Genomic DNA, 57,671 nt, shown 5'->3' on the forward strand with positions numbered 1-57,671 from the left:
AGGCACTGAGGGCGGTTCGCGGGCACTTTTCGTGAGTCTCGTCGATGCCTTGACCGGGCCCTAACCGCTTCGTAAGGTTCATACACCGGATCGGCACACCGGTCACGGTCTCACCCGGCACCGACCGGGGCCCGCGATGCGAGGCAACCACGACTCGACTCATCGGCCAGGCAGCCCCGTCAGGTGTCTGTCGCACTGCCTGTCCGCGCTTCAGCACGGCTCCAGCCGCGCTTTACGCACCCGGCCCACACTTCGAACGAGAACCAAACAGATCAGGAGACGATTATGATCATCCACATCGAGCACTTCACGTCCGCACTACCGGACGAGCGCATCCAGGAGTTATACACCTCGCGGATGGCCAACTTGGAGGCAGTGCCCGGCCTGCTGCAGAAGCACTACCTGCGCTACGAGAACGGGCAGCACGGCGCGGTATACATCTGGGACTCGCCGGAGGCGTTGCAGGCGTTCCAGGACGGCGAGATGTTCCGCTCGATCGCCGACACCTATCAGGTGAGCGAGTGGACCAACGAGGTAGCCGATGTCGTACTGTCCCTGCGGGCGCCCGAGGCAGCGGCGGGAACCCTTCGATGATCCGGCCTTCGCGGTCTGCGCGGTCGTTCCATGACGGCACGCGGACAGCCGGTCCACGCGGCCTGAAGAAGGAGGAGGACGCATGAACCTCGATCTCGCTCGTCGCGCCATCGGCGGGGCCTTGGGCCACGCCGCCTCGCAGGGGTACAAGCCGCTGACCGTCGTCGTCCTCGATGCCGGCGGCCACGTCGTCGCCGCCGAACGTCAGGACGGCTCCTCGAACAAGCGCTTCGAGGTCGCCTACGGCAAGGCCTCCGGTGCGCTGGCCCTGGGCATGGGCTCACGGGCCCTGATGGCCCGCGCCGAGCAGCAACCCTACTTCATCGCTGCGGTGAGCCGATCGGTCGGAGCCTTGGTGCCGGTACCCGGCGGTGTCCTGGTCATGGACGACGAGGGAGCGCTGGTGGGCGCGGTGGGCATCTCCGGGGACACGTCCGACAACGATGAGTCGGCGGCCCTGGCCGGAATCACGAGCGCTGGACTGAGCGGTGACCCGGGATGATCGCCACGCAGCTGGGCCGGACCGACCCGGCGGGGCTGTCGTTCCGGACGCTGAGCAGATCCAAGCCATCTACAAGAAAATCTACGCTTAACTTCCTCCGAAAAGACCGGGCCAACGAACGGCTGTCCGCCGGCGTGAACCCGGCACGGCCCTCCTCACCTAGTGACTCTGAAAAGGATCCATCATGACCACCATCAAGCATTTCATCAACGGTGTTGAAACTGCCGGCGTCGGCGATCGCAGCCAGCCGGTCTACAACCCGGCCACCGGCGCCGTATCCGCAACGCTGCGGCTCGCCAACCGGGCCGATCTGGACGTCACTGTCGCCGCAGCGAAGGCCGCGGCGGAAAAGTGGGCAGACTTCTCCTTGGCCAAGCGCACCGCTGTCTTGTTCAAGTTCCGCGAACTTGTCGCCTCGCATGTTGAGGAACTCGCTGCCCTGATCACGGCAGAGCACGGTAAGGTCCTCTCCGATGCGAAGGGCGAGATCGGCCGCGGCCTGGAAGTGATCGAGTTCGCTTGCGGCATCCCCACCCTGCTCAAGGGCGACTACTCGGACCAGGTCTCCACCGGCATCGATGTTTTCTCCTTCCGCGAGCCCCTGGGCGTGGTCGCCGGGATCACCCCGTTCAACTTCCCGGTCATGGTGCCTTTGTGGATGGCCCCGACGGCGATTGCCACCGGAAACGCCTTCATCCTCAAGCCCTCCGAGCGTGACCCGTCCGCCTCGATGCTGCTGGCCAAGCTGTGGAAGCAGGCCGGCCTGCCCGACGGCGTGTTCCAGGTCCTGCACGGCGACAAGGAAACCGTCGACGGCCTGTTGACGCACCCGGACGTAGATGGCATCAGCTTCGTTGGTTCCACGCCTATCGCCCAGTACGTCCACGAAACCGCCACCAAGCACGGCAAGCGGGTCCAGGCCCTGGGCGGGGCGAAGAACCACGCGATCATCATGCCCGACGCGGACCTGGACAACGCCGCGGACCACCTGGCCGCTGCCGCGTTCGGTTCCGCCGGGGAACGCTGCATGGCCATCTCCGTGGCCGTCGCCGTCGGGGACGCAGCGGACCTGCTGGTCAAGAAAGTCGAAGAGCGTGCCCTGGCCGTCAAGGTCAGCAACGGCACGGAGCCCGACGCCGAAATGGGCCCGGTCATCACGCCCGTCTCCAAGGAGCGCATCGTCAGGATCGTCACCGAAGCCGAAACTGCGGGAGCGGCCATGGTAGTGGATGGCCGGGACCTGGTGGTACCCGGCCACGAAGAGGGCTTCTGGGTGGGCCCCACCGTCCTGGATCACGTCAAGACCGAAATGACCGCCTACACCGAGGAAATATTCGGGCCTGTCCTCGTCGTGGTCCGCGTCGAGGACCTGGATGCCGGCATCGAGCTCATCAATGCCAACCCCTACGGCAACGGCACCGCCATCTTTACCTCCTCCGGCTCGAACGCCCGGAAGTTCCAGCGCTCCGTTGACGTGGGCATGATCGGCATCAACGTGCCCCTGCCTGTCCCGGTGGCCTACCACTCCTTCGGCGGCTGGAAGGCCTCCCTCTTCGGCGACAAGCACATCTACGGACCCGAAGGCGTCTCCTTCTACACCCGCGGCAAGGTAGTCACCTCCCGCTGGCCCGAGCCCACCCACGCCTCCGGCGCCTCCTACAACTTCCCCTCCAACTAGTCCCGTCCGCCTGTCTGTGGTTCCCGCTTGCGGGAACCACAGACAGGCGGGCGGCCGACCAGATGCGTTTCGCAGAGAGTTTCTGAGGAGCAAGAACGGTGTTTCGCTATTATTCTTGTCTTATGTTGGCCACTGCTGTCGTCGGGGCCGTCCTGAGCATCATCGCGTCAGGGACACTCTTGCTTGCCCTCGGCCTGGTGATGCTCAGGATCAGCTCCGGGGGACTGTCGGCAATCTGGATGTCCCAGCACGAAAAACGCCTAACCCCCGAGAAGATCCGTCAGGGCCTGGCTGAGGTCCGCGAATGCAGAGCCTTCGCCCTGAGCCTGCCGCTGGATTATCCGGGCGGCACCGGACTCAACGCCAACCGTCTGCCTCCGGTGGTCCGGCCGAACCTGCGCCAGGGGCACGTGAACTTCAACTGCAGTCTGACAGCATTGAACGACGACGGCCACCGACGTCATGAATGATGACCTAGCCGTGCTGCACCTGCAGGGGGCCCTTCTCCGCGAGGCATATTGCCTTGTACGCGACGGTGTGGCCTCGGTTGATGACGCCGACCGGGTGGTCCGCGAAGGCCTTGGCCTGCGCTGGTCTTTCATGGGACCGTTTGAAACGGTGGATTTGAACACCCGGGGCGGCATCGAGTCCCAGGCTCAAAAAATGGGCCCGGCCTACGCCCGCATGGGCGCCCAACGCGGCCAGAACGATCCATGGACGCTCGAGCTCGTGCAGCGCGTTGCCGCCGAGCGCCGCTCCCTAATCCCGCTGGCAGACTGGGAAGCCCGTGTGGCCTGGCGTGATGAACAGCTTATCAATCTCATCCACTTCAAAGAGGAAGCTAACCCATGACCAACCTAAAGACCCGCCCTGTTCCGTCCGGGAAACAAGGGATAATGCAAAACATTGCGGGATTTTTCACCGAGCTGATGCGCAAGTACCTGCCGGATTCGTTCGTCATCGTAATCGGCCTGACCATCGTGACGTTAATTCTGGCCGTGACCGTCCAGCATCAGAACCCGATCGAGTCCATTTCCAACTGGGGACACGGTTTTTGGAGCCTTCTTGCCTTTACCACGCAGATGGCCGTCATCCTCGCCTGCGGCTATGTGCTGGCGAACGCTCCCGTAACGGACCGGCTGCTGGACAGGATCGTCAGCCACGTCTCGGCACCGCGCACCGCCGTCATCGTCGCCACCCTCGTCGGCGGCATCGGCTCATACCTGAACTGGGGCTTTGGCCTGGTGATCGGCGGCGTCATCGCCAAGAAACTGGCCATGGACGTGAAAGGTGTGCACTACCCACTGATCATCGCCTCCGCTTACAGCGGCTTCACGCTCTACGGTCTGGGCTTATCGGCGACGATTCCGCTGACCATCGCCACCCCCGGCCATGCGCTGCAGAAGAGCATGGACCTTATCAGCCTTGGCCAAACCATCTTCTCCCCACACATGCTCGTCACGGCCGCAGTCGTCCTCATCACCCTGCCACTGCTCAACGCCGCCCTGCACCCGAAGCCCGGCCAGCCGGTAAAGGAAATCAACCGGTCCCTCTTCAACTCGGACAAGTCCACCGTCCCCGTCAATGAAGACCTGGCCGAAAACACCGTCGCTTCACGGATCAATAGCAGCAGGGCGCTCAGCATGATCATCGGCGCCCTCGGTATCGCTTACGTAGTGATCTACATGGTCCAGGGCGGCGCCGTGGACCTTAACCTGATTAACTTCATCATCCTGTTCTTGGGCATCATCCTGCTGGGAACCCCGATCCTGTATGTCACGAAGCTCAACGAGGGTATCAAGGCCATCTCGGGAATCATCCTGCAGTTCCCCTTCTACGCCGGCATCATGGCGATCATGGGCGGTTCCGGTCTGGTGCTGACTATCTCCCAGTGGTTCGTGAACATTTCCACCGAGCAGACTCTGCCGTTCTGGGGTCTGGTCAGCTCCTTCGTCATCAACTTCTTCGCGCCGAGTGCGGGCGGCCACTGGGTTATCCAGGGACCGTTCATGATCGAAGCGGCCAACACCTTGGGCTCCTCGCTGGCGCAGACCTCGATGTCGGTGCAGCTGGGCAATGCCTGGAATGACCTGGTCCAGCCGTTCTGGATCATGCCTGCCCTTGCCCTGTCCAAGCTGAAACTCAAGGACATCATGGGCTACACCGTGATCATGATGGTCTGGGTTGGCCTGATCTACATCGTCTCCGTCCTCGCGTGGGGGTTCCTGGGCTGACGGCATACCTGATCGAAACCTTCGACAAACCCGGGGCGCTGCCGGGAATGGCGAAGGCGACCTTTCCGCGACCACCTACTCGATGAGCCCCGCCGCCTGGAGCCTGGTGCGGTACTTTGCCACAAGAGTGGGCTTGGAACCGGTGCGCCGGACAATGTCGGCCGCCGTTGAGGTACCCTCATCCACAGCCATGGCGTGAAGGAATTCCAGGTCCTTTTTCGAAGCCGTGGCGAGGGCCGCTTCGATCACCACGCGTTCGTTGCGTCGTATGGCTGCTGCCGCAGCTCGATCCACTGCAGGGGGAGCGGGAAACCGTCGATTTTTCCGCTTCCCCTCCACAGGAAGTAGCCGACGAGCTGGATCAGGAAGGGGTTGGCCGGCCGACATTGTCGTCGAAGCCACCCTCACCAGCCCTGTTGATGGGGAAGCGGCTGTATCGCACGCGAAGTGGGCCATCGAGTCCGGCAAGCACGTTGTGACCACCACCAAGGGTCCTGTGGCCTTGCACGGGCGGCACGCTGGGCCGGGTTGCCGGACTTGAAGATGCCCGAGCCGACGAACACGCCGTCAGCACCGAGCTGCATCATTCCTTGAGCAGTTCATACGGTGCCGGAAGTTCCTTGGCCGCAACATACACTTCGTCCTCGGGCAGTGCGGCAAGCTTGGCAGTCTCGGAACGGATCTGGCGATCTCGGGAGTGAGCGTATCGAAGTGGTCGTGCGTCTGGTTCACCCCTGGCGGCGAATAGCCTGCAGTTCAATCTCGACGCGTGCCCTGAGCGGGAGCCCGGCGACGGCGACCGTCGTGCGCGCGGGATACTGGCCGTCGAAGTACCTCGCGTACACGGCGTTCATCGGAGCGAAGTCGTCCATGTCGACGAGGAAGACATTGACTTTGAGTACATCGTGCCAGCTGCTGCCGGCCGCCTCGAGGACGAGACCGAGGTTGTCGAAGACGCGTGCGGTCTGCTCCTCGATGCCCCCGTTGACCAGCTGCCCTGTCTTCGGGTCGATGGGCGTCTGACCAGAGAGGAACAGCAGACCATTCGGGACACCGCACGCGTGGGAGTAGGGGCCTACGGGCGCCGGGGCGCGCTCGGCTATCACATATGTCGGTTCCATCGTTCAGGTCCTCTCCGTCGGGCGGTGCGCGCTGCCGGAGCGACCGGCCGGCGACCGGGTGCCAGGGCTGTCGGTTCGCCGATTTTCAGTCTACTGCCGCACTGATGCGGCGAGCTCTCACCCGGTCGGTACATGCTCGGGACTCCTTGCGTGAAGAGAAGAGTGTGACGTCAATTCAGCGCCTTTCGGCCAGGGCCCTGAAGCCGTCCCGAGCATCCTCGTCAGCCGCGGCTAGCGACACTGAGTGGTCACAGAGCGCCGTCATAAAGGTCTGGTTATGACTGTCCAGGGGATGCCGGGTGAGGCTGTGGGCGAGGTTAGGAGTTGGTGCCAGTTTCGATGATGGCGCCGTTGAAGGTGACCCGGTCCACGATCACGTGTTGGGATGCACACAGCGGCCGCGGTCATGGAGACCGGGTCTCAGTTCTGTGTTTGAGCGGGGTGGGCCTTCGATATTGAGCCTATTCGTTCTGCGGCGGGGCGAGGAACTTCATCAGTGTTTCCATAAGGTGGAGGGTCTTCCTGTCCGGATCGAGGAGGGACTGGATCCGAAGGCCGTCAATCATGGCCATGACCATGGTTACTTTGTCGTCTGCGCTGAGTTCCTCGCTGTCCTGAGTGGTGGCGAGCCGTGTGCTCGTGAAGTGGTCGCGCATCTTTTCCCGGCGCGAAATGAAAAAGTCGTGGGCTGGGTGGCTCGGATTTGTTGCCGCGATGGTAATGGCCAGCCAATTCCGCTGCTGATCCGGGTGCGCAAACTCGTCCCGCAGGACGCTGGCCAGTACCTGCTCCCTGGGCACCTTCGATTCGATGATGCGGCGGGCAAGTTCCGAGTCGTCGGCGTCGCGCTGCGCGAGGGCGGCCAGGAGAAGCTCATCCTTGGTGGCGAAATGGCGGAGCAACGCCGCGTGGGTTACGTTCGCCCGGGAAGCAATATCCCGGAGGGAAGCCCGCTCGTAACCATGCTCGGCGAAGCTTGCTGAAGCTGCCCTGACGATCTCCGCCCGGCGGGCGGGAGTTGATGCGTATGGGCCGCGTCGTCGTGGGCCAGCCTTTGTCTCGGTCTCTTGCTCGGCAGTCATGCTCACGTAAATCGACTCTTTTCTGCGGCTGGCTTTTTCTTCTTCTCGGGCTATTGCCAATTGTAACCACTCTGGCTACTATTTCTCGAAGAGTAACCACGCTGGTTACTATTTAGTTTGGCTTTCGACACAGCTGTCGTCCGGCGTCCGCGGTGCTGCGGGCGGGGAGCCACCCGATTAAGGAGTCATAGGTGACTACGAACGAACACGAGGCTTCGGTTCTGGTTGGCAGCATTGTCGCCGCCCAGCCGGTGCCCGGCAACCAAAGCCCCGGTGGCGCTTCCGACAGAGTTGAAAGCAGCGCCGACGAACCCCAGTCACCTGTGAGCAGGAGCTACATTTTTTGGCTGATGCTGGCCAGCTTCGGGGCATCGATCGCCATGATGGTGCCGCTCTCTTACGGCATCGCGGTGCGGATCAGCGAACTGGCCCCCGGCCACGAGGAGGTGCTTGGTTACATCACCGGTACGGCCCAGCTGATTTATCTTGTCATCAGCCCGATGGTGGGTATCTGGAGCGACCGCATGCGGTCCGGCTTTGGCCGCCGCACCCCGTTCATCTTCCTCGGCACGGGGATCGGGCTGGCAGGTCTGGTGGTGATGGGGCTGGCCCCCGATCTGCTGATCGTGGGCGCGGGCTGGGTCCTGGGCATGGCCGGCTGGTCGATTTCCGGCGCGGCAATCCAGAACCTGATGGCCGACAAGTTGCCGGACCAACAGCGCGGACGCGTTTCAGCACTGACATCCCTCATGACGCAGATCGCGCCCGTCCTGGGCATCGGGGTGGCCTATGCGGTCTCGTCAGACACGCTGCTGGTCTTCGTTGTTCCCGGCCTGATCGGCGCCGTGCTGCTGGCGCTGCTTCCAATCGTCAAGCCGGAAGGCAGCTCGAAGGACCTTGCCGTTGGCTCGCAGGTCACTGCAAAGTCGGTGATCGCCAGCTACGGCTTCAACGTGCGCAAGTACCCCGACTTCGCGTGGAACTGGCTGGGCCGGTTCGTGTTCTTCATCGGACTGTACTTCAACACCACGTTCGGCACGTTCTTCTACGCGCAGCGCCTTAGCCTCCCGGTGCGTGAAGTAGCCGGGGTCGTCGCCACCATCGGCATGCTGGGCGTGGTCGCGGCTGCAGCGGGCGCGCTGCTGGGCGGGTTCCTGTCGGACAAACTGCGGCGCCGGCGCCTGTTCGTGATGATCGCCGCACTGCTTTTTGTGGGCGGAGCGCTGGCAGAGGCAACCGCATGGTCCTTGCCCCAGCTGATCATCGGCGCCGTGCTCATGCAGACCGCCATCGCCGTCTTCGCAACAGTTGATCAGGCCATTATTTTCGCCATCCTGCCGAACCGCACCGAAACCGGGCGATACATGGCAGTGGTGGCCTTCGCGCAGAAGATCCCAAGCGCCGTAGCACCGCTTATCGCTTCGCTGGTCATCACGATCGGCGCCACCGGCGCCGAGAAGAACTACACGCTCCTGTACCTCACTGGCGCCGTGTTTGCCCTGCTGGGCGGCACGGTGATCGCACTCAAGGTCAAGTCAGTCCGCTAGCACCTGCCACATCAAGGAAGAAGGAACACCCATGGGCGGAACGCCCTACGATCTGGCCGTCGACAGCGGCGGAGACCAGTTCCCGGTCACGGGGCCTGCCCCCAGGCTCTCGTGGAAGATTTCAGCGAGTACCACCGCTTCCTATGAACTCGAAGCGACCATCGACGGGGTACTGCAGCCCGCCGCGACGACGGGTCAGCGCCTGTACGTACCTTGGCCGTGGCAGGCTCTGCGCAGCCGGCAGCGGGTCCAGTGGCGGGTCCGGGCCGCGGCCACCGGCGAGTGGTCCGCGTGGTCTGGTTTCGAAGCCGGACTGCTGGACGCGGACTGGACCGCCTCCTGGATTTCTCCGGTTGAGCCGGGAGACCCGGGCTATGGCCGCCGGCCCGCCTACCTCCTCACCACGCACTTCGACCTGCCGGACGGCGTGAAGTCAGCCCGGCTTTACGCCACCGCACTGGGCGTCTACACAGCGGCGCTCAATGGCGAACGGACGGGCACCGCCGAACTGTCCCCCGGGTCGACGTCGTACGACCGCACGCTCTACGCGCAGGCCTTCGACGTGACATCCTCACTGAGGCCGGGACGCAACCGGGTGGACATAGAACTGTCCGACGGATGGTACCGCGGCCAGGTGGGCGCCTTCCGGCTGCCGGCCGGCTGGGGCACGACGCTGGGAGCACGTGCAGAACTGCACATCGAACTCAGTGACGGAACCCGCCGGGCTATCCTCACGGACGGCAGCTGGACGAGCGCCCCGTCGACGACGACCCGTGCAGACCTGATGGACGGGCAAAGCGTTGACTTCGCGGCGCCTGCGGCCGCGCCGGCGAAAGCACTCGTGGACGTGGTGGAGACGCCGCCGGTCGACTGGTCGCCCGCTCCTCCGGTTCGCGTCATTGACTCCCGTCCGCCGGAAGACGTCCGTGAGGTCAGGCCGGGTGTATGGGTGGCCGATTTCGGCCAGAACGCGTCCGGGTGGATCCGGCTCGAGGACCTCGGAGCAGAGGGCACGCGCACGGTGATCGAGTATGGCGAACACCTCGGCCCGGACGGGGACCTCTCAACGTCCCACCTCGATTCGCATCGGCCGGGAGAGGCGGCAAGAATCTTCTCCCAGCGTGATGAAGTGACAGCAGGACCCGCCGGCGCAGTTTTCGAACCCCGCCACACGGTCCACGGCTTCCAGTACGCCCGCATCAGCCGTTTCGGCACCGGGCTGGACCCCTCGGCGCTGACCATGCAGGTGGTCCACACCGACCTTCGCCGTACTGGCGAATTCTCGTGCAGCGATGAGGGTCTCAACCGCCTGCACAGCGCGGGCGAATGGAGCTTCCTCGGGAACGCGGTGGACGTGCCCACCGACTGCCCCACCCGCGAACGGGTGGCCTGGACGGGCGACTACCAGGTGTTCATCTCCACCGCCACCAGACTGAGGGACGTGCTCGGCTTCAGCCGGAAATGGCTGAGGTCAGTGCGCGACGACCAGCTCGAGGACGGACGGATCGCCAACTTTTCCCCCGACGGCCGCCGCATCAAGAACAACCTCGATGACCAGTTCGCGATGATGACCGGATCCGCCGGGTGGGGGGACGCCATTGTCGCAGTTCCCTGGGCCCTTTACGAGGAGTACGGCGATGAGGCGGTTCTCGCCGAGAACTGGGACCCCATGGACCGATGGGTCAAGTGGGCCCTCGAAAAGGCACGCACCACCCGCCACCACGCCCGCGCCCAGCTCGCACCCGAGCCGGAAACGTTTGAGGAGTACCTCTGGGACGGCACCTTCCACTGGGGCGAATGGACCGAGCCGAAAAAGCGCGACGCCGACGGGAAGCTGATCGACCCGGTCCAGGACAATCCCATGGCCTGGTTCATGGAAAACAAAGGCGAAGTCGGAACGGCATACGTCTACCGGTCCGCGGCGACACTCTCCCGGGCAGCCCACGTTCTTGGACGCACGGAAGATGCAGCAAAGTATGCGGAAATCGCGGAGTCCGTCCGGCAGGCGTGGCGGGCCGCCTACCTTCGCTCGGATGGAACCACTGTCACGGACAGCCAGGCCAGCTACGTCCGGGCGCTCTCGTTCGGCCTCCTGTCGGAAGAAGCCCGTGAGCCTGCGGCAAAGCGGCTCGTCGAGCTGATCCGTGCCGCTGACACGCATGTGGGAACGGGTTTCCTGTCCACGGGGGATCTGCTTCCGGTTCTTGTTGACGCGGGCCGGGCGGATGTGGCTTACGAGTTGCTCCTGCAGCGCAGCGCGCCGTCGTGGCTGTACATGGTGGGCAAGGGCGCCACGACGATCTGGGAATCATGGGAGGGCATCGACGATGAGGGCAACGCCCACGAGTCGCTGAACCATTACAGCAAGGGAACAGTTCTCCGGTTCCTTCACGAACACACCCTGGGCCTGCGGCAGGATTCGGGGTCGGTGGCGTGGCGCTCGATTGTGATCGCTCCAAACCCCGGTCCCGGCATCACCTGGGCCCGCGGCACGCATGAAACACCGAACGGAACCATCAGGGTTCATTGGCAGCTCGACGGGGAAGAATTGCGCATCGATGCGGACATCCCGGGTGACACCGTCGCCCGTATCGTGTTCCCGGACGGGTCCGAATACACCGCCAGGCCGGGCAGGTACCGGGCTGCAAGACCCATTCCGTCCGCAAACACCACCCACCCAACGTACGCGGCTGCAACACGCTAAATACGTGCCGCGACGACCACTCACAATACAAAGGATGACATGACTACTTTCCCCGACGGCTTCCTATGGGGCGCCGCGACTGCCGGCCACCAGATTGAAGGCAGCAACGTTAACAGCGACTGGTGGGCACGCGAACTGACCATGCCCGGCATGGAGCTCTCAGGAGACGCCTGCGATAGCTACCACCGGTACCGGGAGGACATCGACCTCCTCGCTGACGCCGGCCTGACCTCCTACCGCTTCAGCCTCGAGTGGGCCCGGATCGAACCAGTCCCCGGGCACTTCTCCAAGGCAGAGCTCGCTCACTACCGCCGCATGATCGAGTACTGCTTCGAACGGAACGTGACGCCCGTCGTCACCCTGCAGCACTTCACAACCCCGCAGTGGTTCGCGAACGACGGCGGCTGGCTGGCTCCCGATGCGTCCGAGAAGTTCCAGCGCTATGTGAAGGCAACCACGGAGATCCTTGACGGCGTCGAATGGGTCGTCACAATGAACGAACCAAACATGCAGGCGGCCATCATGACGGCCATGCGCAGGATGCAGCAGACGCCGGGCGGTGAGTGGCAGAGCCCCACCGTAGAAGTGGAGGGGGAGAAGAAGCAGACGCACAGTGACTTCCTCACCTATGCGGATCCCGAGATTGGCCGTACATTCACGGCTATCCACCATGCGGCCCGTGGCATCGTTCGCGCTCACACGACAGCGAAAGTCGGATGGACCATTGCCGCGGGTGCGCTGACGGCAGTACCAGGGGGAGAGGAGAAGCTGCTTGAAATCCGGTACGGCAAGGAAGACGTTTACTGGGAGGGCAGCCGCGGCGATGACTTCGTCGGCGTGCAGGCCTACTCCAGCCAGGAAGTCGACGCTAACGGCCTCGTCCCGCACCCGGCACACCCCGACAACACGCTCGTCGGCACCGCATACCGCCCGGATGCTCTCGCAACGGCCGTCCGCCACGCATGGGACATCACAGGCGGCGTGCCCGTCCTCATCACGGAGAACGGCATCGCAACGGCCGACGACGGTCAGCGGATCCGCTACACAGCAGAGGCGCTGCAGGGCCTCCACGAGGCGATGGCCGAGGGCATTGACGTGCGCGGTTACCTCCACTGGTCGCTCCTGGACAACTTCGAGTGGGGACACTGGGAGCCGACGTTCGGTCTCATCGCGGTCGACAGGGAAACCTTCGTCCGTACCCCCAAGCCGAGCCTGGCATGGCTCGGCCGCGTCGCCCAGCACAACGGACTCGACGCCGAGGTGCTCTCATGACAAGCGCCTTCGCAGACGTATCCACCGTCCCTGTCACTGATCTTCTCTCCCTGGCTGGCAGGCGGGCAGTTGTTACCGGCGGCGCACAGGGGCTCGGCAAAGCCATTGCCGTCCGGCTCGCGGAAGCCGGCGCCGACGTCCTCATCGGCGACGTCAACGAGGACAGGGCACGAGCCGCCGCAGCCGAGATCGCGGAACGTTTCCCGGTGCGGGCCGCCGGCGTCGTCATGGACGTTACCGACTCCGGATCAGTCCGCTCCGCCGCGGCAGCTGCCGCCGAGGAGTTTGGCGGGATTGACATATGGGTGAACAACGCCGGAATTTTCCCGAGCGTCCCGGTCCTCGAAACGCCCGACAGCACCTGGGACCAGGTGTTCGCCGTGAATGCACGCGGCGTCTTCAACGGCTCCCGGGAAGCCGCACGGCACATGACCGGCGCCAACCGGGGCGGAATCATCATCAACATCGCCTCGACCGCAGGGTTCACAGGCACAGCACCCGGGCTGTCGGCCTACGTCGGCTCCAAACACGCCGTCCGCGGCATGACAAAGCAAATGGCGCTCGAGTTCGCTCCCCTCGGAATCCGCGTCCTCGGGGTAGCCCCCACCTTCGTGCCCACCGAGGGCAACATGGCGGCGGCGGCCGCGCAACCCCCAGCCGAATCGGGCAAGGCGATGGCCGTCATGACAAACAGCCTCATCGGCCGCATCGGAACCCCTGACGACATCGCTCGCGTCGTGCTGTTCTGCGCCAGCGATCTGTCCACCATCATGACCGGAAGCACCCTCCTCGCCGACGCTGGGCAAACCATTTGAGTCCATATACGTGCAGACAGGGCCAACCAAGCATCGCCAACTACGGGAGGGAGGTGCTCGTGTGCCTGGGCCAGACGACCGGCTACGCACAGTCAGGTACCGGGCAGGGTCCATCTACTTTCGGCAGTAGTTTTCCCTCCCGGCACATCGGGTGTCGAGCGCTCCCGGATTCGAAAGGATGGAGCAGTGACAGTTCCTTCGACCCCGGAACAAAATGATGCGGACCACCCATCGCCGCGAAGCATCAATGCCGGAAAATCCAACCCCACCATTTACGACATCGCCAGGGCAGCCGGCGTGAATCCTTCGACTGTGTCACGTGCGCTCAGCAATCCGGGCAGGGTCAGCGCCACGACGCGGAAGCTAGTCGAGGATGCAGCCAACCAACTGAACTACCACGTCAACTCGTTCGCCCGGGCGTTACACACGGGAAGTACGAATACCATCGGCCTGATCGTCGCGGACATTACCAACCCCACGTTCTTCGACGTCATTCGAGGGGCCGAAACCACCACCAGTGGACGTGACTACACTTTGGTCCTTGCGGATTCGTCCGAGTCCGCACTCACTGAGCTGACGGCAGCCCGACGGATGATGGCCACCGTGGATGGCCTGATTCTGGCAAGTCCCCGCATGGAGGATGAGGACATCAGGGCCATGGCCTCTGACAAGCCCGTGGTCGTCATCAACCGCGAGGTGTCGGGGGTGTCCTGTGTCATCCCCGACGCCAACAAGGGAATTAGTCAAGCGGTCCGAAGCCTGGCCGCCAACGGCCACAAAAAACTGGCCTTTGTTGCCGGCCCGCCGCAATCGTGGATGTCCGCCCGGCGATGGCACGGGGTGGAGGCTGCCTGCGAATGGTCCCGGCTCGAGGCGCTGCGGCTGGAATCCGCCAAGCCAACGGTCGACGGCGGCAGGCAGATGGCGCGGGCCGTTCTCGCCAGCGGTGCAACAGCAGTGTTGACGTATAACGATCTCCTGGCGATCGGACTCATGCAGGAACTCCAAGCCGCCGGAGTACCGGTGCCAGACCACCTCAGCATTGTGGGTTTTGATGACATCTTCGGCGCGGACTTCACCTCGCCGCCACTTACCACTGTTCGTTCACCTTTGCGGGAATGTGGCGCTTTAGCGGCTGAACGGATGCTCGACCGTCTGAACGGCATCCCAGAAGTCATCGGGACAATCCATGCCGAGACGGAACTGGTACTCCGTGGCTCCAGCGGACGGTTGCTCACGATATGAGTGCGCTCCGCTGTCCGTACACGACAACAAGCGAGTGAAAACAGAGCAGGTCCTAGTTATCGCCTGTCTTTTGTCATCTAAAGGAGCCGCCAGCCAACGATTCAGGCAAGTTCTATGGTGTACGACTCAGTTTGCAGATAGACTTTGCCTATGAAGCAAGCCCCGCCAGCTCGGCGGCGTTACGCCAAGACGACCGAGCGCCGCTCCGCGATAGCCAAAGCCGCACTCGAAATAGTCCTCGAAAAGGGGCACCGTGCGTTAACCACCGCGGAAGTGGCGCTAAGGGCCTCGATGAGTGAAACGGCCATGTTGTATCACTTTCCAACGCGCGATCACATTCTCGTGGCCGCTATGGAATTGGCCGATCAGGAAAGGCGCTCAGTGCTGACCGGCGAATTCACCGGGAGCGAAGCGAAAGGCAATGAATGGCCCCCGCCGGGAATTGCACGCATCACTCAGGAGCAAGAGGCAACCATTAGGTTATTCCTCGCGCTGGGCGCGGAGGCCGTGAATCCCGAACATCCGGCACACGCATATTTGAAGGATCACAATGAGCGTGCAGTGCAGGACTTTGCCACCGGCGTAAAGCGGCGACAGGCGGACGGAACTGCTATTCCAGGGCTCGATCCTTACGCTGTTGCACGCCAAATGCTGGCGGTATGGAGCGGTCTGCGTTCGCAATGGCTCATCAACCCGTCCTTCAGCCTCGATCTGGAAGTTGCCCAAGCGTTCCGGGCCCTGAACGGGCAACCTCTCATGGAGGCCAAGCGGCAAATTGATGAAGTTCTGTCACAAAACTGACCTTAATAACCAGCGCTAGCGCAACCCTTTCGACAATTACTGTGCTGCCTTTGATTAGACCGGCTGGATTGTTTGGCGTGCCCTTTAAAAGGGCCTCTAGGCTGGAAACAATCAGCCGAATAAAGTACCACAAATTTTTGGCAACCGGTTGTAATATCGTTTCAATAATGCTTTGCTTGTGATGTTGAACACCGAATTGATCGAAACGCTTCAGGCCCCTAACGCATACACCTGACTTTCGACACATCCCCCAAACCGACAAAGGAGTCACCCAACATGATTTCATCCTTTCCCCGAGCCAGATCGCTGACACGTGCCGCGTCCGCCTCCCTGGCTGTTGCCGCACTGCTGGCCACAGCGGCCTGCTCACCGCCGGCCGCAGACCCGGCTGCCGCGCAGACGGCCTCCCGCAATGAGGAGCTCAGCATCGCCGTGCAGGCCCAGCCGGCGTCCCTGGATCCGGCACAGCTTGCCGAGGGTCAGCAGTCCTACATTTGGGGATCGATCTTTGACACCCTCCTGATGCTCGATAAGAACGGGAAAATCCAGCCAAATGCGGCTGAAAGCTGGAAGTACTCAGAGGATATGCGTACGCTCACGCTGAAACTTCGCGACGGTCTGAAGTTCAGCTCAGGGCATCCTGTCACTTCGAAGGATGTGGTGGCGACGCTGGAGCGGACCCGTGCCACCCCGGGCCAGCAGCAGCCAAAACTGGCCAAGGTAAGCTCCGTTTCGGCGCCTGATGACTCGACTGTCGTCATACAGCTGTCCTCACCCGAGCCGTCGCTCTTGAACTATCTTGCGCAGGCAACAGGTGTTATCGGCGACGCTGACACGCTGGCGTCCGAGACGACGAAACTCCGCCCGACCGGATCAGGACCCTACGTTCTTTCGGACGCTACCGTGGACGGCACCGAGTACGTCATGGAGCGCCGGGATGATTACTGGAACGCCGCAGCTTTTCCGTTCAAAACGGTAAAGATCAAGGTCATCCAGGACAGGACCGCCCAGTACAACGCGCTTCAGGCTGGAGAAGTTAAAGCGGCCCTGATCCAGGCTCCTCAGCAAAAACAGGCTGAGGGCGCGGGCTTCACCGTGAAGGAAGTGGAGGCGACTGCCGCGCTTGTTCTCGTCCTGGCAGACCGACAGGGCGGACTTGTTCCGGCGCTTGCGGATCTGAAGGTTCGTCAGGCCATTAACATGGCATTCGACCGGGAGCAGATTGTGAAGGCCCTCCTCAACGGGGTCGGCAAGCCCACGGCCCAGGTGTTCGACCCAAGTGGTGCTGCATACGACCCTGCGCTTGAGGGCACATACCCCTTCGATCCGACGAAGGCACGCAAACTTTTGGCGGAGGCCGGTTATCCCGATGGCTTCTCGATGACGATGCCCAGCACGGTCATTTCGCAATCCTTCGAGCCGGTGATCACGCAGGCCCTCTCTGACATTGGAATCAAGGTGACCTGGGAGCCGGTGCCCCCGCAGAATACGGCGTCATCGATCGCGTCCAAGAAGTACCCGGCCGTGCTGTGGTTTTACGGGCTCAACAGTGCCGGCCGCCAGGTGGGCGACATGTACGTCCCTGAAGCATTCCTTAACCCTTTCAAGTGGCAGGACGCTGAATTCGACAAGTTGCTCCAGAACGTCGCCAACGAGCCGGACGATACAGTCCGCGACGGTCTCTACAAGAAGGTCAACGAATACACGGTGAAACATGCTTTGAACGCACCGATCGCGTATGTTGGCACGCTGTGGGCGACTGCGCCCGGCATCGACTTCCTTCCCACCACCGTCCTGTTGCCCACGGTCCGGGACTTCGGTGTAAGCGGCGGCTAAGCCCCCGGACAGCAAAAGGCGGAAGGCCCGGCCACTGTGTCGGGCCTTCCCGCCCCTTACCCCGCAAAACCGGTTCAGCTGCTTGCGGCTCATCCGGCTCCCGGCCCGCCCTGTATTCGTTGAAACCCTCTGCAGGGCACAACTTGAGCCACCCCATGAAATACGGTGCACCAACAACACAGGGCACCAACCGCCAGAAGGCGGCATCACACACGACAAAGGAGTTCGAAGATGCCAGAGGAAATGTCGCGAGGAAGCTCATGATCACCTACGCCCTGCGACGTCTTGGGGCGGGCATCGTGCTCGCCCTGCTCGTCACCATGATCACGTTCTTCCTCCTCAGCGGCTCCCTGGAATCCGTGGCCCGCGAACGCCTGGGCAGCGCAGCCACACCGGAGTCCATCAAGGGCCTCATGACCCAGCTCGGTTTTGACCGGCCGGCTATCGTCCAATACCTGGATTGGCTCGGGTCGGTCATTACCGGTGACTTCGGCACCTCCCTGTTCACCAGCCAGCCTGTCGCTCCCGCCGTTGCGTCCCGTTTGGGTGTCACGCTCTCCCTTGTCGTCACCGCGCTCATCATTACCGTGATCGTTAGCGTCGCGCTGGGCGTCTGGGCGGCCTCACGCGGCGGTGTGGCCGACAAAATTTCCCAAGGCCTGTCGCTGGTCGGTTACATCGTGCCCGGGCTGCTCATCGCGATTGTCCTCGTCGCGGTGCTGGCTGTGAACCTGAAGCTGCTGCCGGCGACCGGCTTCACCCCATTCGCCCAGAACCCCGCAAAATGGGCGGCATCCATCACTATTCCCGTGATCGTGCTGGTCATCGGGGGAGTAGCGAACATGGCCGCCCAGGTCCGCGGGTCCATGATCGATGAACTCCGCAAAGACTACGTCCGCACTTTACGGACCCGCGGCATCCCGACACGCTCCATCGTGCTCCGCCATGCCTTGCGGAACGCCGCCAGCCCTGCACTGACCGTGCTGTCCCTTGAATTCATCCAGATGCTGGGCGGAGCGCTCATCATCGAAAACGTGTTCGCGCTTCCTGGCTACGGCCAGTACGCATTCAACGCGTCCCTGCAGGGCGATATCCCCATCATCATGGGCATCACGTTGTTCAGCGTCATGCTCGTGGTCACGGTGAACCTCATCACGGACGTAGTCAACGGCTGGCTCAACCCGAAGGCGAGAATCAATTGAGCATTGAAGAACTCAGCATCGATCCAGGGCTGGCAGCCCCACCCCGGAAATCCCCGCTGCGCAGACTCCTTAAGGACCCACAGGCCCTCATCACCTCCGCCCTGCTGCTGGTCATCATCGTCCTTGGCCTCCTTACGCCCTGGATCGCCCCGCACGAACCCAACGAGGCCCAGCTCAATGCCATCAACGCCGTGCCAGGGACGCCCGGTTATCCACTGGGCGCAGACCAGAACGGGCGCGACATCGCTTCCCGGCTCCTCCATTCGATCAACACGAGCATCATTGCAGGCCTGATCGGCGCCAGTGTTGCCCTCATCATCGGGGTGACCTTCGGCCTCATCGGCGGCTACTTCGGAAGGCGGCTGCGCAGCGCAACCGAGTGGGTCTTCAGCCTCATCATGACCTTCCCCGGACTGCTGCTGCTCATCGTCCTCATGCCCGTCACCAAGGGCGACTACCGCGCCACCATGCTCATTTTCGGTGTACTGCTCTCACCCGGGATCTACCGCATCGTGCGGAACCTCGTGATCGGTGTAAAGAACGAGCTTTATGTGGACGCTGCACGGGTGTCCGGCCTGTCCAATCTCCGTATTCTGGGCCGCCACGTTCTCTTCGTTGTCCGTGGACCCATCATCATCGCCGCCGCGTTCCTGGCCGGATCAGCGATCAGCCTGCAGTCAGGCCTTGCCTTCCTGGGGGTCGGGTCGAACCTTGTTCCCAGCTTCGGCGCGATGATCGCCGACGGCTTCACCAACCTCTACGTCGACCCCACCCAGTTCATCTGGCCCAGCGTCCTGCTCGGCACGCTCACTGCGTCCCTGGTCCTGCTGGGCAATTCCCTCCGTGACGCGTTCGAGGGAGTGAAACTAAAGCCGTCCAAACTGGCGACCCCCCACGTCCAGGCCCAAGGGCGGGCTGCCGGTGATGAACTATCAGCTGACCTGTTGTCCGTGGAGGACCTGATCATCGCTTACCCGACCCCTTCCGGTCAGCTGAATGAAGTCGTCAAAGGTGTCACCCTCAGCCTTCGTGCAGGGGAGACTCTGGGCCTGGTGGGCGAGTCCGGATCCGGCAAGACCCAAACCGCTTTCTCCATCCTCGGCGTCCTCCCGTCGGAAGCTGTAATCGTGCGCGGCACCATCCAACTGGAGGGACGGAATCTGCTCTCCCTCAGAGAACGGGAATTACGCGAACTGCGAGGGCGGGAGATCGCCTATATTCCCCAGGAGCCCATGTCGAACCTGGACCCCTCCTACACCATCGGCGCCCAACTCGTGGAAGGCATTCGGGCCTCGGCACGGATGTCCGGCGCAGACGCCAAAGCCAGGGTGCTCGCACTCCTGGAGCGGGTGGGAATCCAGAACCCGCAACGGACCTTCGATTCCTACCCGCACCAGATCTCCGGCGGAATGGCCCAACGCGTCCTGATTGCCGGCGCAGTGGCGAGCCGCCCCAAACTGCTCATCGCCGATGAACCGACAACCGCCCTCGATGTAACCGTTCAGGCCGAAATCCTTGACCTGATCCGGGACCTGCAGACTGAACTGAACATGGCTGTCCTGCTCGTGACCCACAACTTCGGGGTAGTCGCCGACATCTGCGACCGGATCGCAGTGATGCAGAACGGCCAGGTTGTCGAGTCGGGCACGGCACTGGAGCTGTTCCGGGAACCCAAACACCCATACACGCAGATGCTCCTGGGGTCGATCCTCGACGAGCACACCGTCCGGACCGACCCGCCCGTGCCTGTCGCGGCGGCCGCTGGAGAGAGAAACTGATGACTACGCCACTTTTGGACGTGACCGACCTCCGCGTCGCCTTTGCAGGCCGAGGATTCCGTGCCAAGACAATTGAGGTCCTGCACGGTGTGTCCCTGAGCATTGGCGAGGGGGAGACCCTGGGCGTGGTGGGCGAATCCGGATCCGGAAAGACCACCATCGGCCGCGCTGTCCTGGGCCTGGTGAAGCCCAGCGGAGGAAGCATCCGCTTCCAGGGAGCGGACATCACCCACGCCAGCCCCAAGGACCGCCGCACCCTGTCCAAAGACATCCAGGTCGTCTTCCAGGACCCCTACACGTCGCTGAACCCGTCACTGACGATCGGGGACACACTGAGCGAGCCGCTCGTGGTGCAGGGCGCGACGGCCAGTGATGCACGAGCCCGCGTCCAGATGCTGCTGGACCAGGTCGGCCTCCCACGGGACGCTGCCGAGCGTTTGCCTCGGGAGTTCAGCGGCGGGCAGCGTCAACGCGTCGCCATCGCCCGCGCCCTCGCCCCCAAACCAAAACTCATCGTCTGCGACGAGCCGGTCTCGGCCCTGGACCTGTCCACACAGGCCCGGGTCATGGACCTTTTCATCGACATCCAGCTCAGCACGAGTGTTGCCTACCTGTTCGTCTCCCACGACCTGGCAGTCGTGCGGCACATCAGCCACCGCGTCAGCGTCGTCTACAAAGGGGACATCGTCGAAACCGGATCCGCGGACAAAGTGACGTCCACACCCGAGCACCCGTATACGCAGAAACTGTTGCTGGCGGCACCGATCGCGGACCCCGTGGAGCAGGAGAAGCGCCGGGCAGAACGTCACCGGATGGCCGAGATCCATCGCGAACAGAACGTCCAGGCGGGCGTCGCGTGATGGGGGCAGCGCCGATACTTTCCGGTTTCCATCCTGACCCGTCCATCTGCCGGGCTGGTGAGGACTACTACCTGATCAACTCAAGCTTCGAGTACTTCCCCGGTGTACCAATTTTCACCAGCCAGGACCTGCGAAGTTGGAAGCAAATCGGCAACGTGCTGGACCGCGAAAGCCAGCTCAACGTAAGCCCCGGCCTCTCCGGCGCGGGCAAAGGCATCTACGCCCCGACCATCCGTTTTCACAACGGACGATTTTGGATGACAACGACCAACATCACGGACGTGGTCAAGGGACACCTCATCGTTCACGCCGAGGACCCGGCAGGCCCTTGGAGTGACCCGGTCTACACCGGCGGCGCCATCGGATGGGATCCGGACCTGTCCTGGGACGAGGAAGGACACTGCCACCTCGCGTGGGCTGACCCAAGGGGCGGCATCGCGCACGCAACGGTTGACCCACTCACCGGCCAGCTGCTCTCCGAGACGGAGCTGATTTGGAGAGGGACTGGCCTGTCCTCCCCTGAGGGCCCCCACCTGTTCCGCAGGAATGGCTGGTGGTACCTCCTGGTGGCCGAGGGCGGAACCGGTCCGGGACATGCGGTCACCATTGGCCGCTCCCGGTCGGTCACGGGCCCCTACGAGGCTCACCCCGACGGCCCGATCCTCACCCACCGCAGCACCTCCCATCCAGTACAGAACACAGGCCACGCTGACCTGGTGGAACTCCAAGACGGCAGCTGGGCAATTGTCTACCTTGGCGTGCGCCCACGTGGAGAATTCCCCCGCTTTCACGTGAACGGACGGGAGACCTTTCTCGCCGGCGTGGACTGGACCGGCGACTGGCCGGTGGTCATTCCGGATCGCCACCAGGAGCCCCAGGCCACGACATCCTTTGTTGACGATTTCGCGGCGGTTGAACTGCACCCACGCTGGATCGCCCCCGGCGTCCCTCCCGCAACGTTCTGCCACCTCGACGGAACCGGCGGCGTCACACTGAACGCAGGCCGCAGGCCCCATGACCGGGAAGCCAAGCATCTGCTCGCGGTACGCGCACGGGACGCCGAATGGCAGGTGAACGTGGAAGCACCAGCCGGTGACCTGTCACTGGTCGTCCGAATAGATGATGCGCACTGGGCAGGGATCGAGCGCCGCGGCGACGTACTCACTGCCCGCGCCGTCATTGGACCGATGGACCAGACACTCGCTTCCAAGAACGGCATCCCCATGGGGGCACCGCTTGCGCTGCGGGCGGTGGGCCAGCCACAAAAGCACGGCATCCGGACGGGTCCGGACCGGGTCGAACTCGGCTACGTGCAGGGCGGCTTCAGAGTACTGGCAGCCATTGATGGCCGGTACCTCTCAACGGAAGTCGCAGGAGGGTTCACAGGCAGAGTCATCGGGGTAGAAGCGCTGGCCGGGCACGCGCGAGTGGACCGCTTTGAGTACTCTGCCGGTGCCACTGAACCTGCCGCCACCCCCGACTTTTGAGAGGTACAACCATGAACGAAACAACGGAACCTTCTGGCCCGTTGCGGTGGGCGATCGCCGGGGCCGGGACCATTTCCCGCAGCATCGTGCCCGACCTGCAGCTCATTCCCGGTAACCGGGTCGACGTTGTCTTCAGCAGGGACAAAACCAACGCGGCCCGCTTCGCCGAGGAGTTCGGGCTGGCCCGCTGGACCGACGACTTCGCGTCGCTGATCATGGATCCCGGTGTTGACGTGCTGTATCTGGCAACGCCCTTCGCCACACACGCTGCCTTGGCCCGTGAAGCGCTGCTCGCCGGCAAACATGTGGTCGTCGAAAAGCCCATGGCCCTGAATGCAGGCGAGGCCCAGGAGTTGTTCGCCCTGGCCCAACGCCTGGGCCTGTTCCTCATGGAGGCCATGTGGATGAAGTTCAACCCCGCCTTCCGGCACCTCTTCGACCTCCTGGATTCGGGGTTGATCGGGAAACCATCCAGCCTGCGGGCGGGTTTCGGTTTTCCACTGATTGCTGATGGCGGCAGCAGATGGGACATGGCACGCAGCGGAGGAACACTGCTGGACCAGGGGATCTACCCCGTCACGCTGGCTCACGCGATCTTCGGCGAGCCCACAGGCATTTACGCGGGCGGACGCCTTAGGGAAGACGGCCTCGACTTCGCCGAGCACTTCACGCTTGACTTCGAAGAGGGCCAGTTTGCCCACTGCGCGAGTTCAATGACTGAATTTGTCGACCCCTCGGCCTCAATCAGCGGCACCTTGGGATGGATCACCCTCCCGGGCATGTTTTGGACATCGACGACCCTTCTCGTCCACGCAGGCACCTGGGCCAAAATGTTTTCCCCCGAGCCGATGGAACACAAGCGTGAAGGCAACGGCTACGTTCCCATGCTCAGGGCTGCCGGGGAGGCCATCCGTTCAGGAGCAACCGAGCATCCGATACATCCCGCATCAGAAACGGTCGCCGTTTTCCGCACGCTGGATACCATCAGCCAGCACGTGAAGGACTCCGCTGCAGGGTTTCCGCTGGAAGGCTCCCACGGAGCCACACGAGCTGAAGTCAGCGATCATGCCTGACGCAGAAGAGACGCGGTTGACTGCTCCGGCCCCAGACGGCACAGCGCAGACGACGCACAGTATGGGCCCGGTCTTCGCGAAAACCGAGGCTGCCCGTTTGTCCGAGGCTGCAGGGCCAATGCCGGCTCCGTCAGGTGACCCGTTTGAGCCGGCCCGCCGACCTGTCTCAGGCGCGGGAACGGTCGGTCGGGGCACTGTTGCCCTTCTGGTCGTTGCGACATTCGGTGGGGCAATGGCGCTGATCGTCCCTATGGCATTTACGCTCGCGCTTCGACTCGATGCACTGGCCCCGGGGCGGCAGGAACTGCTCGGCTACACGATCGGCATCGGGGCCGTCTTTTCACTCCTTGCCTCACCCCTCACGGGAATCTTAAGTGACCGCACACGCAGCCGTTGGGGTCGACGTCGCCCGTTCACGGTCGGAGGGCTGATCCTGGGGCTCGCCGCGACCCCCGTCATGGCGTTCGCGCCCGATCCTTTCACCCTGACCGTGGGGTGGGTGCTGTGCACCGTCGGGTGGGGCACAGCATTGGGCTCCGTCGGCAATTACCAGGCGGACCGCCTCCCCCTCCACCAACGGGGAAAGATCTCCGCGCTCACTGTACTGACCATGCAGGTATCTCCGGTGGCAGGGATCCTCCTCATCGGACTCGTGAGCAAAGACGCCTTGTGGGTTTTTGCGATTCCTTCCCTGGTCGGAACCGTGTGCGTGGCCTCCTTCATCATCTTCGTGAAGGAGCCAGACACCCGGGGAGCGGTGTTCCCCGAGCCGCTATCGCTTCTGAGGTTGGTCAGGAGCTTCGGTTTCAACCCGCGGAAAGAGCGGGACTTTGCGTGGACCTGGCTGGGCAGATTCGTTTTCTTCTTCGGGCTGTCAATGACGACCAGCTTCAGCACGTTCTTCTATGCGCAGCGCCTTGGGATAGAAGTTTCCATGGTCGCCTCAGTGCTGGCAGTGATCTCGGCAGCCAGCGTCCTCAGTGCCACTGTGGGGTCCCTCGGGGCAGGCTGGTTGTCTGACCGTTGGGCCCGGCGCCGGCCGTTCATCATGGCCGCGACGGTCCTGTTCGCCCTGGGTGCATCGATCACCGCCTTCGCGAACGATCTGGCCACCCTTCTGGCGGGCACGCTGTTGTCATCGCTCGGGATCGCGGTCTTCAGCGCCGTGGGCCAGGCGCTGGTCCTGGACGTCCTGCCCCACCGGGAGACACAGGCCGGACGCTTTATGGCCATCACCAGCTTTTCGCAAAAGATACCTGGGGCACTGGCCCCGTTCGCCGCCACTCTGCTGCTGTCCGTTGCAACCGTCGGCGATGAGAAGAACTACACCCTGCTCTATCTCAGCTCCGGGGTATTGGCGCTGTCTGGAGGACTCATCACCTTGCTGGCGGTGCGGTCAGTCCGCTAAAAGCAGCCGCCACCGCCACGAACCCACTCTCAACGAATGACCGGCAGCTGTCCGTCACACCAACCACGTTCCAAACCATTTTCCAATGTTCCTCAGGAGGAAATTTCAGTGCTTAAGCCCCGCCCGACAACCACCCGTGAACTCGTCAACCTCGATGGGCTCTGGCGCTTCGCTCTCGAAGACGCCGATGTCCGCCAGCCCTGGTCAGGAACCCTGGAAACAAAGCTCGAGGCCCCTGTGCCGTCCAGCTACAACGACCTCTTCACTGATCCGACAATCCGTGACCACGTGGGATGGGTCTGGTATCAGCGGTCCGTGCGTGTTCCCCGCGGCTGGGCAGGGGAAAGAGTGCTTCTCCGCCTGGACGCGGCCACGCACGAGGGCAGGGTTTACGTCGACGACGTTCTCGTCGCCCAGCACCTGGGTGGCTACACCCCCTTCGAAGCCGACATCACCGAACACGTCTCGCCGGGTGGTGAATTCAGGCTCACGGTCGGCGTGAACAACGAGCTGACCAGCGCGACCATTCCCCCCGGCAGTATCACCGTGACCAAGGACGGGCGCCGCCAGCAGACATACCTGCATGACTTCTACAACTATGCGGGCCTGGCCCGCTCGGTATGGCTCTACAGCAAACCCGAGCGCCACATCGAGGACGTCACGATCATCACCGGCATCATAGGTCAAACGGGCGTCATCGACTATGCCGTGGCGGCGAGTCACGAAACGAGAGTCCGCGTCCGCGCACTGGACGCGACCGGACACGCAGTCGCGTCCGCGGAAGGAACCAACGGAACCCTCAGCATCGAGGCAGTCACTCTGTGGCAACCGGGCGCCGCATATCTTTACGACCTGGTGGTGGAGCTCCTCGACGGCGGTGAGGTGATCGACAGCTACACGCAGCCGTTCGGTGTGAGGACTGTTGAAGTGCGCGGAACGCAGTTCCTCATCAACGGGGCACCGTTCTACTTCACTGGGTTCGGCAAGCACGAGGACACCGCGGTCCGCGGCAAGGGACACGACAACGCCTACCTGGTGCACGACTTCCAGCTGCTGGACTGGGTCGGCGCGAACTCCTTCAGAACCTCGCACTACCCCTACGCCGAAGAAGTGCTGGAGTTCGCGGACCGAAACGGCATCGTCGTCGTCGACGAGACAGCCGCCGTCGGACTTAACCTTGGCGTCCAGGGAGGCCTCACCGGTATTGGGCCGAAGCCGACCTTCTCCCCGGAAACCTTCAACGACGAAACGCAGGCCGCCCACGCCCAGCACATCCGGGAGCTCATCGCCCGCGACAAGAACCACCCCAGTGTTGTCATGTGGAGCATCGCCAACGAACCGGCGTCCAACGAGGACGGGGCACGCGAATACTTCGAACCCCTCGTGCAGCTCGCGCGGGAACTGGACCCCACACGCCCCCTGACCTACGCGGTTGTCATGTTCGCCACCTTCCAGAACGATAAAATCGCCGACCTGTTCGACGTCATCAGCATCAACCGCTACTACGGCTGGTACGTCTTCACCGGAGACCTCGCGACCGCCGAGCACTATCTCGAAACCGACCTGCGCGGTTGGGTGGAGGCTTTCGGCAAACCCATCATGATGAGCGAATACGGGGCCGACACCATGCCCGGCCAGCACTCCGTCTGGGACATGCCCTGGAGCGAGGAATACCAGCAGAACTACCTGGCCATGAACCACCGCGTCTTTGACAGGATCGAGGCCTTCGTCGGGGAACATGTCTGGAACTTCGCGGACTTCCAGACCTCCAACGGCATTCACCGTGTGGACGGCAACCGAAAGGGCGTCTTCACCCGCGACCGTAAGCCCAAGGCCGCGGCACACGCATTGCGTTCCCGCTGGACGGGCCTCGGCGGGACCAAACCCACAGGGAATGAAGCAGCCATCGTCCTGAACGATCAAACGGCAATCTACCCCGTAACGGCCCTCGAGGGTGCGAAATGACCGACACCATCAAACCCCTGACCGGCTCGCGCTCCATCCGGGAATGGCTGGACCATTCAGCCGGAGGTCCGCTGCTGCGAGGAATGCTCACCGACGCCGGGCAGGACGAAGCAACCCTCAAACCCATCGAACACTTCGCGCTCCAACAGTTGGTCGAACTCGGCGGGGGCCAGTTCCCGCAATCCGTCCTTGATCAGCTGGTGCTGGAAGCCAACGGGGGAGTCGACCCCGACGATCATCTTCAGGGCGATTCTGCCGTCACTGACGGGGGACCCTGGGTGGAACGCATTTCAGCGGGACGGTTCACCGGCAAGACCGTGATTGTCACGGGCGCGGCGTCCGGCATTGGCCGGGCGACAGCATCCCGGATCGCACGGGAAGGGGGCAGAGTCATCGCTGTGGATATTGCCACTGACAAATTGAATGCACTGGTGTCGGCCCATCCGCAGGCTGAAATTATCGCTGTGCCGGCTGACATCACCAAGGACGGGGACGTCGCGCTGATTGTTGAAGCAGCCGGGGCCCGGATTGACGCTTTAGCAAACGTCGCCGGCATCATGGACGACATGACTCCGCTACACGAGGTCTCTGATGGCGTCTGGAGCCGGGTGTTTGCAGTAAACGTCGACGGAATGTTCCGCCTAACCCGCGCAGTCCTTCCCAGCATGATCAACGCAGGACGAGGCTCAGTCGTCAACGTCGCCTCTGAAGCAGCACTACGCGGCAACTCCGCTGGACTTGCCTACACGGCCTCCAAACACGCCGTCGTCGGCCTGACCCGCAGCACCGCGTTCATGTACGCGCCGCAGGGGATCCGCGTCAACGCGGTCGCCCCCGGTCCCGTCGCCACAGGCATTGAGGCCGACTTCAGTTCGCAGTTGGGCGCCCAGCGCCTTGCCCCGTTCATGCAGATGCTCCCGCCGGTGGCAGAGGCGTCCCAGCTGGCCGCGTCCATCACGTTCCTGCTCAGCGACGACGGAACGAACGTCTCGGGGGCCATCCTGCCCTCAGACGGCGCCTGGTCGGTTCAATGAGCACACAAGGGTAGGCGCGGGGGATGGGCCGGCATGCCGGGCGGCCCCTTCCCCGGAGCCGGACCATGGCTTTTCCGGCAATGACGGAAAAGGCGAGCGTGTTCGGTTGATTTCGCTTGCCGCGACAACGAGGAGTTCCTCATGAATCAAACCTCCTGCCCTCACTCGGTCACCATCAGAGTGACCCATCCTGGCGCGCCCGATGATCAGGTGCCGGGCAAACAGAAAGCACGGACTGTGAAGGTGACGGCTGCACCCGGTACGTGGCAGCCCGAAGATGACTGGACCCTGCTCGTTGGCCAGAAAATCGAGATTCACGAACAGGGAAAGATCCTCGATTGCGGCCGCGTGGAGGACGTGACAAGGGACGGGTACGTCCTCTGGCTGGAAATGGATGGACCGACGTGCCGGCGCATCATTGAGAAAAGTCCTGTACGTCTTGTGAAGGTCCTTTGTGAGGCTCCAGTGGACGATTTCTCGCGGGCTGACCGATCCATTTTGGGCGAAGGTGTCTGCCTCCCTGTACGTCCGACCGACCCATAAACCGACAGGAAACGAATAACCAATGACCGATACCTCCCGCATCGTCTGCAATCCGCTGGACCTTGCCTACCGATACCAGGACATCCGCTTCTCCGGCGTAGTGCGTGGTACGAGGTTAGGGGAACCGCGCCGGACGGTCCACCGTGAAGCCGCTGACCCCTCGATCGTCCTGTACCGCCAGCGCTACTACCTCTTCGCCTCAATGTCAGCCGGATTCTGGCATTCCACCGACCTCGTGAACTGGGAGTACCGCGCCACCACAAAGCTGCCCGCCCTCGATTACGCTCCAGACGTCAGGGAAGTCGACGGTGCCCTCTACATCAGCGCTTCCCGCAAAGAAGAGAACTGCCCCTTTTTCCGAAGCGTCGACCCACTGTCCGACGACTTCACAGAGGCGACGCCGGGAACATTTCAGTTCTGGGACCCCCACCTCTTCCAGGACACCGATTCCACCACATACCTCTACTGGGGTTGCGATAACAAGACGCCGCTCTACGGTGTCCAGGTAGACGACTCATTCAAGCAGGTCGGGGAGCCGCTCCCGCTGATCGCCTCCGACACGGACGCGCACGGTTGGGAGCAAATCGGCGAGGACTACGTCCAGAAAGTACCGGCCACGGAGCAGGAGAAGCTGGTCGCCCAATTTATGGGCACAACTCCCTACATCGAAGGCGCCTGGATGACACAGCGCGAAGGAACGTACTACCTGCAGTACGCAGCACCAGGCACCGAACTGAATACCTACGCCGACGGCTACTACATCGCCAACTCCCCGCTCGGCCCGTTCACCTACTCCGAAAACAGTCCATTCTCCTCCAAGCCCGGAGGATTCATCGCCGGCGCCGGTCACGGCAGCACCTTCCAGGACCGCCATGGAAACTGGTGGCATGCCTCGACCATGCGCATCTCCATCAACGACGTGTTTGAGCGGCGCATCGGCCTGTTCCCTGCCGGGTTCGATGAGGACGGGGTCCTGTTCTGCAACCAGAACTTCGCCGACTACCCCTTCATCGTGCCCGACGGCCCGTTCGAACCGTGGGCGCCGCCACCGTGGATGCTGTTGTCCTACAAGGCCAAAGCCACGGCGACATCCTCCAAGCCCGGACATGAACCATCCGAAGCAGCCGACGAGAACATCCGGACATGGTGGGCCGCTGACGGGCGCGCTCCGGGGGAGTCGCTGACCCTCGACCTGGGGGCATCCAAGACCATCCACGCCGTCCAAATCAACCTGGCCGACCACGAGCTCGGTTCCATCGCGCCGGAGGCACCCGAAGGAGCCGACCAAGGCCACTCCTGGCGGGGGATTATCCTTGAGCACCAGCCGGCAGAGCTCCTTATCGAGACATCGACCGACGGAAACACCTGGACTGCCCTGCATGACAGCCGAGGTGCTGATAGCGACCGGCCGCACGCGCTCATCGTCCTGGATGAAGCCCAAAGCGGGCGCTATGTGCGCGTCACCAGCGGCCGCCTCCCCTTCGACGGACCCTTTGCGGTCAGCGGCCTGCGAGTCTTCGGACTCGGTGCGGGGACAGCCCCCGCACCGGTTCTCGCTCGTGCGCAGCGTATTGACGAGCGCACGGCGAGGATCGACTGGGAGCCCTCCGAAGGAGCGACCGGGTACAACATCCGCTACGGCTCCCACCCGGACAAGCTGTACCACAGCTGGCAAGTCCACGACCGCACCCACCTGGACCTCCGGTCACTCAACGCAGGCATCAAGTACTGGGCGGCCGTTGACGCCTTCGGCGAAAACGGGATCACAACGGGCTGCGCGGTACCCGTCCAGCCATGACGACACCACGATGACAATTCCTCCAACCACAAGCACGTTCTACGAAAAGAGGCACATATGGTGCTATCAGCCCACGAGACCAAGCACGAGCCAAAGCCTTCGTTTACGGCAACCGGCAGCGGAAACATTCCCCGTGTAGTGCGGACCGGGCGCACCTCCCATCTCCTGGTCGACGGGAAACCGTATCTCTCCGTCGGCGGGGAACTCCACAACTCCAGCCCGTCCAGTCACGCGTACATGGCGCCCATCTGGGACCGGCTCGAACGCAACGGGGTTCCCTCGGTCATCGGGGCCGCCAGCTGGCAGCTCGTTGAACCGGAGGAGGGAAAGTTTGACTTCACTGCTGTCGACGACCAGATCGAGCAGGCACGGGCACGCGGGATGCGGCTGATCCTCATTTGGTTCGGCTCGTACAAGAACGCCGACTCCGCCTACGCACCGACCTGGGTGCGCCGGGACGAAAAGCGCTTCCCCCGCGCCGAGCGCGATCCCGAACGGCTGCTCAGCGGTCGCTTCAGTATCGATGGCCCTGTCCTCAGCGTGTTCGGCGAGGATCTGCTCAAGGCCGATGCCCGGGCATTCGCCGTTTTCATGCGCCATCTGCGCGAAGTTGACCCGCAGCACACCGTGATCGCGGTGCAGGTGCAGAACGAAGTGGGACTGCTCGGCGACAGCCGTGATCGCAGCCCCCTCGCCGAAACGGCGTGGGCGTCGCCCGTGCCTTCCGAGCTGCTGGCGTGCCTGGCCGAGCGCGCGGACGACCTTCATCCCTGGGTGGGGGAGCTGTGGGCCCGCCATGGGTCGCGAACAGCAGGCACATGGGCAGAAGTCTTCGGCGCGGGGAGCGATGCGGAGGAGCTGTTCATGAGCTGGGCATTCAGCCGCTTCGTAGGGCAAGTCGCCGATGCAGGGATCGCCGAATACCCGCTTCCGGTGTACACCAATGCCTGGCTGGGCCCCCAGCCTAACGCGGAGGAGCCGGGCCAGTACCCAACCGGCGGGCCGGTTGCACGAATGATTGATATCTGGCAGATCGGCGCCCCCTGCCTTGCCTTCCTCTCTCCTGATATCTACATAGAGGACTTCGCCGGCACCTTGAGTAGTTACTCGACCGCTGGCAACCCGATCTTCGTTCCCGAGGCGCGGCCCGACGCCGGACTCCTGTTCATCACCATCGGCCGCTTCGGAGGGATCGGTTTCCACCCATTCGGGATCGAAGATGTGCCCGACGGCCACGACCTTTTCGACGCTTACGCCGTGATCCGGGAGATGCAAGGAATCATCACGCGGGCTCAGGCTACCGGAGCCATTTATGGGTTCCGTGTCGAGACCGGTCAGGAGGAACGGGTTTCGCTTGGCGGCTACGAAATTTTGATCTCCGGACCCCTCGACACCCGAGGCATGTTCGGCGAGGGAACCGGGGCTGCTGCCGCATCTCTGATCGGCTACGGTCTTCTTATCCAGACCGCACCCGAGAGGTTCCTCGTCGTGGCCCGCGGCGCATCGATCAGGTTCTCTCGCCCTGATGCCATGGTGGAACTCGACACCCTAACTGAGGGCACGTACCGTGACGAGCAGTGGACGCCGGGACGAGTATTGAACGGCGACGAACGCTACTACATGTTCCCTAAAGACAAGCTCCGGACGGTCCAAATTGAACTACTTCGACGCCTTGGCTTTTGAGCATTTAACTGTGTCTCATCGAGAAGGTGGAAGGGACCAAAATCCCCAGCGGACGCTTGAAGTGAGCACCAACAATCGCTTTCTGCAGTACAGCGACGGCTCCCCGTTCTTCTACCTGGCAGACACGGCCTGGGAATTGCTTCACCGCTGCACGCTGGCCGAAGCCGAACTGTACCTGTGGGACCGCGCCGCAAAAGGCTTCACTGTCATCCAGACTGTCCTCCTAGCTGAACTGGACGGGCTTCGCGCCCCGGACGCCGGGGGTCGGCTTCCGCTTGTGGATGAAGACCCGGCGCGGCCCAACGTGGAATATTTCGCGCACGTCGATGCTGTCTTTGACATCGCACAATCGCTCGGTTTGTTCATCGGGCTACTCCCGACCTGGGGTGACAAGTGGAATCTTCGGTGGGGCACGGGCCCCGAGATGCTGACTTCCAAAGGGGCCAGATCATTTGGCGCCTACGTAGGACGACGTTACGCACAGCGTAACGTCGTCTGGATACTTGGCGGTGACCGCCCCGTGGAGTCGCCGCAGCACCTGGACATACTTCGCTGCATGGCTGAGGGGATACGCGAAGGAGACGGCGGGCGAAACCTCATAACGGCGCACGTGTGGGGCCAGCACTCCACCAGTGAGTATCTGCTCGGCGAACCCTGGCTGGACTTTCACACAATCCAGAGCGGTCACGGTCGCAACTTCGAGAACTGGAAATTGATTCACGACGATTACGCACGATTGCCAGCGATGCCGTGCATGGACATGGAACCGGCGTACGAAGAAAGCGCTGATTCGATTGGGAACATCGCCGGCGGATTCATCGATGACTACGACGTGCGCAAGAGCCTGTACTGGGCTCTCTTCGCCGGTGCTCATGGCCACACCTACGGCTGCTGGCCGGTGTGGCAGATGTGGGATATCGGCAGGGAGCCGAGGATGTGGGTCAAACGCACTTGGCGGGAAGCCCTGAAGGCACCCGGTGCCGGGCAGGTTCGGCACGCCAAAGACCTTCTATTGTCCAGGCCCTTCTTTGATCGGATACCCGACCAATCATTAATCCTCGGGGATGCGGGCGAGGCCGCCTCCCATAGGCGGGCCACTCGCGATCGCGCCGGCACGTATGCCTTAGTCTTCCTGCCTGTTGGCGCGTCAGTGGAGCTCGACCTCGCCGTGCTCAATGACGACCGCTTCGTTTCGTGGTGGTTTGCCCCGCACCGGCACCTCGCGACTCGACCGGAAAGGGGCCACCAGCGTGCCTCAGACGTTCGTCCCACCCAGTGTCGGTCCGGACTGGGTCTTGGTCATTGATGCCGCCAGCGCCGGGCACCCGCGACCGGGCACCACTTCGTCGTCGCTGGGATAGTGCAGACGCTGTCGGCACTATCCCTCCAGACAAATACGCCGGGCCATGCGGGGCGGGACCTGCCCAAGCCCGGCGCCCGGTTTGTCATGGCCGCCGAACGCTTGAAGGAAGACAACCCGCCCAGAACATGACAGGTTTTCGTGTTGTCGCAACGGGTTCGTTTTAAGCGTTACAGTTTTCCCCGGTCTTTCCTTGAATGGTCACTCTTCTGACAGCTGTCCTGTCGTTCGCGCTGGTTGCCGGGTTGCTGTCGCTGGTCCCCGGTTTGGGCACCGCTCTGGTCCTTCGGTCATCGATTTCGAAGTCACATAGCTTCGCCTTTGCCACTGCGCTTGGCATCAACACCGGTGCGTCGATCTGGGGTGGCGGCAGCCGTCGGCGTGTCGGCCCTCCTTGCGGCTTCCGAGTTCGCCTCCCGTCTGCTCACACTCGCCGGTGCGGCATACATGATCTGGCTGGGGGCATCCCTTCCGTTGACCTGCCTGCGAAGGGCGGAAGAGTCAGGTATCCAGGCAGGTGAAGCGCCTGCGCTCATTACAGGCAAAGACGATTTGTTCAGAGGTTGGCTTACCGGCACGGGCACCAACTTGCTCAACCCCAAGGTTGGCATCTTCTACATCGCCACCATTCCGCAGTTCATACCCTCAGACACCTCGCCCCTGCTGATGGGCATTCTTCTCGCAGGGGTCCACTGCCTGCTGGCCGTGGCATGGTTCACGCTGCTGATTATCGGCACAGAATATGCCGCCCGCTGGCTCAAGGTGCCAAGACCATCCGAATCATCGATGGCATCACGCCCGTGGGCCGCGCAGTTCACGGCTAATTGCCCGTAATCCGGTCTCAAGAGCCCGGAGTTCATCCACCGTGAGTCCGGAGAGGACGTCGCCGCCCAGTTCCGGGCGGGCAGCCATGAGTTCGCGAACAACGGAGCGCCCCAATTGCGTGGCATAGATGCGGCGGACCCGATGGTCGGTGGGGTCCAAGGAACGGGTGGCCAGGCCTGCCGCGACGAGGCGGTCGACGAGTTTCGACATTGAGGCCATGGACACGCTGAAGGTATCAACCAATCCACCGCTTGTTGCCCCGTCTTCCGCGGTGACAACTACGGACAGGACCTTGAGTTGCTGGATCGTGAGGTCCGTTGTGAGAAGCGGCTCGAGAATACGGGGAATGGAGCGGATAGTGATGGCGATAGCCAGCGAGTCGATACTCTTCTGTACCGTCTCGCGGTCCTCTCCAGTGTCAGGCATGAAACCCACGTTACATCCCAACGTGCACTCGCTTCGTGAAATTACTTAGTCTCAGGCTAAGCTTTGTTTCGTAATCGAACCGATGCCGCGATGCGCACAAGAGACTTAACGGATGGACCTGCCACGAAGTCGTGATGGCCCGCCGTTCCTTCTGGAGGCGATGCGGCGGGGCACACTAGCGAAGCGGGGATGACAAATGACAACCGGGCAGAATCACGTGATAACACGGGAAGCATCCGATATTGAGGCGCTGCGCGCGAAGTACCGTGCAGAGCGCGACCGCAGGATCCGCCCCGACGGCCTGGCCCAGTACCGGAGCGCCGCGGGACAGTTCGGCTACTACGCGAAGGATCCCTACACCGAACGGACGGAGCGCGAGCCGCTCACCGATCAGGTCGAGGTGCTGGTCATTGGGGCAGGTTTCGGCGGACTGCTCGCCGCGTCCCGGCTGCGGCAGGACGGCGTCGAGTCCGTTCGGCTCATGGATGAGGCAGGCGATGTCGGAGGAACGTGGTACTGGAACCGCTACCCGGGAATCCACTGCGACATCGAGTCTTATGTTTACATGCCGCTCCTGGAGGAAGTCGGGTACGTCCCGAAATGGAGGTATGCGCCCGGGGAGGAAATCCGACAGCATGCAACGGCGATCGCCAAACGGTTCGACCTGTACCGGGACGCACTATTCCACACCCGGGCCACGGAGCTGACCTGGGACGAGGGAGGGGAGGAATGGGTTGTCGGGACAGACCGGGGCGACCGGTTCCGGGCGCGCTTCGTCATAACCTCATCCGGAACGCTGACACAGCCAAAGCTCCCCGCAATCCCAGGCATCGAGACGTTCCGCGGGCACACTTTCCACACAAGCCGCTGGGATTACGGCTACACCGGGGGTACTGCCGACGGCAGATTGACCGGCCTGGCGGATAAGCGTGTTGCCGTCGTCGGCACCGGCGCCACGGGCATCCAAATCATCCCACACCTCGGACGGGACGCAGAGGAGCTGATTGTCTTCCAGCGCACGCCATCAACGATTGATGTACGGGACAACCGGCTGACCGATCCGGACTGGGCGGCTTCGCTGGAACCAGGTTGGCAACGGGAGCGGATGGAGAACTTCCTTGCAGTCCTCGCCGGGGAGCCGGTTGAGGAAAGCCTTGTGTCCGACGGCTGGACCGCGACAATACGGTTGCAGCGAAAGATGCTGACGGGAGCAGTAGACACCAGCCTGAGCCCGGAGGAACGAGAACTGCAGGACGAACTTGCCGACGTCGACACGATGAGCCGGATCCGTGCGCGCATAGATGACCTGGTGGAGGACGTGGGCACCGCGGGGCTGCTCAAGCCGTGGTACCGATACATGTGCAAGCGACCATGCTTCAGCGACTCGTACCTCCAGACCTTCAACCGGCGCAACGTGACCCTTGTGGATACCGCCGACTTCGGAGGCATCACGGCCATGACTGAGAACGCGGTCGTCGTGGGCGACACCGAATACGAAGTCGATTGCGTCATCTTCGCCACGGGATTCGACGTCGGTGTCTCCGGCGTCGTATCCGGCACGCTTCCTGTGGCCGGGCGCGGCGGACGATCGTTGTTCGAGGCATGGGCAGGGGGACCCCGCACCCTCCACGGGTTCTATACCCACGGGTTTCCGAACCTGTTCCACCTGGGCGCTCTCCAGAACGCGAACTCGGTGAACTTCGTACACATCCTCCAGGAGCAGGCCGAACACATCGCAGCCGTCATTTCCCGCGCACGCGACACGGGTGCCCGGGCCATCGAGCCAACTGAGGCTGCAGAGGAGGACTGGGTACGAACAGTTGTGGAATCGGCATCTGATACCACTGCGTTCCAAGCCGAATGCACGCCCGGTTATTACAACGGCGAAGGAACACGCGCGATCTCCGGTTCATCCTTCAGCCCGGGCCCGGTTGTCTTCCACCGCCTGCTGCGCGAGTGGCGTCAGGGCGACATGAGCGACGTGCTCGTAGCCACGCACGCGAGGGCTTCACGTTGAGAGCAGCACCGAAGAGGTCGGGCGGCCCGTTGGCTGGTGTTGCGTCGTCGCTTATGCTTGCCTTCGCGCTGGGGGGATGCACTGCAACGGCGGCCATCGCGCCGGCTGCCGCAACCAAAACCCCCACGGAGCAGACGGCAAAAGAATTCCTTCGGGTCACCTCAGTCCATGAGGCTACCGGCATGACGCTGCTCGAAGGCCCAACATTCGGGCCCGATGGGCACCTTTATCTTGTCGATGTCACCGCGCCCCCAGGCGCCCCAAAGGTCCTGCGCATTGATGTTGGCTCCCGTAGGACCAGCACCGTGTACACGGATGATACGAGTGCGTTTACGTCTGCTCAGTTCAGCCCGCGGGACGGACGCCTGTACTTAACGGACTTTATCGGCGGAACAGTCCAAAGCATCACCACTGACGGTAAGGATCCACAGGTTCTTTTCTCTGGTCCAGTCGACGGAACACTGATGAACCCGGACGACATCGCCTTTGACGAGCAGGGAAATTTCTTCATTACCGACTCAATCGGCGCCCAGGATCCCTACTGGAAACCGCAGGGGCGCCTGATCCGCATTGATGGCTCCAGCCGTGAAGTTAGGGTGCTGGCGAAGGACTTGCCTGCACCGAACGGGATAGCCTTTACACCCGCCTTTGATGGACTGTGGGTCGGCCACAATACAGCCAACCGCATCGACTACCTCCGCCTTGACGGGAACGGGCAAAACGTCCTCTCAGCCCACCCCGCAATCCATGCCGACGGCGGCACCAGCCAAGTCGACTCGGCCGCAGTCGACGCCGAAGGGAACCTTTACATTGGTTTGCATAACAGGCCAGCCATCCTCGTGTACAACCCTCACGGCGAACTGGTCACAAGAATTACTATTCCCAGCGAAAACCACGGCCTGTCATCGGCGACGAATATCGCAATTAAGCCCGGCACGAGTCAAGCCTTTGCGGTGGTCAGCGGTAAGGCTGGCGGGTGGATATTCACTTTCGATGCCCTCGCCGAGGGCATACGGCAATCGAATGGGGGATGAGGGAGCCTCCCGGCAAAAGGCGTAACGAGCGCTCCGCTGGCCTCTGCCGCAGTCTTTGGCCCTACAGCACCCCAGCGGTTACCGTCGACGACGTCACTCTCGTCACTGGAGTCGAGGCCCCCACCTGCAACGTTGATTATGTTTTCGCGGTGTATAGAGGGGACGGCACGGAAGGAGTCTCCGTTGTCTTAAGGGCGCGCTGGCACCGAAGTGGCTACGGGGAATGGCCTCGATGGCGCTCTTACGATTGAAGATGTCGTCCTCTGGGCAAATCATGGCCTGAACAGACACAACCAACACCTCCGGAATTCGGGAGGACCCGGCGGATCAACCACCGGCCCTCCGGAGAATCCGATACATCCCGTCCCGACATCTCCGGAGGTGTCTGGGAGGGACTTACTCAATTCATGTCAGCCGCGCAGGCGTACCCTGTGGGTCACGTTCTGAATGGGACGCACAGGGTAATGCCGACTCCGCGAGACACTTTTCACTTGATGGCGCCGGCGCCTATCCCTTTCACGATGTGGCGTTGTGCCATTAGGTAAAAAACGATGACAGGCACAATCGAAATCGCTGTTGCCGCGAGCAGGATCTCCTGTTGCGGTGTCTCCGCGGAATTGAAGCTTGTCAGACCCCGTTGGATCGGCATGAGTGAGTTGTCGTCGAAGATGACGAGAGCCATGAGGTACTCGTTCCATGCAGCCAGTCCCTGGATCACTGCGACGGCGGCCAGACCAGGCTTGGCCAAGGGAAGGATGACACTTGCGAAGATCCTCAGCGAAGACGCGCCGTCGAGTGCTGCTGCTTCTTCGAGGTCTTTAGGCTGGCTTGCGAAGAAGCTCCGCATGATCAGTGTGGCCATGGGGATGCCCGATGTGATGAGGATCAGCACATAGCCCACCCTGCTGTTGGACAATCCAAGATCGACTAGTAATCGGTACTGCGCGAGGAACATGGCAGGCGCCGGGATGATCATCACGGCCAGGATCAAGAACGTGAAAAAGTTCTTGCCCCAGAACTCGAGGCGTGCGAGCGCATAGCCGGCCATGCTGGAGGCCACGAGAATTCCGAAGACTGCGGTCAGCGTGTACCCTACGCTGTTCAACAGGTACTTCCCCAAGTCGCCCTGGACCCACGCCGTAATATAGTTGCCCCATTGAGGGTCCGTGGGCAGGAGGTTTTTTCCTGACAACAGCTCGTCGAGGGACTGAAGCGAGCCCGACACCATCCAGAGGAGCGGGAAGAGCGCGATGAGCGCCGCGACAATGAGCAGGCCGTACAAGCCGACGCGATCTGTCGTAATGCGACGTTTTCGACGTGACTGTGGCTGATCGTCAGGTTCTACCAGGCGGGGTAAACCCGGGAGGGGCACACTTTGTTGGATCTGTTTGAAAGACATCACCGTCTCCGTTCAGTGTTCTTGATCGTGCTCATGGCCGGGACCGCCGCGCGGAGATTCCAAGTTGAATGAGGGATCGGAGGACTAGAGCCCCTCCAAAGAGCACGGACATTGCGGCGGCGCTTCCGTACCGGTGGTTCGTGAACGCTTCGGCGTAGATTTGCAGTGTGGGCACCATTGTGTGGTAACCCGGCCCGCCGTTCGTGAGGACTTGGACGGGGCCGAAGACCTGAAGGGCGGCCAGCAGGGTGAGCATGCTGACAATGGTGGTCACGGGTGCGAGCTGCGGCCAGGTGATGTAACGGAATTTCGCCCATCCCCGTGCGCCGTCCACCTCAGCCGCCTCGTAGAGCTCCGCCGGTATGTCCTGCAATCCTGCGAGGAACAGGAGGAACCCGAAACCCCAGTGGAACCAGATGAAGACCGCGACGACGGATGGCAGGGCCACTGCGGGATCGCCGAGCCAGTTCTGTTGCAGCGCACCGAGCCCGACATCGTCGAGCATTCTGTTCAGGACGCCCGATTTCGGATCGAACATGGACGAGAAGATGAGGCCGACGACGACTACAGAGAGCACTCCGGGAAGGTAGAACACGGTGCGGAAGAATGTTCGGCCCCGAGCGGCTTTGTTGACGGCGAGCGCCATCGCGATGGCTATGCCATTGCCGAGGAAGAAGCCGACGACGGTAGATGGCGTCAGAACAAACGCAAATAGGGCCCAGACGCTTCGTCTGGGTCCTATTGTGGTGGCCGTTGGTTAGGGCAGTGCAGCCTGATGTTTCATAGAGTTTGGCGGGATCCCCGGCAGCGAGTGCGGCGACCAGGTACGACTCGGAGCGGTTGAACGGAACCGTCTTGTCCTCGCTGCTATGCGTCGATGGGCACACGCAACATAGGGTCAGTGATCTCGTAGCGGTAGTCCCGTTCCTCTGACACGGGCCTCAGTCGATGCACTTGAGGTTTTTCGGGACTACCAAGATTGGAATGGATGCAATCGTCCTGCAGGTCATGTCGGTCGTGCGCTCCGGACTCCGCTTCGTCGAAGTTGATTTGGTAGTGGAAGCCCAACCGCGAATCGCTGGCCCAGGCCTCATAGCGTTCGACTTTGTCATAGAGCTTTCGAGGATCCAGTACAGTTTGAAGCCACAACATCGAACCGTCCACGGTTACGGTGTCGACGCGCCCGTGGGCAATCGAGATTCCCTCTCGTCTGATCTCGACCATGGCGCCCACCAGCGTGGACCAATTAGAAACGTGTCGAAGTTCCATAGGTAAGTCAGCTTTCTCGGAATGGACTCTTTGCGTTCGTAGTGCTTGAACAAGAGAGTCCATGCCTATGTTTTGCTAGGAAGCAAAGAAACCGTAGTCTTCTCCGGCGCGTTGCAAGGCCTTGGCTGTTGCAACGATTGCCGGACGTTCCTTGGACGCGTCGCGTGCAGCGAGAATGACTTTCCGGCTTTGGATTCCTGGGGCCGTGGCTAACTTTCGGATGTTCGAGCTTGCGTTTTCCAGTGCTAGGTCCGGCAAGACGGCCACGGCGAGGCCTGCCTCGACAAAGCGCAACTGGACTGCCAAGTCTTCGGAAACGCAGACAATCCGCGGTTCAAATCCTGCTTTCCTGCACTCGTTAATGATCCATGTCCGCGGGGCGGATTCTTCGGCTTCAACGGCCCATCCGGCACCGGAGAGTTGAGCGATGATGTCCTTGTCGGGATGAATGTTAGATGCGGCAGCAGAGTCCACTACCAGCCACAAGGGGTCTTCGAAGAGCGTGATGTATCGAATTCCAGGGACCCGAGGCATTGGAATTCCCGGATACGACTCCGCTATGACGAGGTCGTATTCGGCCGATTGCAGAGCGGGAAGGGTCGCTTCGGGTTCCCCTTGGTGGAATTCGAGTGTGAGTCCGGGGTGCAGATTATGGAGTTCCTGGGCGACTCGGGGCAAGAAGGTCATAGCGGCAGTTTGGAATGCTGCGATCTTGACGACGCCGCTTGGTTGTTCCATTGAACTGGATATATCAGCTTCAGCGCGTTCGAGCATGTCGAGAATTTTCTCGGCATGTCCCACCAGCGTCAGACCTTGCGGAGTTAATTTCAGCCGCCGGCCAATGGGTTCTACCAGCGGAACGCCAACTTCTTTCTCCAGAAGGCGGACTTGTTGGGACACCGCGGATGTGCTGTAGGAGAGAGCTTCAGCCACAGCCGCTAGGGTCTTGCGGTGATGGAGTTCCCGCAAGACCCTGAGCCTACCAACGTTCAGCACATGCGGCCCTTCTGAGTGACGACGTCCGAGGCCACACTGTCAATGGCTAGGGAAACTCTACGACAAGTTCAACTTCCACCGGGGCGTTCAACGGCAATTCAGCAACGCCAACCGCCGAGCGTGCGTGCCGACCTTGGTCCGCGAAAACGGCCAACAACAGATCACTGGCCCCGTTGGCAACGAGGGGCTGAGCGTTGAATCCAGGGGCCGAGGCAACGAAGACAACGGCTTTGACGACGCGGGCGTGGTCGAGATCTCCCAATGTTCCGGCCGCAGTTAGGGCGTTGAGGACACAGATCGCTGCAACGCTGGCGGCGTCCTCAGCTGTAATGTCGGCACCGACCTTTCCCGTGGCGACAAGCTCACCGTTGCGGAGGGGCAACTGACCGGATGTGTGGACGACATTGCCGATCCGTACAGCCGGCACGTAGCTGGATGCGGCCGTTGCGGGTGCCGGCAGTTCTAGTCCGAGTTCGCTGAGGCGTTCCTGGATAAGGCGATGAGTCGAGCTGTGGTGGAGTTGCTGGTTCATGGTTTCCTTTTGTTGGTTAGGGGCGCTCACATCGAAGGGGCGGCGAAACGTCGTTCCCCGAAGACCTGCTGTCTGCAGAATCGGAGATGGCTCCAGCCGAAGAACCCTGGTGTGAACGCCTGGGCGATAGGTTGCTCGCCTCTAGCGAAGCGGGTTGGCTGCCAGGCCTTCTGTGCTGATGAGAATGACTGTGGATTCTGGTCCGATACCCAAGGCCTCGCGCCGGGTTTGATCTCCGAGCGCGTTGCGAACTCCGGCCAACGTTGCGGCTCCACAAGGCCCGGAATCCTGCCCCAGGGAAGACAGGTCCAGGACTGCCTGGCGGCACTCGTCCTCGGTGACACTCACAGCGCCATCGAGGCCGGACAGAAGCGAGGGCCATCCGAGCTCGGAGGGGGTTCCGCAATTGAGTCCGGACATGATGGAAGGAAAACTCGTGTCGACGGAGACGGGTTCGCCGGCAAGCAGCGACCTGGCGATGCATGCCGCGCTGCTTGGTTCGACGCTCAACAACGACGGGTGCGGGTTCGAAGGTGCCCGGTAGTAATCGACCAGTGCATGTGCCAGGGAACCTACCCCTACGGGGCAAGCGACGAGGTCAGCTGCAAGCCCGTTTCGGGCGAGAGCCTGATCGACTTCAGAGAACAGGGTTGTGTACCCGTCGACGATCCACCGCGGGATGTCCGTGTAGCCAGGCCAGGAGGTGTCCTGCACGACCAAATCTTGAGGGTGCCCTTCGGCGGACGCTGCTGCGGCAGCCACAACCTCATCGTAGGTCGCGTCCAGGGCGATGAGCTCAGCTCCCTCGCTTCGGATACCGTCGATGGCTGCGTCACTGAGCCCGGTTGGAATGTAGATGCGCGCCTGAAGGCCCAGGAGTTTGGCCATCCGGGCTACAGCGCGGCCATGGTTTCCGTCAGTGGCGGTAACCAACACCGGTAACGACTCGCCGGCCACATTGCTGGCAAGGTAGTCGCGAAGCGAAGGGACCGTCATGGCCGTTGCGTCGAGTTCAAAGCGTTCGCTGACTGCCCTGCAGACAGCCCATGATGCCCCGAGTATTTTGAAGGCTGGCAGGCCCAAGCGGTCGGATTCGTTCTTGAGAAACACGTGGCCTACTCCCAACTCCACGGCAAGGGAGGGCAGCGACTCCAGCGGTGTCGGAACGTATCCATCCAAGGTTTCGTGGAAGGTCAACGCCGACGTCGGCGTCTCGGATCGCCAGTTACGGGCGTCGGGGTGGGTGTACGAGTATGTGGTGTCAATTGAGGACATGAACCCATCGTCCTACGGAGCAATCTAAATAAAAAGCGGTAAAAAATGGAGATAAAAGTCCGCTTTTACTTCAAGTAGACGCCGAGGGTCCAACGATCTGCAAACTCTTGAACGGCTCGCCTGTGCACGCCCAAGAGAGAGGCCTATCCCTCGCCGGGAGCTAGGGGCTTTTTGGAGACTTTCAATTCTTCTTCACAGTTGTGGCCACAAAAAACCGCTTTTGCTTGCAGTTCGGATCGTGGAAGATAAACCGGACTCGTGATCGGCAACACACTCCAACGCATGCCGGTCCTTCAAGAACTAGAGGCAGGTTCCATGAACGCTCGCATAACCACCGACCCAATTGAGGGATCGCAGGCCAAGAATTCCCCCGAGGCGGCCCGGACGTCCTTCGTTCACTCGGAAGACCGGGGCCTCCACAAGGGGCTTAAAAACCGTCAGATACAGATGATCGCCATCGGCGGTGCCATTGGAACCGGACTGTTCATGGGTGCCGGGGGCCGCCTGGCAGCTGCTGGACCAAGCCTTGCAATCGTTTACGCGCTTTGCGGATTCTTCGTCTTCTTAATCCTCCGAGCGCTCGGCGAACTCGTGGTTTACCGTCCGTCGTCCGGTTCCTTCGTCTCCTACGCCCGTGAATTTTTCGGCGAGAAGACTGCTTTCGCCGTTGGATGGATGTACTGGCTTGCGTGGGCGATGGCGGCCATAGCCGACGTGACGGCTGCTGCCATTTATGCCAACTTTTTCAAACGCTACATACCTGCCATCGCCGACATACCCCAATGGGTTTTCGCGCTCGTAGCGCTGGTCCTGATCCTGACCCTGAACCTGCTGTCCGTCAAAGTGTTCGGCGAATTGGAGTTCTGGTTTGCCTTGATCAAAGTAGCGGCCCTCGTCGCATTCCTGGTCATCGGCATCTGTTTCGTCCTCTTCGGAGTGCCAGTAGCCGGGGAACAGGCCGGGTTCAGCATTATTGCCGACAACGGAGGCTGGTTCCCGAGCGGAGCGCTCCCTGCCCTGCTGCTGGTAGGCGGCGTGGTCTTTGCCTATAGCGGTGTTGAACTGATCGGGACCACAGCCGGGGAAACCAAAGACCCGCAAAAAGTCATGCCCAAGGCCATCAATGCTGTACTGGTTCGCATCGCGGTGTTCTACGTCGGATCTGTTGTCCTCCTGTCTTGCTTGCTTCCTTTTACGGCCTACAAGGCCGGCGAAAGCCCGTTCGTCACATTCTTTGGCTCCATCGGGGTTCCGGGAGCTGACAGCATCATGAACATGATCGTCCTCACTGCGGCTCTGTCATCGTTGAACGCCGGTTTCTACTCCACCGGTCGCATCGTTCGTTCCCTTGCCATCGCAGGCTCGGCTCCCAAGTTCGCCGGACGTCTGACCAAATCGGGCGTCCCGTACGGCGGAATGTTCTTGACCGCAGGCGTGGCCCTCCTTGGTGTTGGGCTCAATGCAGTGGCTCCCTCGGACGCCTTTGAGATTGTTCTCAACGTTACGGCTTTCTGCATCGTCGTGGCGTGGGCAGTGATCATCATGTGCCAGCTCCGTCTCTGGTACTGGGCACGACAGGGCAAAGTCGAGCGTCCGGCCTTTCGAATGTTCGGCGCTCCATGGACCGGAATCGCAACGCTCTTGTTCCTCGTAGGAGTGGTTGTCCTCATTGCCGCGGATTACCCCACGGGCACATACATCATGGCCACTTCGCTCCTCCTCATTCCGCTCCTAGTCCTTGGCTGGTTCCTGGCACGCCGCAACATCCGGGCCGTTGCCGAACAAAGATCCTCCTCGGACGACCATTCCCAGTAACGGTCCCGGCAAACCAGAGTCTTCAACTCTGCTTCACAAAAAAGGCCACAAACCATCGCTTTTCCCGGACGTCCCGCTCATGAACAATGGACAAGTCGAGACAAAGAAGTCACGACCAGCCATTCAAGTGGACCCGCTCTTACCACCCCAGGCCCAACCAAAGACTTGGCCGCCTTTCCCATAACTCCTAACACGATTGAAGTTTCCATGAATGAAGTAAACAGCCCCTCCTTGGACTCACGCCTGCGCCAGTGGCGCCACGATCTCCACCAAACACCGGAGCTTGCCTTTGACGAGCACGGCACAAACGCCTACGTTTCGCAGGTGCTCCAGTCTCTAAAAGGTATAGAGGTGTCGGACGGCTTCGGCGGGACCGGTGTAGTCGGTTCACTGACCCTCGGTGATGGGGACGGAGTCATCGGGCTGCGGGCAGATATGGACTGCCTCCCGCTTCACGAATCAGCAACCCATGACTACCCATCGCTGAAGCCCGGAAGAATGCACGCATGTGGCCATGACGGGCACATGGCCATGGTTCTCGGGGCTGCTGCTGTACTTGCCGAGGAAGGCGGGTTCAACGGCACGGTGAGGTTCGTCTTCCAGCCCGCCGAAGAACCTGGCCGTGGCGCTCAAGCCATGCTCGATAGCGGCTTACTGGAACGATTCCCTATCGATGCGATTTACGGGCTGCACAACATGCCCGGGTTCCCTTCCGGCAACCTCTACATGCGGGAAGGAGCGATCATGGCCGGCGAGGACAACTTCGTGATCCGCATAACCGGCCGGGGCGGCCATGCGTCCATGCCCGACCTCGTCGTGGATCCGCTCGTGATCGGGGCAGAAATCGTTCTCGCTCTTCAGACCGTAGTCGCACGGAGCATTCCGCCCACCGAACCGGCCGTGGTGTCCTGCACCGAACTCGTTACCGACGGCGCCCGCAACGCCATTCCAACAGAAGTGGTGATCAAGGGAGACACACGGTCATTCACCGACGAAACCAGGCAACTCATCGAGCGCCGCATCCGGGAAATCACTGAAGGTATCTGCAGTAGCTACGGAGCAAAATCTGAAGTCACCTACACTCACGAATTTGAGCCCACTATTAATGATGCTGACTCCGTCAGAGCAGCGGTTGAAGCCGCAGTAACTGTCGTTGGGGATAGTAGAGTGGAATCCGAATGTGCGCAACTGATGGGCAGTGAAGACTTCGGTGTCTTCGCCCGAGAAGTGCCAGGGTGCTTCACGTTCATCGGCAACGGTACTGAGCCCGGACGTGGGGGAACCCCACTCCACAACAACACCTACGACTTCAATGACGACATACTTGAGATCGGGGTCCAGTACTACGTGGAACTTGTCCGGTCCATTCTGCAGAACGAAGCAAAGCCCTGACGCCAGCAGGCGTTCCTCATTCCGTGTGAGCTTCTTCGATAGGCTCCCGCTGAGTTTTAGATTGTCTTCATCCGGGTGACCGGGACAGGGACCGTGAGGGAAGTTCGCAGGGCCTCAACCCAGATTCGGTACACCACTGAGGCGGGGGCAACATCCCGTTGCCGCCGCCCTAGTCCGGCACGAGCAGTGGTTCAAAGAAGCGGTTCCGAGATGAGCCCCGAAGGCTGTGGGGGAGATGCCGAGGGCCAGACTGCCTACAAAGCACGGTCGCAGGCACGTCACCCCAGACGACGACCAGGTGGAAGAGACCTTGCTCTTCTAAAAAAGAGAGGCCCCGGGTCCGCCATTCGTAGCGGGTCCGGGGTTTCACCCATGGGTGTTCCCCCTTATGGGCTTGGATGTGGGGTTCTAGGCCGGCGGACGGTTAGCGATGACGGGGGCTGGCACGGTGTAACGGGAGCAGACTTCGGCGAGCTCCATGATGCGTCCCCGGCACGCAAACCATCCGCAGACTATCAGGGCCAATGAAACCACGGTGACGAGCAGCGTCCGAGGGGATTCGATTAAGACCATGACGAGAACCCAGGCTAGGAAGACCAGGGTGAGGTAGCCGGTGAACGGGGCGCCGGGCATACGGAATGAGGGCCGTTTGAGCCAGCCCCGTCCAGCCCAGCGCTGGAGTTGGATCTGGCACAAGACGTTGGTACTCCACGTCGTGACGATGCAGACGGCGGCGACGCTCAGGCCGATCTCGAAGGCTTCCCGGAGTATGTAGTTCAGCGGGGCCACCAGCAGGGCCACGACGGCGGTGATGACGATTCCGCCGTAGGGGACACCGAATTTGCTCATGCGCAGGGCAAACTTCGGCGCGGACCCAGCGGCGGCCATGGAACGCAGGATGCGGCCGGTTGAGTAGAGGCCCGCGTTCAGAGAAGAAAGGGCCGCTGTGAGGACGACCAGGTTCATGATGGAGTCGACACCTTGGACGCCGATGGAACTGAAGGATGTCACAAGTGGGCTCTCACCCTTCTTGAAGGCGGTGTATGGCAGCAGCAGGCTCAAAAGGATGACGGAGCCGACATAGAACAGACCGATACGGATAATGACCGAGTTGATTGCCCGTGGCATGATTTCGCTGGGTTGGCTGTTTCACCGGCCGCGGTGCCCACGAGCTCGATGGCGCCATAGGCGAAAATAACGCCCTACATCAGCAAGAACATAAGCAAGGCGTTATTGTGGAAGATCCCGCCGTTGTCGCCGATCAGGGAAAATCCGGTTTCAGCGCCCGTGGGCGAGCCGAAGACGACGAAGAAGATGCCAACGACCAGGAAGATCAGCAGTGCGGCAACCTTGATGAGCGCGAACCAGAACTCCAGCTCCCCGAACACCTTCACCGAGATGATGTTGAGGGCCAGTACCCCGGCAAGGGCAATGAGAGCCCAAGCCCACTGTGGAACCGCTGCGATCCCGGCCACGTATTTGCCGAAGAAGTTCATGTAGAGAGCTGCGGCCGTGGTGTCCTCCACAGCGCTGGTCACCCACAGGATCCAGTAGAACCAGCCAGACACGAACGCAGTCTTCTCTCCGAAGAACTCCCGAGCGCAGGAAACGAATGGCCCTGACGACGCCCTGTGAAGCATGAGCTCCCCGAGGGCACGAAGGATCAGGAAGGCAAAGACACCACAGATGGCGTAGGCGATGAACAGGGAAGGCCCGGCGGCCGCAAGCCTGCCGCCGGCCCTCAAGAGGAGCCCGGCGCCGATCGCCCCGCCGAGTGCGATCATTTGGATCTGCCGGGATTTCAGGACTTTGTGATAGCCGACATCTTCGGCATGCAGAATGCTCACGGAAGAGCGGGCGTGGCCATTGTCCAATACGGGTTGTTGAGTGGGCATCGGGGGCCTTTCTGGGGAGGGGAGAGGCGCGAGAGTTGTTAGCTACCGGCGCGGGAGGGATGTTCATCCCGCATGTTTACCTGCCGTCGAGGCAGTACTCATCAGCGAGCAACGAAACTGTGGATGCACTGGTCGCCCGCACACGTCCTGTGGCATAGAAGGTCGTTGACATCCTCCGCGCATTCGAAGCAATGCCGAGGATTTCAAATCGCAGTTGAGATTATGCCCTACCTCAACACCGCGAAATAACCAAGGTTTCATCGCATGGTTGAATTCGCCCCGGTAAGCCGAGTTCCAAGCCAAATACCTGTTGCTTTGGGCACATTCTGTGTAATATTTGGTTCATCGAACAACTCAGTGTTGAATCTGCTGGCAGGAGTGCCGGTGCCCACGAATTACTGGAAGGTTGCCCATGGCCCAGCCTGTCTTTTCCCCTCCTCTCTATGTCGGGGCTCAACGCATTGGTGACTTGCTCTTCGTTTCCGGCCAACTGCCCATAGGCCATGGCGGGCTGCTCCACTCCGGCCTCGTTGGTGAGGAAGTCTCCGTTGAACAGGCCCGTGAAGCAGCCCGGGTGGCAGCGGGTCGCTGCCTTGACGTGATTCGAAACGAACTCGGATCGCTGGACGCGGTCAAAGGTGTCGCCAGGATTGGCGGCTACGTCGCCTCAGGCCAAGGTTTCGTCGATGCGCCGGTGGTCATTGACGCGGCCCCCAGGACCATCCTCGACGCCCTCGGTGAGAGAGGCCATCACGCCCGGCTTGCCCTCGGCGTAGCCTCGCTTCCCCTTGGCGCCTGTGTCGAAGTGGAAATGACCGTCCAATGCTGAACACATCGGAAGGATCAGACCTCGGACCACCCATTACCGTCCACTGGAATCCCCTTGAGGACCTCACACTTGAGCAGCTCCGGCGGCGGGGGAGCATGAAATGGGCAACGTACCCGGCCGATGTGCTGCCATTGTGGGTTGCCGACATGGATGTCCGGCTGGCCCCGGCCATCGCCTCCGCGCTTCATCAAGCGATCGATGACGGTGACACCGGCTATCCTGCAGGAACCGGCCTCGCCGAAGCCTTCAAAGGTTTCGCGGCCCGCCGGTGGCAGTGGAACGATATTGATCTGGACAGGGTTGCCAGGATCCCCGATGTGATGATGGGGGCGGTTCAGGTCCTCCGACTCGTCACCGAACCAGGTGACGCCGTGGTCGTAAACACCCCTGTGTATGCCCCCTACTTCGCTTTCGTGCCCAACGACGGACGAAAGATTGTTGAAGCGCCGCTCGGGGACGAAGGGCGGATCGACCTTGACGCCCTCAGCGAGGCGTTCCAGCGCGCACGCGCGTCCAGCCGGAGTGTCGCCTACCTCCTGTGCAACCCGCACAATCCCACCGGGACCGTGCACACCGCGGAAGAACTGCGTGGCGTTGCCGAACTCGCGCGCCGACACGGAGTCCGGGTTGTGGCCGACGAAATCCATGCCCCGCTCGTGCTGCCGGGTGCCACCTTCACGCCCTACCTGAGTGTTCCCGGCGCTGAAGACGCCTTCTCCCTGACCTCGGCGGCCAAGGGATGGAACCTGGCCGGACTCAAAGCCGCCCTGGTGGTTGCAGGTCCGGAAGCTGCCGCGGACCTGCACTGCTTGCCTGCGGAAGTCATCCTCGGCTCCAGCTATCTCGGAGTCATTGCCCACACGGCCGCTTTCACAGCCGGGGAAGACTGGCTGGACAGCCTCATCGCCGGCCTGGCTGCCAACCGGGTCCTGCTCACCCAGCTGATCACGGAACATCTGCCGGAGGTCACATTCAAGGCACCGGAGGCGACCTACCTGGCCTGGTTGGATTGCCGTGCTCTTGGATTTGAGGTCGAAGAAAAGACCGAAGGCATCGCCTTTGCCAGCGATCTGGCCGGTCCGGCGAAAATGTTCCTTGACGAAGGCCGAGTCGCGGTAAGCTCAGGCCACATCTTCGGCAGCGGTGGATCCGGCCATGTCCGCTTGAATTACGCGACTTCCGGGGCCATCCTCAGTGAAGCCCTCAGGCGAATGGGGCAAGCAGCCCACACCGCCCGGTGATGATTCAGGGTCCTGACCGAACGAAAGGACGGCTACACGATGCGTCTAACACCGACAGACGTCGCTCCGCCAACCCAGGCTCTTCAAGGGATGGACTCCGAGACGATCAACACCGTCCTGGAGCTCCTGGTGGCGCCGCTCCAAGCGGCTCTGCCGCAACCCACCGAGGTGGTACTGCACGACCTACAGCGCATCCCGAACACGGTCAGGGCCATCGCCGGAGACGTTACCCGTCGCCGGATCGGGGACCCGCCCACCGATAAGCTCCTCGAACGGCTGGCTGTCGGAGACTATAGGCACGAGATCGGCTACCGCTCCCAACTGCCGGACGGGCGCATCCTTCAAAGCACCACCATCATCTACACCGACCGGAACGGCCATGCGGCGGCCGCGCTCTGCCTGAACGCCGATGTCTCGGCATGGGTCTCCCTGCGTTCGGTGATGGACCGCTTCGTCCTCGGGTTCGACGGCACCTCCGCCCATCCGTCCTCCCTGGACCGAGACCGGCCATCCCCTGACGGGCCTCGAGGAACACGCGACAGCGAGTACTTCCCGCACAGCGTTGAAGAACTCAGCGCCCGCCTGGTGGACGCCGCTATCGCATCCATCGGGGTCCCTGTTATAAAGATGCGCAAAGAACAGAAAATACAGGTCGTCGCCGAACTGGAACGACGCGGCTTCTTCTTGGTCAAACAGGCTGCAGAGAGCGCCGCGGCTGCCCTGTCCGTCACCCGCTTCACCATTTACAACTACCTCAACCAGATCAGCGGCACCGCCGAAGAAACCAGCGACACCGCTGCGGAAACTGCTTAGCCGGAATCGGCTCCCCATGAAGGGTGGGAGGCTCTGGCATGCCCAAAACATGCGAAGGACCCCCGGTCCTCGCTCTAGGAATGATGACATGACGCCAGTATCACGGATACCGATAGAGCCAGTTTCCATGCTCCGTGAAGGGTTTGGCCTCATCCAGAACCAGCGCCCAGAGAACATGACGGGATTCATCACAGCAGAAGAAGACCTTTTCGCCGTCTGGCATCTCGGAATTCCAGATGTCCCACTTGATGAATGGACCCTTCAACTCACAGGCATGGTCGACCGCCCACTGACGGTCACCCTCCAAGACCTCAAGTCCATGCCGCAGACCGAGATCGTCTCGGTCCACGAATGCGCCGGAAGCCCACTCCAACCCTCCATTGCCCAGCGCCGGGTTGGAAACGTCCGATGGGGCGGGGTCCGGCTCAGCGACGTCCTGGAACTGGCTGGTCCCTTCCCCGACGCCGACTATGTGATCTCGGCCGGCTGCGACCGTGGGGTCTACGACGCCAGCTTCCACGACCACTACGAGAAAGACCTCCCACTGGACAAGGCCACCGACGGGAACGTCCTCCTTGCCCTGACTATTAACGGCGCACCCCTGTCTGTGGGACGGGGTGGCCCGGTCCGGCTCGTTGTTCCCGGCTACTACGGGACAAACTCGACCAAATGGCTCACCACCCTGACTGTCTCGGACGCGCGAAGCCCGAGAGCGTTCACTACCCGGTATTACATGGACCCCCCGCAAGACAGAACAGGCGAGCCCACCCCCGTCTGGGACCTGGCACCGAACTCGTGCATCGTTGGGCCCATCGACGGCGACGTCCACACCGGCCAGAGCACAGAAGTCTGGGGGTGGGCATGGGCCGGCAGTGAGCCGGTCACCACAGTCGAAGTCAGCACCGATGGCGGGCTGAGTTGGGACCAAGCACAAGTCCGAGGGCGCCGAAGAAACGAATGGCAGCATTTCAGCTACCTCTGGGACCCGCCGTCCGTTGGTGAATACATCCTCGCATCCCGAAGCACCACCCCGTCCGGGGCGACGCAGCCCCTCACCCCGCGCCGGAACCAGATCCACCAGCGCCTCATCTTCGTCACTCAGCAGACCCTATGACCACCACCAAAGTCGCCGCTGCCCATCTGGAGCCAGTGCTGTTAGACAAGGCCGCCACCATCGAAAAGGTTCTCGACGCGGTGGCCGAAGCCTCAAGGCAGGGAGCAGAGCTCATCGCCTTCCCTGAATCCTTCGTCCCCGGTTTTCCGGTCTGGACCGCTCTCCGTGCCCCTATCTTCAACCATGAACTTTTCGCTGCCTTCGTCCAGAACTCCCTTTACGTCGACGGGCCGGAAATTGCTGCTGTCTGCAAAGCAGCCCAACACCACGCGATTATCGTCTCGATGGGCTTCAGCGAACGGAACCCGGCCAGTGTCGGCAGCATCTGGAACTCGAACCTGCTGATCGGTTCCGATGGTCGCATCCTCAACCACCACCGCAAGATCGTCCCGACCTTTTACGAAAAGCTCCTTTGGACCCCCGGCGACGGGCATGGCCTGAGGGTGACCGCTACGAGCATTGGACGGCTGGGCATGCTCATCTGCGGGGAGAACACCAACCCACTTGCCCGTTACACGCTCATGACCGAGGCCGAAGAAATCCATATCTCCACCTACCCGCCGCTATGGCCCACTCGAGATTCTGCGTCCAACGGCAAAAACTACGACCTCGAAAACGCCATCAGAATCCGTGCCGGGGCGCACTCCTTCGAAGCAAAAGCCTTCAATCTGGTCGTCTCCTCAGTATTCGGCCCAACCTCGGCCCGCGCCCTCGAAACCCTCGGCCCTGAGGCAGCGAAAATCATCGACAGCACACCCGTTGGCGTTTCCATGGTCGTCGACCCCTACGGCGACGTCATAGGCGACGTCATCCGGGACGAAGGTATCCACACATGGGACATTGACCGCTCGGCCGTCCTGGAGACCAAACAATTCCACGACGTCAGCGGAGCCTACAACCGCTTCGACATTTTCGACCTCCGAGTCCACAGGCAGAGGGTCGAACCGATCCGCTTCACGGGCGAATCAAACAGCCCCCTTGCTGCCAACCGTGAACTTGAGCATGCTGCGCGGTACCCCACGGACCCTGTAGATGCAGAGCCCACTGTTTCACCGACCAAAGCTACCTTTCCTCAACCGTAGGGAGACCTAATTCGGCCTTGGCCTCCTGGCCTTTTGCACCCCTTTCCGCACGGACAGGGGGAGCCACCAAACCATCCATGCTGCCAAGTGGGAATACCCATGCCCACTTCACCATCAAAACAGGCTCCAGGGTCGACGGCGTTATTGACCAAAACACTGGTTGTCGATCTCATCCGCGCCCTGGCCGGACCCCCAAGTCGGCATGATGCCGGCGACCGCGGCGCCAGGGGCATAAAAGGTTCGAAGCATCGATTCCCAGGCCCGAAAACCTGCGGCAGTCCGAATGGTGCCACGGCTACGGTTGCGAAACCGACGTCGATCAGGTCAACCTGTCCGGCCCAAAGTTTGGTGAGCAGGACCTCCTGCCAGTGCGGTTGCGGGCAGTTCGCTCCCTGACGTCGCACCGATGTTCACCCACTTGATGTGGACTTGCTGAAGTTTAACCGTGCCGGTCCGGGCAGGCCACGTACGCGCCCGGACCGTGTTCGCGGTGACAAGTCCATACTCATACAGAGCCATCCGAACCCACCTTCGGAGATCATGGGTGTGCCGACGTTCAAGTACAAGGTCTGGGCGTTCGCCCTCGGCGCCGCCGTTGGCGGTCTCTCCGGGGCGCTGTTCGCCGGCCAGGTAGGCTTCGTGAACGACCAGAAGTTCGACGTCGTCACTTCAGTTCTGTTCCTGTGTGCGGTAGTGCTCGGTGGTACCGGAAACAAGGTGGGCGCGATCCTGGGCGGGGCCCTGGTGGCGTACATTCCGCTGCGCTTCACGGCCATTGCCGAGTACAAGTTCCTGATCTTCGGTGCTGCCCTGGTGCTGATCATGATCTTCCGACCGGCCGGATTGCTGCCCGCGCGGCAGCGCCTGCTGGCCTACGGCCGGACGGCATACAACAAGGTGCTTAACAAGGGACACGACGGCGGTGCTTCCTCCGCAGCGGAGCCGGCACTGGCCGCGACCAAGGGAACGGAGGCCAAGGCATGAGCAGCGACCGCAGCGAAGATCTGCCCAGGCATTCGGCCGACTGGCCCGTCGGAGAGCCGGTGGACCCCTCCGGTGCCTCCATAGCGGAATCCGCAGTGGCCACGATAGATACGGCACTTGAGCCGAAATTGGCGGGTGCGGCCCAACCGGCGGCGATCGATGTCGAAGCCCTGGAAGAACTGGGCGTCGACCTGGACGTGGCCGAAAGCGTCGCCCCGGAGCGGCACATCTCCGTCAAGGTCGGCGACAACCTGATCGAGGTGGTGAACCTGAGCATCAAGTTCGGCGGCCTGACGGCACTGGACAACGTCAGTTTCAATATCAGGCGCGGGGAGATCCTGGGCCTGATCGGTCCCAACGGCGCAGGCAAGACCACCTGCTTCAACGCGATGACAGGCGTCTACAAACCGACCAGCGGCAAGGTGCTGCTGGAGGGCCAGTCGGTCGGGGGGCTAGCGCAGCACAAGATCACCCGGCGCGGGTTGGCCCGGACCTTCCAGAACATCCGCCTTTTTGGCGAGATGACAGCACCGGAGAATGTCGTCGTCGGGCTTGACGCACGGCACAAAACCAGCGTCGGAGGTGCCTTGCTGCGGCTGCCCACGCATATCCGCGAAGAGAAGTCCGCCGTGGAGCGCGGCATGGCGCTGCTGGAGTTCGTTGGCATCGCCGACCACGCGCACTTCCTCTCCCGGCACCTGCCCTACGGCTACCAGCGCCGGCTCGAAATTGCGCGGGCGCTGGCCACGGATCCCAAGATGCTGTGCCTTGACGAGCCCGGGGCCGGCTTCAACCCGGCGGAGAAGGAAGAGCTGATGACGCTCATCCGGACCATCCGCGACGACGGCTACACAGTGCTGCTCATCGAGCACGATATGAAACTGGTGATGGGCGTGACGGACCGGATTGTGGTCCTGGAGTTCGGCAAGAAGATTGCCGATGGCGCTCCCGCCGAGATCCGTGAAGACCCGCGTGTAATTGCCGCCTACCTGGGGGAGCCCGAAGATGACCTTGCTTGAGCTCGATAAGGTATCCGTGCACTACGGCCGGATCCAGGCGATCCGGGACATGTCCTTTCACTGTCAACGAGGGCGAGATTGTCTCGCTGATCGGCGCCAACGGTGCCGGCAAGACCACGACGATGAAAGCTATCTCCGGTCTGCTGAACCCGTCCAGCGGCACCATCCGGTTCGCCGGCGAGGACATCACCAAGATGAAGGCCCATATCCGGGTGGCGCAGGGAATCTCCCAGGCGCCCGAAGGTCGGGGAATCTTCCCTGGCATGACGGTCATGGAGAACCTGGACATGGGCGCGTTCGGCCGCAAGGACCGCAGCGGCATGGGCGCGGACATGGAACGTGTCTTTGACCTCTTCCCGCGCCTGAAGGAACGGCAGAAGCAGTACGGCGGCACCATGTCCGGCGGCGAGCAGCAAATGCTCGCCATCGGCCGGGCGCTGATGTCCAGTCCCAAGCTGCTGCTGCTGGACGAGCCTTCCATGGGCCTGGCCCCGCAGTTCATCCGGCAGATCTTCAAGATCATTACCGAGATCAACAGCCAGGGCACCACGGTGCTGCTGGTGGAGCAGAACGCCAACCAGGCGCTGGCACGGGCCGATCGGGCATTTGTGCTGGAGACGGGGGAGATCACCCACAGCGGCACCGGAAAGGAGTTGCTGGTCAACCCGGCGATCAAGGAAGCCTACCTGGGCGTCGGCTAACCCCAATGCCGTTCGGTTAGGGTCCGGGGTCCCGTGTCAAGATCGTGGTGTCGGGTGTCGCGGAATAGGTTCGACGGTCGACATCCCGTTCCTTGGCGCGGTACTTGGAGATCGCGCGTTTGACCACCCGGGGCCGGGAGCGGATGCGGCGGGCGGGCAGCGGTTCGGCCAGCACGGCCGCCCCGATGCGGCCGACCAGGTCCACCACGGTTCCGGTGAGGATCCCGCGGGCCTGGACCACCTGGTCGCGGGCGGACCTCAATCCGATGGTGAAGGACAAGCGGTCCGGATCGATCCCGGGATGCTGCATCGTCACATCGATCATCGCGGTGCGCAGCACCTGGTAGCAGGCCAGCAGCGCCCAGGTCTCCTGGATGACCGCGGCCGGGTGCCGGCCGCGCAGCACCCGGCCGGCCAGGATGCGTGATTTCAATTCGCAGTAGGCCGTTTCGATCTCCCAGCGCTCATGGTAGAGCCTGACCAGTCCCGGGGCGGGAGCCTGGACCGGGTCCAGCAACGTGGTGACCAGCCGGTATCCGGCGGTGAGCGTTTTGGCCTCGGTGGTGACGGTGAGTTCGGCGTCGATGAGCCGCACGCGTTGGCGGGCATGGGAGAGGCAGGAACCGTCGGCCAGCTGCTGAAGGACCGGCAGTTTCATGGCGTTGGGACCGGTCCTGGCGCGGAACAGGAAGTCAGCTCCGGTGGCGGCCACTTCACGGAAGAAGCCGTAGGTGGCGAAGTTCCGGTCCCCGAGCAGCACCATGCCCGGTTGCAGGCAGCGGAACTCGTCGGCAATGAAGCGGCCAGCTCTTGCTGGCGCGCGGCGGAAACGCCTGGAATCCAGCGCCGGACTGCAACCTGAGTTGCAAGATACACAGGCAAACCAAGATGCCGCCACCGGTCATTTCTAAGTTGCGGTTGACACGCAGGCATCCCTGGCCAACAGCACGGCGTCCACAAAGGACAGAAAAAGACCCGCACACCGGAACGGGCAGCCGAATTGGTCCAGCGTGCCGGCAACGGTGTTCCGAAAGCCGCCCTTGCCCGTGACGATGGGATCCATCCCCGCCGTGAACCGGGTGTTGGCTGAGCAGTTCTGACTTCCAAAGTCTGGGGAGAAACGCCACGAAATGATGGCAGAAATCAGCCCCTTTTACAGGCACTCCCCCCCACTTTTGGAACGCCGATAATGGACCTTCTGTCAGCCTGGCCATGTCTGGATCACCCGTTGCTTCCTACAAGGGAGACGGTCCACGGCTGGGGTCAATTCTGGTTATCCACGGCTGGGAATGGGAGCCGTTGGAGTATCTCCCTGGCAGCAGTAGCAGTGGGCAACCAATGAGAATTGTCCCCGGTCGTGGGCAGCGGCAGCCTCATGTTCACTCAGGTTC

The 57,671-nt window shown here is 62.0% G+C and carries 48 protein-coding genes and 3 pseudogenes; 38 read left to right on the forward strand and 13 right to left on the reverse strand.

Translation table 11 applies throughout. The annotated features are described in order from the left end of the window. Positions 1-285: 285 nt before the first annotated feature. The 6 genes from AB0N24_RS21720 to AB0N24_RS21745 all read left to right on the forward strand — a co-directional run bounded on the left by AB0N24_RS21720 (position 286) and on the right by AB0N24_RS21745 (position 5,008). Positions 286-594, forward strand: a complete 309-nt coding sequence (locus AB0N24_RS21720; RefSeq protein ID WP_364128905.1) for a hypothetical protein — start codon at positions 286-288, stop codon at positions 592-594. A gap of 82 nt (positions 595-676) precedes the next feature. Continuing rightward, positions 677-1,096, forward strand: coding sequence for a heme-binding protein (locus tag AB0N24_RS21725; protein ID WP_364128907.1), 420 nt, complete (start codon positions 677-679; stop codon positions 1,094-1,096). A 184-nt stretch (positions 1,097-1,280) separates the two neighbouring features. Further along, positions 1,281-2,774 carry a CoA-acylating methylmalonate-semialdehyde dehydrogenase gene (locus AB0N24_RS21730; RefSeq protein ID WP_364128910.1) on the forward strand — a complete coding sequence of 498 codons (1,494 nt, stop codon included), beginning with the start codon at positions 1,281-1,283 and terminating at the stop codon, positions 2,772-2,774. 122 nt (positions 2,775-2,896) lie between these two features. Beyond that, entirely contained in the window at positions 2,897-3,244 is a 348-nt protein-coding gene (locus AB0N24_RS21735; protein WP_364128912.1) for a hypothetical protein, read from the forward strand. Next, a complete protein-coding gene (locus tag AB0N24_RS21740) occupies positions 3,237-3,626 on the forward strand; it encodes a 3-hydroxyacyl-CoA dehydrogenase family protein (protein WP_364128915.1) in 390 nt (129 codons plus the stop codon). Before AB0N24_RS21735 ends, AB0N24_RS21740 begins: the two co-directional genes overlap by 8 nt. Before the next feature lie 44 nt (positions 3,627-3,670). Then, on the forward strand, positions 3,671-5,008 hold the full coding sequence (locus AB0N24_RS21745) for a TIGR00366 family protein (protein WP_364128917.1): 1,338 nt from the start codon (positions 3,671-3,673) through the stop codon (positions 5,006-5,008). A gap of 75 nt (positions 5,009-5,083) precedes the next feature. Here AB0N24_RS21745 and AB0N24_RS21750 read toward each other — a convergent pair whose 3' ends face one another. From AB0N24_RS21750 to AB0N24_RS21765, 4 genes and pseudogenes are all read right to left on the reverse strand, one after another. Then, the gene (locus AB0N24_RS21750; protein ID WP_364128919.1) at positions 5,084-5,302 is read right to left on the reverse strand and encodes a hypothetical protein; all 219 of its coding nucleotides are present in this window, start codon (positions 5,300-5,302) and stop codon (positions 5,084-5,086) included. Between the two features lie 215 nt (positions 5,303-5,517). Further along, positions 5,518-5,696: pseudogene (locus AB0N24_RS21755) on the reverse strand (pyridoxal 5'-phosphate synthase lyase subunit PdxS); the annotation flags it as partial. A gap of 40 nt (positions 5,697-5,736) precedes the next feature. After that, positions 5,737-6,129 (reverse strand): RidA family protein, encoded by a 393-nt coding sequence (locus tag AB0N24_RS21760; RefSeq protein WP_364128922.1) that lies wholly within the window; start codon positions 6,127-6,129, stop codon positions 5,737-5,739. A gap of 461 nt (positions 6,130-6,590) precedes the next feature. Next, a complete protein-coding gene (locus AB0N24_RS21765) occupies positions 6,591-7,211 on the reverse strand; it encodes a helix-turn-helix domain-containing protein (protein ID WP_364128925.1) in 621 nt (206 codons plus the stop codon). Positions 7,212-7,402: 191 nt separating this feature from the next. Between AB0N24_RS21765 and AB0N24_RS21770 the strand changes: the two genes are divergently transcribed. The 20 genes from AB0N24_RS21770 to AB0N24_RS21865 all read left to right on the forward strand — a co-directional run bounded on the left by AB0N24_RS21770 (position 7,403) and on the right by AB0N24_RS21865 (position 34,456). Then, a complete protein-coding gene (locus AB0N24_RS21770; RefSeq protein WP_364128927.1) occupies positions 7,403-8,758 on the forward strand; it encodes an MFS transporter in 1,356 nt (451 codons plus the stop codon). 31 nt (positions 8,759-8,789) lie between these two features. Next, entirely contained in the window at positions 8,790-11,462 is a 2,673-nt protein-coding gene (locus AB0N24_RS21775) for a family 78 glycoside hydrolase catalytic domain (protein ID WP_364128930.1), read from the forward strand. Positions 11,463-11,501: 39 nt separating this feature from the next. Continuing rightward, positions 11,502-12,734 carry a family 1 glycosylhydrolase gene (locus tag AB0N24_RS21780; protein ID WP_364128933.1) on the forward strand — a complete coding sequence of 411 codons (1,233 nt, stop codon included), beginning with the start codon at positions 11,502-11,504 and terminating at the stop codon, positions 12,732-12,734. Beyond that, positions 12,731-13,549 carry an SDR family oxidoreductase gene (locus tag AB0N24_RS21785; protein WP_364128935.1) on the forward strand — a complete coding sequence of 273 codons (819 nt, stop codon included), beginning with the start codon at positions 12,731-12,733 and terminating at the stop codon, positions 13,547-13,549. Before AB0N24_RS21780 ends, AB0N24_RS21785 begins: the two co-directional genes overlap by 4 nt. A gap of 186 nt (positions 13,550-13,735) precedes the next feature. Further along, positions 13,736-14,794: a LacI family DNA-binding transcriptional regulator gene (locus AB0N24_RS21790; RefSeq protein ID WP_364128938.1), complete on the forward strand. Its 1,059-nt coding sequence runs from the start codon at positions 13,736-13,738 to the stop codon at positions 14,792-14,794. 150 nt (positions 14,795-14,944) lie between these two features. Then, on the forward strand, positions 14,945-15,595 hold the full coding sequence (locus AB0N24_RS21795; RefSeq protein WP_364128940.1) for a TetR/AcrR family transcriptional regulator: 651 nt from the start codon (positions 14,945-14,947) through the stop codon (positions 15,593-15,595). Positions 15,596-16,117: 522 nt separating this feature from the next. Then, positions 16,118-17,431, forward strand: coding sequence for an ABC transporter substrate-binding protein (locus tag AB0N24_RS21800; RefSeq protein WP_364128943.1), 1,314 nt, complete (start codon positions 16,118-16,120; stop codon positions 17,429-17,431). A 260-nt stretch (positions 17,432-17,691) separates the two neighbouring features. Continuing rightward, a complete protein-coding gene (locus tag AB0N24_RS21805; protein ID WP_364128946.1) occupies positions 17,692-18,633 on the forward strand; it encodes an ABC transporter permease in 942 nt (313 codons plus the stop codon). Next, positions 18,630-20,411: a dipeptide/oligopeptide/nickel ABC transporter permease/ATP-binding protein gene (locus AB0N24_RS21810; protein WP_364128949.1), complete on the forward strand. Its 1,782-nt coding sequence runs from the start codon at positions 18,630-18,632 to the stop codon at positions 20,409-20,411. The genes AB0N24_RS21805 and AB0N24_RS21810 overlap by 4 nt, the downstream gene beginning before the upstream one ends. Continuing rightward, positions 20,411-21,271, forward strand: coding sequence for an ATP-binding cassette domain-containing protein (locus tag AB0N24_RS21815; RefSeq protein WP_364128952.1), 861 nt, complete (start codon positions 20,411-20,413; stop codon positions 21,269-21,271). The genes AB0N24_RS21810 and AB0N24_RS21815 overlap by 1 nt, the downstream gene beginning before the upstream one ends. Continuing rightward, positions 21,271-22,758 (forward strand): family 43 glycosylhydrolase, encoded by a 1,488-nt coding sequence (locus tag AB0N24_RS21820; RefSeq protein WP_364129083.1) that lies wholly within the window; start codon positions 21,271-21,273, stop codon positions 22,756-22,758. The genes AB0N24_RS21815 and AB0N24_RS21820 overlap by 1 nt, the downstream gene beginning before the upstream one ends. An 11-nt stretch (positions 22,759-22,769) precedes the next feature. After that, positions 22,770-23,831 carry a Gfo/Idh/MocA family oxidoreductase gene (locus AB0N24_RS21825; protein WP_364128955.1) on the forward strand — a complete coding sequence of 354 codons (1,062 nt, stop codon included), beginning with the start codon at positions 22,770-22,772 and terminating at the stop codon, positions 23,829-23,831. A gap of 232 nt (positions 23,832-24,063) precedes the next feature. Beyond that, positions 24,064-25,239: an MFS transporter gene (locus tag AB0N24_RS21830; RefSeq protein WP_364128957.1), complete on the forward strand. Its 1,176-nt coding sequence runs from the start codon at positions 24,064-24,066 to the stop codon at positions 25,237-25,239. Between the two features lie 108 nt (positions 25,240-25,347). Next, complete coding sequence (gene uidA / locus AB0N24_RS21835) at positions 25,348-27,204, forward strand: beta-glucuronidase (protein ID WP_364128960.1); 1,857 nt, start codon at positions 25,348-25,350, stop codon at positions 27,202-27,204. Continuing rightward, positions 27,201-28,238: an SDR family NAD(P)-dependent oxidoreductase gene (locus tag AB0N24_RS21840; protein WP_364128963.1), complete on the forward strand. Its 1,038-nt coding sequence runs from the start codon at positions 27,201-27,203 to the stop codon at positions 28,236-28,238. The genes uidA and AB0N24_RS21840 overlap by 4 nt, the downstream gene beginning before the upstream one ends. A 141-nt stretch (positions 28,239-28,379) precedes the next feature. After that, a complete protein-coding gene (locus AB0N24_RS21845; RefSeq protein WP_364128966.1) occupies positions 28,380-28,781 on the forward strand; it encodes a hypothetical protein in 402 nt (133 codons plus the stop codon). Between the two features lie 22 nt (positions 28,782-28,803). Further along, complete coding sequence (locus tag AB0N24_RS21850; RefSeq protein WP_364128969.1) at positions 28,804-30,579, forward strand: family 43 glycosylhydrolase; 1,776 nt, start codon at positions 28,804-28,806, stop codon at positions 30,577-30,579. A 237-nt stretch (positions 30,580-30,816) separates the two neighbouring features. Continuing rightward, a complete protein-coding gene (locus AB0N24_RS21855; protein ID WP_364128971.1) occupies positions 30,817-32,262 on the forward strand; it encodes a DUF5597 domain-containing protein in 1,446 nt (481 codons plus the stop codon). A gap of 61 nt (positions 32,263-32,323) precedes the next feature. Then, on the forward strand, positions 32,324-33,568 hold the full coding sequence (locus tag AB0N24_RS21860) for a DUF4038 domain-containing protein (protein WP_364128974.1): 1,245 nt from the start codon (positions 32,324-32,326) through the stop codon (positions 33,566-33,568). A 417-nt stretch (positions 33,569-33,985) separates the two neighbouring features. Further along, entirely contained in the window at positions 33,986-34,456 is a 471-nt protein-coding gene (locus tag AB0N24_RS21865; protein WP_364128977.1) for a LysE family translocator, read from the forward strand. Here AB0N24_RS21865 and AB0N24_RS21870 read toward each other — a convergent pair. Then, on the reverse strand, positions 34,415-34,873 hold the full coding sequence (locus AB0N24_RS21870) for a MarR family transcriptional regulator (RefSeq protein ID WP_364128980.1): 459 nt from the start codon (positions 34,871-34,873) through the stop codon (positions 34,415-34,417). The genes AB0N24_RS21865 and AB0N24_RS21870 overlap by 42 nt on opposite strands. Before the next feature lie 196 nt (positions 34,874-35,069). Between AB0N24_RS21870 and AB0N24_RS21875 the strand changes: the two genes are divergently transcribed. Then, positions 35,070-36,890, forward strand: a complete 1,821-nt coding sequence (locus AB0N24_RS21875; RefSeq protein WP_364128983.1) for an NAD(P)-binding protein — start codon at positions 35,070-35,072, stop codon at positions 36,888-36,890. A 182-nt stretch (positions 36,891-37,072) separates the two neighbouring features. Beyond that, positions 37,073-37,924, forward strand: a complete 852-nt coding sequence (locus AB0N24_RS21880) for an SMP-30/gluconolactonase/LRE family protein (RefSeq protein ID WP_364128986.1) — start codon at positions 37,073-37,075, stop codon at positions 37,922-37,924. 487 nt (positions 37,925-38,411) lie between these two features. On the opposite strand, the gene AB0N24_RS21885 is transcribed toward AB0N24_RS21880, so the two are convergent. The 6 genes from AB0N24_RS21885 to AB0N24_RS21910 form a co-directional block, all read right to left on the reverse strand. Further along, positions 38,412-39,323, reverse strand: coding sequence for a carbohydrate ABC transporter permease (locus AB0N24_RS21885; RefSeq protein ID WP_364128988.1), 912 nt, complete (start codon positions 39,321-39,323; stop codon positions 38,412-38,414). 31 nt (positions 39,324-39,354) lie between these two features. After that, a complete protein-coding gene (locus AB0N24_RS21890; protein ID WP_364129086.1) occupies positions 39,355-40,065 on the reverse strand; it encodes a sugar ABC transporter permease in 711 nt (236 codons plus the stop codon). Positions 40,066-40,190: 125 nt separating this feature from the next. After that, positions 40,191-40,655: a hypothetical protein gene (locus tag AB0N24_RS21895; RefSeq protein WP_364128991.1), complete on the reverse strand. Its 465-nt coding sequence runs from the start codon at positions 40,653-40,655 to the stop codon at positions 40,191-40,193. Between the two features lie 12 nt (positions 40,656-40,667). After that, positions 40,668-41,588, reverse strand: a complete 921-nt coding sequence (locus AB0N24_RS21900) for a LysR substrate-binding domain-containing protein (protein ID WP_364128994.1) — start codon at positions 41,586-41,588, stop codon at positions 40,668-40,670. Positions 41,589-41,634: 46 nt separating this feature from the next. Then, positions 41,635-42,120: a RidA family protein gene (locus tag AB0N24_RS21905; RefSeq protein ID WP_364128997.1), complete on the reverse strand. Its 486-nt coding sequence runs from the start codon at positions 42,118-42,120 to the stop codon at positions 41,635-41,637. Between the two features lie 141 nt (positions 42,121-42,261). Beyond that, a complete protein-coding gene (locus AB0N24_RS21910) occupies positions 42,262-43,395 on the reverse strand; it encodes a diaminopropionate ammonia-lyase (protein ID WP_364129000.1) in 1,134 nt (377 codons plus the stop codon). A 315-nt stretch (positions 43,396-43,710) separates the two neighbouring features. Here AB0N24_RS21910 and AB0N24_RS21915 point away from each other — a divergent pair, with 315 nt between their 5' ends. Both AB0N24_RS21915 and AB0N24_RS21920 read left to right on the forward strand, forming a co-directional pair. Beyond that, the gene (locus AB0N24_RS21915; protein WP_364129003.1) at positions 43,711-45,210 is read left to right on the forward strand and encodes an amino acid permease; all 1,500 of its coding nucleotides are present in this window, start codon (positions 43,711-43,713) and stop codon (positions 45,208-45,210) included. A gap of 165 nt (positions 45,211-45,375) precedes the next feature. Next, the gene (locus AB0N24_RS21920; protein WP_364129006.1) at positions 45,376-46,602 is read left to right on the forward strand and encodes a M20 aminoacylase family protein; all 1,227 of its coding nucleotides are present in this window, start codon (positions 45,376-45,378) and stop codon (positions 46,600-46,602) included. A gap of 408 nt (positions 46,603-47,010) precedes the next feature. Here AB0N24_RS21920 and AB0N24_RS21925 read toward each other — a convergent pair. Beyond that, positions 47,011-48,497: pseudogene (locus AB0N24_RS21925) on the reverse strand (amino acid permease). 412 nt (positions 48,498-48,909) lie between these two features. On the opposite strand from AB0N24_RS21925, the gene AB0N24_RS21930 reads away from it, so the two are divergent. The 8 genes and pseudogenes from AB0N24_RS21930 (at position 48,910) to AB0N24_RS21965 (ending at position 56,280) form a co-directional block, all read left to right on the forward strand. Beyond that, positions 48,910-49,326 carry a RidA family protein gene (locus AB0N24_RS21930; RefSeq protein ID WP_364129008.1) on the forward strand — a complete coding sequence of 139 codons (417 nt, stop codon included), beginning with the start codon at positions 48,910-48,912 and terminating at the stop codon, positions 49,324-49,326. Then, on the forward strand, positions 49,320-50,567 hold the full coding sequence (locus AB0N24_RS21935; protein WP_364129011.1) for a MalY/PatB family protein: 1,248 nt from the start codon (positions 49,320-49,322) through the stop codon (positions 50,565-50,567). Before AB0N24_RS21930 ends, AB0N24_RS21935 begins: the two co-directional genes overlap by 7 nt. A gap of 90 nt (positions 50,568-50,657) precedes the next feature. After that, positions 50,658-51,380, forward strand: a complete 723-nt coding sequence (locus AB0N24_RS21940; protein ID WP_364129014.1) for a helix-turn-helix transcriptional regulator — start codon at positions 50,658-50,660, stop codon at positions 51,378-51,380. An 88-nt stretch (positions 51,381-51,468) separates the two neighbouring features. Beyond that, positions 51,469-52,494 carry a molybdopterin-dependent oxidoreductase gene (locus AB0N24_RS21945; RefSeq protein WP_364129016.1) on the forward strand — a complete coding sequence of 342 codons (1,026 nt, stop codon included), beginning with the start codon at positions 51,469-51,471 and terminating at the stop codon, positions 52,492-52,494. Continuing rightward, positions 52,491-53,576, forward strand: a complete 1,086-nt coding sequence (locus AB0N24_RS21950; RefSeq protein WP_364129019.1) for a carbon-nitrogen hydrolase family protein — start codon at positions 52,491-52,493, stop codon at positions 53,574-53,576. The genes AB0N24_RS21945 and AB0N24_RS21950 overlap by 4 nt, the downstream gene beginning before the upstream one ends. 540 nt (positions 53,577-54,116) lie before the next feature. Beyond that, on the forward strand, positions 54,117-54,560 hold the full coding sequence (locus AB0N24_RS21955) for a branched-chain amino acid ABC transporter permease (RefSeq protein ID WP_364129022.1): 444 nt from the start codon (positions 54,117-54,119) through the stop codon (positions 54,558-54,560). Continuing rightward, positions 54,557-55,579 (forward strand): ABC transporter ATP-binding protein, encoded by a 1,023-nt coding sequence (locus AB0N24_RS21960; RefSeq protein WP_364129025.1) that lies wholly within the window; start codon positions 54,557-54,559, stop codon positions 55,577-55,579. Before AB0N24_RS21955 ends, AB0N24_RS21960 begins: the two co-directional genes overlap by 4 nt. After that, positions 55,572-56,280, forward strand: a pseudogene (locus tag AB0N24_RS21965) (ABC transporter ATP-binding protein). The gene AB0N24_RS21960 and the pseudogene AB0N24_RS21965 overlap by 8 nt, the downstream one beginning before the upstream one ends. Positions 56,281-56,296: 16 nt before the next feature. Here the strand turns inward: AB0N24_RS21965 and AB0N24_RS21970 are convergent. Continuing rightward, complete coding sequence (locus tag AB0N24_RS21970) at positions 56,297-57,043, reverse strand: transposase (protein ID WP_364129027.1); 747 nt, start codon at positions 57,041-57,043, stop codon at positions 56,297-56,299. Positions 57,044-57,671: the final 628 nt, after the last annotated feature.

This window comes from Arthrobacter sp. NPDC093128 (assembly GCF_040683875.1).
Lineage (GTDB): Bacteria > Actinomycetota > Actinomycetes > Actinomycetales > Micrococcaceae > Arthrobacter.

Excerpts from the sequence above, each read along its gene's own strand:
- AB0N24_RS21825 (WP_364128955.1), top strand. The coding sequence starts at position 22,770 with ATGAACGAAACAACGGAACCTTCTGGCCCGTTGCGGTGGGCGATCGCC.
- AB0N24_RS21780 (WP_364128933.1), top strand. The coding sequence starts at position 11,502 with ATGACTACTTTCCCCGACGGCTTCCTATGGGGCGCCGCGACTGCCGGC.
- AB0N24_RS21910 (WP_364129000.1), bottom strand. The coding sequence starts at position 43,395 with ATGTCCTCAATTGACACCACATACTCGTACACCCACCCCGACGCCCGT.
- AB0N24_RS21930 (WP_364129008.1), top strand. The coding sequence starts at position 48,910 with ATGGCCCAGCCTGTCTTTTCCCCTCCTCTCTATGTCGGGGCTCAACGC.
- AB0N24_RS21955 (WP_364129022.1), top strand. The coding sequence starts at position 54,117 with ATGGGTGTGCCGACGTTCAAGTACAAGGTCTGGGCGTTCGCCCTCGGC.
- AB0N24_RS21830 (WP_364128957.1), top strand. The coding sequence starts at position 24,064 with ATGGCGCTGATCGTCCCTATGGCATTTACGCTCGCGCTTCGACTCGAT.
- AB0N24_RS21895 (WP_364128991.1), bottom strand. The coding sequence starts at position 40,655 with ATGGACTCTCTTGTTCAAGCACTACGAACGCAAAGAGTCCATTCCGAG.
- AB0N24_RS21820 (WP_364129083.1), top strand. The coding sequence starts at position 21,271 with ATGGGGGCAGCGCCGATACTTTCCGGTTTCCATCCTGACCCGTCCATC.
- AB0N24_RS21875 (WP_364128983.1), top strand. The coding sequence starts at position 35,070 with ATGACAACCGGGCAGAATCACGTGATAACACGGGAAGCATCCGATATT.
- AB0N24_RS21880 (WP_364128986.1), top strand. The coding sequence starts at position 37,073 with ATGACGCTGCTCGAAGGCCCAACATTCGGGCCCGATGGGCACCTTTAT.
- AB0N24_RS21795 (WP_364128940.1), top strand. The coding sequence starts at position 14,945 with ATGAAGCAAGCCCCGCCAGCTCGGCGGCGTTACGCCAAGACGACCGAG.
- AB0N24_RS21840 (WP_364128963.1), top strand. The coding sequence starts at position 27,201 with ATGACCGACACCATCAAACCCCTGACCGGCTCGCGCTCCATCCGGGAA.
- AB0N24_RS21970 (WP_364129027.1), bottom strand. The coding sequence starts at position 57,043 with ATGGTGCTGCTCGGGGACCGGAACTTCGCCACCTACGGCTTCTTCCGT.
- AB0N24_RS21745 (WP_364128917.1), top strand. The coding sequence starts at position 3,671 with ATGCAAAACATTGCGGGATTTTTCACCGAGCTGATGCGCAAGTACCTG.
- AB0N24_RS21935 (WP_364129011.1), top strand. The coding sequence starts at position 49,320 with ATGCTGAACACATCGGAAGGATCAGACCTCGGACCACCCATTACCGTC.
- AB0N24_RS21805 (WP_364128946.1), top strand. The coding sequence starts at position 17,692 with ATGATCACCTACGCCCTGCGACGTCTTGGGGCGGGCATCGTGCTCGCC.
- AB0N24_RS21785 (WP_364128935.1), top strand. The coding sequence starts at position 12,731 with ATGACAAGCGCCTTCGCAGACGTATCCACCGTCCCTGTCACTGATCTT.
- AB0N24_RS21950 (WP_364129019.1), top strand. The coding sequence starts at position 52,491 with ATGACCACCACCAAAGTCGCCGCTGCCCATCTGGAGCCAGTGCTGTTA.
- AB0N24_RS21960 (WP_364129025.1), top strand. The coding sequence starts at position 54,557 with ATGAGCAGCGACCGCAGCGAAGATCTGCCCAGGCATTCGGCCGACTGG.
- AB0N24_RS21855 (WP_364128971.1), top strand. The coding sequence starts at position 30,817 with ATGGCGCCCATCTGGGACCGGCTCGAACGCAACGGGGTTCCCTCGGTC.
- AB0N24_RS21720 (WP_364128905.1), top strand. The coding sequence starts at position 286 with ATGATCATCCACATCGAGCACTTCACGTCCGCACTACCGGACGAGCGC.
- AB0N24_RS21945 (WP_364129016.1), top strand. The coding sequence starts at position 51,469 with ATGACGCCAGTATCACGGATACCGATAGAGCCAGTTTCCATGCTCCGT.
- AB0N24_RS21775 (WP_364128930.1), top strand. The coding sequence starts at position 8,790 with ATGGGCGGAACGCCCTACGATCTGGCCGTCGACAGCGGCGGAGACCAG.
- AB0N24_RS21885 (WP_364128988.1), bottom strand. The coding sequence starts at position 39,323 with ATGTCTTTCAAACAGATCCAACAAAGTGTGCCCCTCCCGGGTTTACCC.
- AB0N24_RS21760 (WP_364128922.1), bottom strand. The coding sequence starts at position 6,129 with ATGGAACCGACATATGTGATAGCCGAGCGCGCCCCGGCGCCCGTAGGC.
- AB0N24_RS21765 (WP_364128925.1), bottom strand. The coding sequence starts at position 7,211 with ATGACTGCCGAGCAAGAGACCGAGACAAAGGCTGGCCCACGACGACGC.
- AB0N24_RS21730 (WP_364128910.1), top strand. The coding sequence starts at position 1,281 with ATGACCACCATCAAGCATTTCATCAACGGTGTTGAAACTGCCGGCGTC.
- AB0N24_RS21735 (WP_364128912.1), top strand. The coding sequence starts at position 2,897 with ATGTTGGCCACTGCTGTCGTCGGGGCCGTCCTGAGCATCATCGCGTCA.
- AB0N24_RS21915 (WP_364129003.1), top strand. The coding sequence starts at position 43,711 with ATGAACGCTCGCATAACCACCGACCCAATTGAGGGATCGCAGGCCAAG.
- AB0N24_RS21800 (WP_364128943.1), top strand. The coding sequence starts at position 16,118 with ATGCTCGATAAGAACGGGAAAATCCAGCCAAATGCGGCTGAAAGCTGG.
- AB0N24_RS21870 (WP_364128980.1), bottom strand. The coding sequence starts at position 34,873 with ATGCCTGACACTGGAGAGGACCGCGAGACGGTACAGAAGAGTATCGAC.
- AB0N24_RS21815 (WP_364128952.1), top strand. The coding sequence starts at position 20,411 with ATGACTACGCCACTTTTGGACGTGACCGACCTCCGCGTCGCCTTTGCA.
- AB0N24_RS21905 (WP_364128997.1), bottom strand. The coding sequence starts at position 42,120 with ATGAACCAGCAACTCCACCACAGCTCGACTCATCGCCTTATCCAGGAA.
- AB0N24_RS21850 (WP_364128969.1), top strand. The coding sequence starts at position 28,804 with ATGACCGATACCTCCCGCATCGTCTGCAATCCGCTGGACCTTGCCTAC.
- AB0N24_RS21845 (WP_364128966.1), top strand. The coding sequence starts at position 28,380 with ATGAATCAAACCTCCTGCCCTCACTCGGTCACCATCAGAGTGACCCAT.
- AB0N24_RS21725 (WP_364128907.1), top strand. The coding sequence starts at position 677 with ATGAACCTCGATCTCGCTCGTCGCGCCATCGGCGGGGCCTTGGGCCAC.
- AB0N24_RS21740 (WP_364128915.1), top strand. The coding sequence starts at position 3,237 with ATGAATGATGACCTAGCCGTGCTGCACCTGCAGGGGGCCCTTCTCCGC.
- AB0N24_RS21940 (WP_364129014.1), top strand. The coding sequence starts at position 50,658 with ATGGACTCCGAGACGATCAACACCGTCCTGGAGCTCCTGGTGGCGCCG.